This window comes from Streptomyces sp. NBC_01390 (assembly GCF_045040105.1).
Classification (GTDB): domain Bacteria; phylum Actinomycetota; class Actinomycetes; order Streptomycetales; family Streptomycetaceae; genus Streptomyces.
The window spans coordinates 3,729,431-3,785,972 of sequence record NZ_CP109551.1 but is presented as its reverse complement, the minus strand read 5'-3'; the positions used below and the strand labels follow the sequence as shown (position 1 = coordinate 3,785,972).

At 70.3% G+C, this 56,542-nt stretch carries 51 protein-coding genes and 1 tRNA gene (1 of these 52 only partly in view); 25 read left to right on the top strand and 27 right to left on the bottom strand.

Annotated elements, in window-relative coordinates:
• The first annotated feature begins 5 nt into the window (after positions 1-5).
• Both OG241_RS16955 and OG241_RS16950 read left to right on the top strand, forming a co-directional pair.
• Complete coding sequence (locus OG241_RS16955) at positions 6-2,495, top strand: phosphoribosyltransferase (protein ID WP_405816255.1); 2,490 nt, start codon at positions 6-8, stop codon at positions 2,493-2,495.
• Positions 2,492-3,310, top strand: a complete 819-nt coding sequence (locus OG241_RS16950) for an HAD family hydrolase (protein WP_405816254.1) — start codon at positions 2,492-2,494, stop codon at positions 3,308-3,310. Before OG241_RS16955 ends, OG241_RS16950 begins: the two co-directional genes overlap by 4 nt.
• A gap of 66 nt (positions 3,311-3,376) precedes the next feature.
• Here the strand turns inward: OG241_RS16950 and OG241_RS16945 are convergent, their stop codons facing one another.
• Both OG241_RS16945 and OG241_RS16940 read right to left on the bottom strand, forming a co-directional pair.
• Positions 3,377-4,000: a DedA family protein gene (locus OG241_RS16945; RefSeq protein ID WP_405816253.1), complete on the bottom strand. Its 624-nt coding sequence runs from the start codon at positions 3,998-4,000 to the stop codon at positions 3,377-3,379.
• Positions 4,001-4,049: 49 nt separating this feature from the next.
• Positions 4,050-4,274 carry a zinc ribbon domain-containing protein gene (locus tag OG241_RS16940; protein ID WP_405816251.1) on the bottom strand — a complete coding sequence of 75 codons (225 nt, stop codon included), beginning with the start codon at positions 4,272-4,274 and terminating at the stop codon, positions 4,050-4,052.
• Between the two features lie 176 nt (positions 4,275-4,450).
• On the opposite strand from OG241_RS16940, the gene OG241_RS16935 reads away from it, so the two are divergent.
• The 3 genes from OG241_RS16935 (at position 4,451) to OG241_RS16925 (ending at position 9,329) form a co-directional block, all read left to right on the top strand.
• Complete coding sequence (locus OG241_RS16935; protein ID WP_405816250.1) at positions 4,451-6,607, top strand: transglycosylase domain-containing protein; 2,157 nt, start codon at positions 4,451-4,453, stop codon at positions 6,605-6,607.
• 45 nt (positions 6,608-6,652) lie between these two features.
• Entirely contained in the window at positions 6,653-7,969 is a 1,317-nt protein-coding gene (locus OG241_RS16930; RefSeq protein ID WP_405816249.1) for a hypothetical protein, read from the top strand.
• A 157-nt stretch (positions 7,970-8,126) separates the two neighbouring features.
• Complete coding sequence (locus tag OG241_RS16925) at positions 8,127-9,329, top strand: amidase domain-containing protein (protein ID WP_405816248.1); 1,203 nt, start codon at positions 8,127-8,129, stop codon at positions 9,327-9,329.
• Between the two features lie 105 nt (positions 9,330-9,434).
• On the opposite strand, the gene OG241_RS16920 is transcribed toward OG241_RS16925, so the two are convergent.
• Both OG241_RS16920 and OG241_RS16915 read right to left on the bottom strand, forming a co-directional pair.
• Positions 9,435-10,871, bottom strand: coding sequence for a hypothetical protein (locus OG241_RS16920; RefSeq protein ID WP_405816247.1), 1,437 nt, complete (start codon positions 10,869-10,871; stop codon positions 9,435-9,437).
• Positions 10,872-11,015: 144 nt separating this feature from the next.
• A complete protein-coding gene (locus tag OG241_RS16915) occupies positions 11,016-11,831 on the bottom strand; it encodes a DUF4097 family beta strand repeat-containing protein (RefSeq protein ID WP_405816246.1) in 816 nt (271 codons plus the stop codon).
• A gap of 221 nt (positions 11,832-12,052) precedes the next feature.
• Here OG241_RS16915 and OG241_RS16910 point away from each other — a divergent pair.
• A tRNA-Val gene (locus OG241_RS16910) sits at positions 12,053-12,127 on the top strand.
• Between the two features lie 325 nt (positions 12,128-12,452).
• Here OG241_RS16910 and OG241_RS16905 read toward each other — a convergent pair.
• A complete protein-coding gene (locus OG241_RS16905; protein WP_405816245.1) occupies positions 12,453-13,022 on the bottom strand; it encodes a hypothetical protein in 570 nt (189 codons plus the stop codon).
• 117 nt (positions 13,023-13,139) lie between these two features.
• Positions 13,140-14,042 (bottom strand): alpha/beta fold hydrolase, encoded by a 903-nt coding sequence (locus OG241_RS16900; protein ID WP_405816244.1) that lies wholly within the window; start codon positions 14,040-14,042, stop codon positions 13,140-13,142.
• Between the two features lie 176 nt (positions 14,043-14,218).
• On the opposite strand from OG241_RS16900, the gene OG241_RS16895 reads away from it, so the two are divergent.
• Entirely contained in the window at positions 14,219-15,421 is a 1,203-nt protein-coding gene (locus OG241_RS16895) for a sensor histidine kinase (RefSeq protein WP_405816243.1), read from the top strand.
• Complete coding sequence (locus tag OG241_RS16890) at positions 15,418-16,077, top strand: response regulator (RefSeq protein ID WP_405816242.1); 660 nt, start codon at positions 15,418-15,420, stop codon at positions 16,075-16,077. The genes OG241_RS16895 and OG241_RS16890 overlap by 4 nt, the downstream gene beginning before the upstream one ends.
• Before the next feature lie 796 nt (positions 16,078-16,873).
• On the opposite strand, the gene OG241_RS16885 is transcribed toward OG241_RS16890, so the two are convergent.
• The 4 genes from OG241_RS16885 to OG241_RS16870 all read right to left on the bottom strand — a co-directional run bounded on the left by OG241_RS16885 (position 16,874) and on the right by OG241_RS16870 (position 19,375).
• On the bottom strand, positions 16,874-17,326 hold the full coding sequence (locus tag OG241_RS16885) for an SRPBCC family protein (protein WP_405816241.1): 453 nt from the start codon (positions 17,324-17,326) through the stop codon (positions 16,874-16,876).
• Between the two features lie 107 nt (positions 17,327-17,433).
• Positions 17,434-18,054, bottom strand: coding sequence for a WHG domain-containing protein (locus OG241_RS16880; RefSeq protein WP_405816240.1), 621 nt, complete (start codon positions 18,052-18,054; stop codon positions 17,434-17,436).
• Positions 18,047-18,883, bottom strand: a complete 837-nt coding sequence (locus OG241_RS16875) for an alpha/beta fold hydrolase (RefSeq protein ID WP_405816239.1) — start codon at positions 18,881-18,883, stop codon at positions 18,047-18,049. The genes OG241_RS16880 and OG241_RS16875 overlap by 8 nt, the downstream gene beginning before the upstream one ends.
• Before the next feature lie 150 nt (positions 18,884-19,033).
• Positions 19,034-19,375 carry a hypothetical protein gene (locus OG241_RS16870; RefSeq protein WP_405816237.1) on the bottom strand — a complete coding sequence of 114 codons (342 nt, stop codon included), beginning with the start codon at positions 19,373-19,375 and terminating at the stop codon, positions 19,034-19,036.
• A 182-nt stretch (positions 19,376-19,557) separates the two neighbouring features.
• Between OG241_RS16870 and OG241_RS16865 the strand changes: the two genes are divergently transcribed.
• Positions 19,558-21,153: a serine/threonine-protein kinase gene (locus OG241_RS16865; protein ID WP_405816236.1), complete on the top strand. Its 1,596-nt coding sequence runs from the start codon at positions 19,558-19,560 to the stop codon at positions 21,151-21,153.
• A 16-nt stretch (positions 21,154-21,169) separates the two neighbouring features.
• Here the strand turns inward: OG241_RS16865 and OG241_RS16860 are convergent, their stop codons facing one another.
• Together OG241_RS16860 and OG241_RS16855 are read right to left on the bottom strand one after the other, a co-directional pair.
• Positions 21,170-21,529 (bottom strand): hypothetical protein, encoded by a 360-nt coding sequence (locus OG241_RS16860; RefSeq protein ID WP_405816235.1) that lies wholly within the window; start codon positions 21,527-21,529, stop codon positions 21,170-21,172.
• A 100-nt stretch (positions 21,530-21,629) separates the two neighbouring features.
• Positions 21,630-22,610 carry a ketopantoate reductase family protein gene (locus OG241_RS16855; protein WP_405816234.1) on the bottom strand — a complete coding sequence of 327 codons (981 nt, stop codon included), beginning with the start codon at positions 22,608-22,610 and terminating at the stop codon, positions 21,630-21,632.
• Positions 22,611-22,767: 157 nt separating this feature from the next.
• Between OG241_RS16855 and OG241_RS16850 the strand changes: the two genes are divergently transcribed.
• Entirely contained in the window at positions 22,768-23,010 is a 243-nt protein-coding gene (locus tag OG241_RS16850; protein WP_334593124.1) for a DUF2277 domain-containing protein, read from the top strand.
• A 76-nt stretch (positions 23,011-23,086) separates the two neighbouring features.
• Here OG241_RS16850 and OG241_RS16845 read toward each other — a convergent pair whose 3' ends face one another.
• From OG241_RS16845 to OG241_RS16820, 6 genes are all read right to left on the bottom strand, one after another.
• Positions 23,087-25,072 carry a ricin-type beta-trefoil lectin domain protein gene (locus OG241_RS16845; protein ID WP_405816232.1) on the bottom strand — a complete coding sequence of 662 codons (1,986 nt, stop codon included), beginning with the start codon at positions 25,070-25,072 and terminating at the stop codon, positions 23,087-23,089.
• 447 nt (positions 25,073-25,519) lie between these two features.
• Entirely contained in the window at positions 25,520-26,146 is a 627-nt protein-coding gene (locus OG241_RS16840; RefSeq protein ID WP_405816231.1) for a DedA family protein, read from the bottom strand.
• A gap of 208 nt (positions 26,147-26,354) precedes the next feature.
• Positions 26,355-26,801: a DoxX family protein gene (locus tag OG241_RS16835; RefSeq protein ID WP_405816229.1), complete on the bottom strand. Its 447-nt coding sequence runs from the start codon at positions 26,799-26,801 to the stop codon at positions 26,355-26,357.
• 93 nt (positions 26,802-26,894) lie between these two features.
• Entirely contained in the window at positions 26,895-28,913 is a 2,019-nt protein-coding gene (locus OG241_RS16830) for an FAD/NAD(P)-binding protein (protein WP_405816228.1), read from the bottom strand.
• A gap of 151 nt (positions 28,914-29,064) precedes the next feature.
• Complete coding sequence (locus OG241_RS16825; RefSeq protein ID WP_405816227.1) at positions 29,065-30,723, bottom strand: alkaline phosphatase D family protein; 1,659 nt, start codon at positions 30,721-30,723, stop codon at positions 29,065-29,067.
• A 134-nt stretch (positions 30,724-30,857) separates the two neighbouring features.
• Positions 30,858-31,502, bottom strand: coding sequence for an HNH endonuclease family protein (locus tag OG241_RS16820; RefSeq protein ID WP_405816226.1), 645 nt, complete (start codon positions 31,500-31,502; stop codon positions 30,858-30,860).
• A gap of 366 nt (positions 31,503-31,868) precedes the next feature.
• On the opposite strand from OG241_RS16820, the gene OG241_RS16815 reads away from it, so the two are divergent.
• Together OG241_RS16815 and OG241_RS16810 are read left to right on the top strand one after the other, a co-directional pair.
• The gene (locus OG241_RS16815; RefSeq protein WP_405816225.1) at positions 31,869-32,450 is read left to right on the top strand and encodes a TMEM165/GDT1 family protein; all 582 of its coding nucleotides are present in this window, start codon (positions 31,869-31,871) and stop codon (positions 32,448-32,450) included.
• A 201-nt stretch (positions 32,451-32,651) separates the two neighbouring features.
• Complete coding sequence (locus OG241_RS16810; protein ID WP_405816224.1) at positions 32,652-33,332, top strand: HAD family hydrolase; 681 nt, start codon at positions 32,652-32,654, stop codon at positions 33,330-33,332.
• 164 nt (positions 33,333-33,496) lie between these two features.
• On the opposite strand, the gene OG241_RS16805 is transcribed toward OG241_RS16810, so the two are convergent.
• The gene (locus OG241_RS16805) at positions 33,497-34,240 is read right to left on the bottom strand and encodes an alpha/beta hydrolase (RefSeq protein ID WP_405816223.1); all 744 of its coding nucleotides are present in this window, start codon (positions 34,238-34,240) and stop codon (positions 33,497-33,499) included.
• Positions 34,241-34,289: 49 nt separating this feature from the next.
• Here OG241_RS16805 and OG241_RS16800 point away from each other — a divergent pair, with 49 nt between their 5' ends.
• Positions 34,290-34,667, top strand: coding sequence for a winged helix-turn-helix transcriptional regulator (locus OG241_RS16800; RefSeq protein WP_405816222.1), 378 nt, complete (start codon positions 34,290-34,292; stop codon positions 34,665-34,667).
• Positions 34,668-34,785: 118 nt separating this feature from the next.
• On the opposite strand, the gene OG241_RS16795 is transcribed toward OG241_RS16800, so the two are convergent.
• Complete coding sequence (locus tag OG241_RS16795; RefSeq protein WP_405816221.1) at positions 34,786-35,811, bottom strand: peptidoglycan-binding protein; 1,026 nt, start codon at positions 35,809-35,811, stop codon at positions 34,786-34,788.
• 197 nt (positions 35,812-36,008) lie between these two features.
• Between OG241_RS16795 and OG241_RS16790 the strand changes: the two genes are divergently transcribed.
• Positions 36,009-38,075 carry a DHA2 family efflux MFS transporter permease subunit gene (locus OG241_RS16790; protein WP_405816219.1) on the top strand — a complete coding sequence of 689 codons (2,067 nt, stop codon included), beginning with the start codon at positions 36,009-36,011 and terminating at the stop codon, positions 38,073-38,075.
• Here OG241_RS16790 and OG241_RS16785 read toward each other — a convergent pair.
• Positions 38,068-38,604 carry a GNAT family N-acetyltransferase gene (locus OG241_RS16785; RefSeq protein ID WP_405816218.1) on the bottom strand — a complete coding sequence of 179 codons (537 nt, stop codon included), beginning with the start codon at positions 38,602-38,604 and terminating at the stop codon, positions 38,068-38,070. The two genes, OG241_RS16790 and OG241_RS16785, sit on opposite strands and share 8 nt — an antisense overlap.
• A gap of 176 nt (positions 38,605-38,780) precedes the next feature.
• On the opposite strand from OG241_RS16785, the gene OG241_RS16780 reads away from it, so the two are divergent.
• A complete protein-coding gene (locus tag OG241_RS16780; protein WP_405816217.1) occupies positions 38,781-39,383 on the top strand; it encodes a hypothetical protein in 603 nt (200 codons plus the stop codon).
• A 5-nt stretch (positions 39,384-39,388) separates the two neighbouring features.
• Complete coding sequence (locus tag OG241_RS16775) at positions 39,389-40,051, top strand: hypothetical protein (protein WP_405816215.1); 663 nt, start codon at positions 39,389-39,391, stop codon at positions 40,049-40,051.
• A 67-nt stretch (positions 40,052-40,118) separates the two neighbouring features.
• Here the strand turns inward: OG241_RS16775 and OG241_RS16770 are convergent, their stop codons facing one another.
• Positions 40,119-40,559, bottom strand: a complete 441-nt coding sequence (locus OG241_RS16770; RefSeq protein ID WP_405816213.1) for a DUF1992 domain-containing protein — start codon at positions 40,557-40,559, stop codon at positions 40,119-40,121.
• Positions 40,560-40,714: 155 nt separating this feature from the next.
• Between OG241_RS16770 and OG241_RS16765 the strand changes: the two genes are divergently transcribed.
• Positions 40,715-41,107 (top strand): hypothetical protein, encoded by a 393-nt coding sequence (locus OG241_RS16765; protein WP_405816212.1) that lies wholly within the window; start codon positions 40,715-40,717, stop codon positions 41,105-41,107.
• 33 nt (positions 41,108-41,140) lie between these two features.
• Here the strand turns inward: OG241_RS16765 and OG241_RS16760 are convergent, their stop codons facing one another.
• Positions 41,141-41,812, bottom strand: coding sequence for an O-methyltransferase (locus tag OG241_RS16760; RefSeq protein ID WP_405816211.1), 672 nt, complete (start codon positions 41,810-41,812; stop codon positions 41,141-41,143).
• A gap of 62 nt (positions 41,813-41,874) precedes the next feature.
• Positions 41,875-42,774 (bottom strand): metallophosphoesterase, encoded by a 900-nt coding sequence (locus tag OG241_RS16755; protein WP_405816209.1) that lies wholly within the window; start codon positions 42,772-42,774, stop codon positions 41,875-41,877.
• 284 nt (positions 42,775-43,058) lie between these two features.
• Here OG241_RS16755 and OG241_RS16750 point away from each other — a divergent pair, with 284 nt between their 5' ends.
• The 4 genes from OG241_RS16750 to OG241_RS16735 all read left to right on the top strand — a co-directional run bounded on the left by OG241_RS16750 (position 43,059) and on the right by OG241_RS16735 (position 47,777).
• Positions 43,059-45,110 (top strand): bifunctional glycosyltransferase 87/phosphatase PAP2 family protein, encoded by a 2,052-nt coding sequence (locus OG241_RS16750; RefSeq protein ID WP_405816207.1) that lies wholly within the window; start codon positions 43,059-43,061, stop codon positions 45,108-45,110.
• Positions 45,111-45,384: 274 nt separating this feature from the next.
• A complete protein-coding gene (locus tag OG241_RS16745; protein WP_405816206.1) occupies positions 45,385-45,606 on the top strand; it encodes an ABC transporter permease in 222 nt (73 codons plus the stop codon).
• A gap of 32 nt (positions 45,607-45,638) precedes the next feature.
• Positions 45,639-46,382, top strand: a complete 744-nt coding sequence (locus OG241_RS16740) for a hypothetical protein (protein ID WP_405816205.1) — start codon at positions 45,639-45,641, stop codon at positions 46,380-46,382.
• Positions 46,383-46,388: 6 nt separating this feature from the next.
• Positions 46,389-47,777: a hypothetical protein gene (locus OG241_RS16735; RefSeq protein WP_405816204.1), complete on the top strand. Its 1,389-nt coding sequence runs from the start codon at positions 46,389-46,391 to the stop codon at positions 47,775-47,777.
• A 17-nt stretch (positions 47,778-47,794) separates the two neighbouring features.
• Here the strand turns inward: OG241_RS16735 and OG241_RS16730 are convergent, their stop codons facing one another.
• Together OG241_RS16730 and OG241_RS16725 are read right to left on the bottom strand one after the other, a co-directional pair.
• Positions 47,795-48,688: a phytoene/squalene synthase family protein gene (locus OG241_RS16730; protein ID WP_405816203.1), complete on the bottom strand. Its 894-nt coding sequence runs from the start codon at positions 48,686-48,688 to the stop codon at positions 47,795-47,797.
• 230 nt (positions 48,689-48,918) lie between these two features.
• Positions 48,919-50,157 (bottom strand): cytochrome P450, encoded by a 1,239-nt coding sequence (locus tag OG241_RS16725; protein ID WP_405816202.1) that lies wholly within the window; start codon positions 50,155-50,157, stop codon positions 48,919-48,921.
• A 268-nt stretch (positions 50,158-50,425) separates the two neighbouring features.
• Between OG241_RS16725 and OG241_RS16720 the strand changes: the two genes are divergently transcribed.
• From OG241_RS16720 to OG241_RS16710, 3 genes are all read left to right on the top strand, one after another.
• Positions 50,426-51,595, top strand: coding sequence for a steroid 3-ketoacyl-CoA thiolase (locus OG241_RS16720; RefSeq protein WP_405816201.1), 1,170 nt, complete (start codon positions 50,426-50,428; stop codon positions 51,593-51,595).
• A gap of 285 nt (positions 51,596-51,880) precedes the next feature.
• Positions 51,881-53,782 carry a protein kinase domain-containing protein gene (locus tag OG241_RS16715; protein ID WP_405816200.1) on the top strand — a complete coding sequence of 634 codons (1,902 nt, stop codon included), beginning with the start codon at positions 51,881-51,883 and terminating at the stop codon, positions 53,780-53,782.
• A 317-nt stretch (positions 53,783-54,099) separates the two neighbouring features.
• A complete protein-coding gene (locus OG241_RS16710; RefSeq protein ID WP_405816199.1) occupies positions 54,100-55,296 on the top strand; it encodes an RNA-guided endonuclease InsQ/TnpB family protein in 1,197 nt (398 codons plus the stop codon).
• Between the two features lie 30 nt (positions 55,297-55,326).
• Here the strand turns inward: OG241_RS16710 and OG241_RS16705 are convergent, their stop codons facing one another.
• Positions 55,327-55,959: an ATP-binding cassette domain-containing protein gene (locus OG241_RS16705; protein ID WP_405816198.1), complete on the bottom strand. Its 633-nt coding sequence runs from the start codon at positions 55,957-55,959 to the stop codon at positions 55,327-55,329.
• Between the two features lie 325 nt (positions 55,960-56,284).
• On the opposite strand from OG241_RS16705, the gene OG241_RS16700 reads away from it, so the two are divergent.
• Positions 56,285-56,542: the 5' portion of a glycoside hydrolase family 125 protein gene (locus OG241_RS16700; RefSeq protein WP_405816197.1), read on the top strand. 1,119 nt of this gene lie beyond the right edge of the window; the window shows 258 of its 1,377 coding nt (coding positions 1-258); its start codon is at positions 56,285-56,287; the stop codon falls past the right edge of the window.

Here is a 56,542-nt window from a genome sequence, read left to right as displayed (position 1 = left end):
GACTCATGAACAACGCTGTGCACAACGGGGTCTGGTCCGGCACCTGGGTCGCCGAGCGGCTCGGGGTCGAGCTGGTCGGCGGCGACGAGCTGCGCGAGCTGCTCGGCCTCGCCCTGCGGCGCAACCCCAAGCGGGCGCACCTGCTGGTGTCGAACGTGCTCGGCAAACACGTCCCGCAGTCGCCCGCCGTCGTCTACGGCCACGGCTTCGCCCTCGGCCGGCGCGTCCGTGAGCTGCTCGGCGCCGACGAGTCCCGGCGCGCCGTCGTCCTCGGGTACGCCGAGACGGCCACCGGGCTCGGTCACTGCGTCGCCGACGGGGTGGGCCTCGCGCCCTACCTCCACTCCACCCGGCGCCCGGTCGCAGGCGTCGCCCCGGCGGGCGGCTTCGAGGAGGCCCACTCGCACGCCACCTCCCACCTCATCCTCCCGGAGAACCCCGCCCTGCTGGCCGGCCCCGGCCCGCTGGTCCTCGTCGACGACGAGTTCTCCACCGGCAACACCGTCCTCAACACGATCCGCGCCCTGCACGAGCGCCACCCGCGCGAGCGGTACGTCATAGTCGCCCTCGTCGACATGCGCGCCCCGGCGGACGTGGCCCGCCTGGACGATTTCGCCGACGAGATCGGCGCAGAGGTGGACCTGGTGGCAGCGGCGAAGGGCACCGTGCACCTGCCTGAAGGGGTCCTGGAGAAGGGCCAGGCACTGGTAGCCGACCACGAGCATCCCCCCCTGGGGGCGCGGGGAACTGCGCGACAAGCCACAGCGGACCCGCACCCGCCAACCAACCGTTGCACCCGAGTCGATCTGCGCTGGCCCCGAGGCATCCCCGACGGCGGAAGACACGGCTTCACACCAGGCCACCGAATACGCCTGGAGGCCGCGCTGCCGGCAATGGCAGCAAAGCTCGCCGAAACCCTCCCCGAGGACACGCACCGCATCCTCGTCCTCGGCTTCGAAGAGCTGATGTACACCCCCCTCCGCCTCGCCCACGAGCTGGAACAGCAACTGGAGCGCGCCGGCGCCGAGGTCCGCTACTCGACCACCACCCGCTCACCCGTCCTCGCCGTGGACGACCCGGGGTACGCGATCCGCAGCCGCCTCGTCTTCCCGGCCCACGACGACCCGGCCGACGGCCCCGGCGATCGCTACACCTACAACGTGGCGGGCGGCGGCTTCGACGCCGTCGTCGCGGTCGTGGACTCCACCGCCGACACACCCGAACTGCACGCCCCCGACGGCCTGTTGGCCGTGCTCGCCGCGCACACGCCGAACGTCGTGCTCGCCGTCCTCCCCAGTTACGTACCCGCACCCCCGCACGTACCCGAAAGGCCCCGCATGCTGCCCGAGCCCCTCCGCGGACCCGCGTTCTCCTCGTACCCACCGGACGAGGTCGGCTGGCTGCTGCGGGACCTCTCGGACGTCAGCCTGGAGGCCCCCACCGAGGAGCGCGAGGAGGCGATCCAGGCGGGCGGCGCCCACTACGCCGAGTCGCTGCCGGTCGAGTACCAGCCCAGCGACCAGTACCAGGAGCTGTTCCGCGCCGCCCTCGACACCTCCGCCGCCCGCATCGCCCAAGCCGTGGGCGCCGTGACGGAGTTGGTGCTCGCCGAGCGGTCGCCGCGCCCGGTGCTCGTCTCACTGGCCCGGGCCGGAACGCCCGTCGGCGTCCTGATGCGCCGCTGGGCCCAGCACCGGCACGGGCTCGAACTGCCCCACTACGCCGTGTCGATCGTCCGGGGCCGGGGCATCGACGCCAACGCGCTGCGCTGGCTTGCCGCCCACCACGACCCCGCGGACGTCGTGTTCGTCGACGGCTGGACCGGCAAGGGCGCGATCACCCGCGAACTCGCCGATGCCATCAAGGAGTTCGAGGCCTCCGACGGCATCACCGGCTTCGACCCGGAGATCGCGGTCCTGGCCGACCCGGGCTCCTGCGTCCGGACGTACGGCACCCGCGAGGACTTCCTCATCCCGTCCGCCTGTCTCAACTCCACGGTGTCCGGGCTCATTTCGCGGACCGTCCTGCGCGCCGACCTGGTCGGCCCGAACGACTTCCACGGCGCCAAGTTCTACCGCGAACTCGCCGACGCCGACGTCTCGGTCGACTTCCTCGACGCCGTCGCCGCCCGCTTCCCCGAGGTCGGGGACGCCGTCGACAGCACGGTGAAGGAACTGCTCGCCGCCGACCGCGCTCCGACCTGGGAGGGTTGGGCGGCCGTCGAGCGGATCAGCGAGGAGTACGAGATCCACGACGTGAACCTCGTCAAGCCCGGCGTCGGCGAGACCACCCGGGTGCTGCTGCGCCGGGTCCCCTGGAAGATCCTGGCCCGCGCCGGAGCGGGCGCCGACCTCGACCATGTCCGCCTGCTCGCCGAGCAGCGGGGCGTACCCGTCGAGGAGGTGGCCGAACTCCCGTACACCTGCGTGGGGTTGATCCACCCCCAGTACACGCGGGGCGCGACCGGCGCCGACGGCAAGGCGGTGTCGGTATGAGTCCCGTCCTGGTCGCCAGCGATCTCGACCGTACGCTCATCTACTCCGCCGCGGCCCTCGCGCTGACCATGCCGGACGCCCGCGCGCCCCGGCTGCTCTGCGTCGAGGTGCACGAGGCCCGGCCGCTGTCGTACATGACGGAGACGGCCGCCGCACTGCTCACCGAACTCGGTGACGCGGCCGTCTTCGTGCCGACGACGACCCGGACCCGTAAGCAGTACCAGCGCATCAACCTGCCCGGCCCGGCACCGAAGTACGCGATCTGTGCGAACGGCGGCCACATCCTCGTCGACGGCGCCGCCGACCAGGACTGGCACGCGCGGGTGCAGGCACGGCTCGCGGACGAGTGCGCGCCCCTGGACGAGGTCCGGGACCATCTCGCCGCCACCGCGGACCCGCTCTGGGTGCGCAAGCACCGGATCGCCGAGGACTTCTTCGCCTACCTCGTCGTCGAGCGCGAGCTGCTCCCCGAGGAGTGGGTGAAGGAACTGGCGGTCTGGGCGGAGGACCGGGGCTGGACGGTCTCCCTCCAGGGCCGCAAGATCTACGCCGTGCCGAAGCCGCTCACCAAGAGCGCGGCGATGCGGGAGGTCGCCCGGCGTACGGGTGCGACGCTCACTCTGGCTGCCGGTGACTCCCTCCTGGACGCCGATCTGCTCCTCGCGGCGGACCGGGGCTGGCGGCCGGGCCACGGTGAGCTGGCGGAGACGGAGTGGAGCGCTGACACGGTCAGTGCGCTTCCCGAGCGGGGGGTTGCGGCGGGGGAGCGGATTCTTCGGGAGCTGTTGAGGGAGACGCGGGCGCGCTCCGCTTGAGGTGCCGCGAGCAGTTGGTGGTCTCCTGCGGGAGCGTCGTGGCTTGTCGCGCAGTTCCCCGCGCCCCTAGGGGCGCGGGCGTGCGGGTCGGACGATTCGTACGGCGACGAGCGCGACCAGCGCCAGCGCTGCCCCGGCGAGCACCACTTTCGAGTACGCGGAGACGACGGTCGTGACCTCGGCCCAGTTGTCGCCCAGTAGATAGCCCGCGCACACGAAGGCGGTGTTCCACAGGGCGCTGCCGAGGGTGGTGAGGCAGAGGAAGACGGGCAGGGGCATTCGTTCGACGCCGGCCGGTACGGAGATCAGGCTGCGGAAGACGGGGATCATCCGCCCGAAGAACACCGCCTTCGTGCCGTGCCGCAGGAACCACGCCTCGGTCTTCTCGATGTCCGCCGCCCTGACCAGCGGCAGCCGGGCGGCGAGAGCGACGGTGCGGTCACGGCCGAGCAGCGCGCCGACCCCGTACAGGGCGAGCGCGCCGACGACCGAGCCCGCGGTGGTCCACAGCAGCGCAGCGATCAGGCTCAGCTGCCCGGTGCTCGCCGCGAAACCGGCGAGCGGCAGGATCACCTCGCTCGGCAGCGGCGGGAAGAGGTTCTCCAGCGCGATGGCGAGGCCGGCGCCGGGGGCGCCCAGCGTGTCCATGAGGTCGGTGACCCACTGGGGTGCGGCCGTCGTGGCAGTCATACGGCCACGCTAGGAAACCCAACCTGAAGAGACCCTGAACGGCGGGCCCTCAGCCGCAGCAGCCCCCGCCGCAGCAACCGCCTCCGCCACCGCCGCCCGCACGCGGGGCCGACGCCTGCGCGGACGCCGAGCCGCCGACGGCGACCGTCGACAGGAGCTTCACGGTGTCGTCATGGCCGGCGGGGCAGTCCGCGGGGGCGGCCGACTCGGCCATCGGGCGGCTCAGTTCGAACGTGTCGCCGCAGGTGCGGCAGCGGTACTCGTAGCGAGGCATGCGGACAGGTTAGTCCCCAATTGGTCGCCGTGCGGAGCCCGATGGTTTCGATGCCGATCCTTGTCGTTCATTCCCCATGTGGAGAACCTGCGAAGGTCGCTGGTAATTTGTGTACGCCGCGATGAGCCGTGAGGTCGGGGAATTCAGGTCTTGCACGGAGTGCGGAGGGGTGTGTCGTGACCCAGAAGTCGGATGAATCGGACGCCACTCTGCAAATCCGGATAGCAGATCTGGACATTCGAGACGGCGGGCAGGAATCGCCCGTACCGGGAAACGTCGTACCGGACAACGTTGTACCGGGAAGTGCCGCACCGGGAAACAGGCGTGAAGCCCGATTAGCTCGTAAAGCCCGCCGAATATCCCTTCCCCTGCTTCTTGCCCGGGTCCGGTCCCTCGTCGCGGCCCACGCGCCGAAGTACCCGCGACCCGGCCGCACCGGCTGGCGGCGCTGGATACCCTCCTGGCGTCAGTGGCTGGGGGGTGTGTCGGCGTCCGTCGGGCTGAGCGCCCTGCTCCTGGGTGTCGCCTACGCGGCCACCGACATTCCCGACAACCTCAACACGTACGCCACCCAGCAGGACAATGTGTACTTCTGGGCGGACGGTACGCCCATGGCGCGTACCGGCTGGGTCCAGCGGCAGGCGATGCCGTTGAAGGACATTCCGGAGGACGTCCGCTGGGCGGTGCTCGCCGCCGAGAACGCGAGCTTTTACAGTGATTCCGGCATTTCCCTCAAGGGGCTCAGTCGCGCCCTTTTCCGCACCGTCGGTCAGGGTGACACCCAGGGTGGATCCACCATCACCCAGCAATATGTCAAAAATGTCTATCTCAACCAGAACCAGACGATCAGCCGCAAGTTCACCGAGGCGATGATCTCCCTCAAGCTCGACAACCGGATGAGCAAGGACGACATCCTCGAGGGCTACCTCAACACCAGCTGGTTCGGTCGCGGCTGCTACGGCATCCAGCGCGCCGCCCAGGCCTACTACGGCAAGGACGTCAGCGAACTCGACGCCGGTGAGGGCGCGTTCCTCGCCTCCCTCCTCAAGGGCGCCGGCCTGTACGACCCGACGCTGAGCAGCGCCAACCGGGCCCGCGCCGTCGAGCGCTGGTCCTGGACCCTGGACCGGATGGTCGACATCGGCAAACTGACGAAGGCCGAGCGGGCCACGTACACGAAGTTCCCCGAGCCGCTGAAGAGCAACCCGCTGTACGACACCGGTGAGCAGACCGACTATCTGGTGGAAGTGGCCTCGCAGTACGCCAAGAAGGCCGGGGGGATCTCCGACAAGGACTTCGACCTCGGCGGCTACCAGGTCTACACGACGTTCGACCGCACGCGGGAGCGCAAGCTCGCCGAAGCTGTGGCCAAGGCCCGCAAGCAGGCGCTGAAGGACGATCCGAAGGCCGCGAAGACCGCCCACTACGGCGCCGCCTCGGTGACCGCCGACGGCCGGATCCTCGCCGTCTACGGCGGCCCCGACCACCGCACGCAGGGCTACAACGAGTCCAACTCCACCACCGTCCCCGCCGGTTCGGCCTTCCAGCCGTTCGTCTACGCGGCCGGCCTCGAACACGGCGTCCACGAGAGCAGGGAGGATGCGGCGACACGTGTCACTGGGGACTCCCTGTACGACGGTGACGACGACGTGCCGGTGACCACGCCCGAGGGGCCCTACTGGGACCGCAGCGGCAAGAAGGTCTCCGCCAGCAACGACGGCGACCGGTCCTACGGGCAGATCTCCCTGCACCGGGCCCTGAAACTGTCGGTGAACACGCCGTTCATGCAGCTCGGCATGGACACCGGCCTGGACAACGTCCGCGCGACCGCCGAGGCCGCCGGCCTGCTGCCCGCCAGCATCGGGCCGCAGGTGCCCGCGCTGTCGACGGGCACCTCCACGCCCAGCGCGATCCGCATGGCCGGCGGCTACACCACGTTCATTGCCGGTGGCAGACGCACCGAGCCGTACTCCGTGCGGAAGATCACCCGCAACGGCGCCGGACTCGCCCTGGGCACCCCCACCCTGACCCGCGCGGTCGGCGCCGACGTGGCCGAAGAGGTCACCTCGGCGCTCACCGACGCCTTCAGCACCGCCCACCCCGCCGCCGCCGCGGCCGCCGACGGGAAGGTGGCCGGGAAGGCGGGGACCACGCAGGACGACACCGCCTCCTGGTTCGTCGGCACGCACAAGTTCGTGTCCACGGCGGTCGTCGTCTACCGCATCGACCTGGCCAAGAGCCTCGAACCGCTGCCGTTGAAGGGCCTCGCCGGTACCGCCGACGACAGCGTTCCGTACGGCATCTGGTCGGGTGCCATGAGCCCGCTCGGCTGACCACCGGACGGGGCAAGAACCCACCCCCCTCGAAATGAGCAGCACATGAGACAAGCGTCGGGCCGCCGTCGCAAGGCCTCGGCAGCGCCTCCCCCCGCCAACGACCACCCGAGGACCGTCAACAACCGCCCGCGGATCGCGGCGTACCTCGTCGTCGCGTCCCTGACCCTCGCGTCCCTCACCGCGGGCTATCTGACGCTGGGCCGCCCCGACCGCACCGCACCGACAGCCGCCGTGGGATCGGGGGAGACCGTGAACGCCCCCGTGCGGGCGACCGGTGAACCGGCGTGGGACGGCAGGACCAAGGTCCTCGGGGACGGTTCCACCTCGTACACCGGCCCGCAGCAGGGCCGGTTGAAGCCGGTTCCGCTCAAGCCCGGTGAGATACCGCCCCAGTTCGTCGTCTTCTCCTGGGACGGCGCGCTGTCGGGCGACGACGGACTCTTCGAGCACTACCGGGAGATGTCCGCGAAGTACGGCGCCCACATGACGTACTTCCTCACGGGCATCTACCTGCTGCCCAAGAGCAAGGCGGACCTCTACCAGCCCCCGCAGCATGCCAAGGGGTCGGCGGCGATCAGCTACGCCACCGACGAGCACATCCGCACCACCCTGGAAGAGCTCGGCACGGCGTGGCAGGAGGGCAACGAGATCGGCACCCACTTCAACGGCCACTTCTGCGGCGAGAAGGGTGGCGGCGACTGGAGCGTCGCGGAGTGGAAGAGCGAGATCGACCAGTTCTACTCCTTCGTGGAGAAGTGGAAGACCAACACCGGCTACACCGACCTCCCCCCGCTGCCGTTCGACTTCAAGAAGGAGGTCACCGGCGGGCGCGCCCCCTGTCTGGAGGGCCAGGCGAACCTGCTGAAGGCCGCCAAGAGCTACGGCTGGCGCTACGACGCGAGTTCCGCCGGCGACTTCCAGATCTGGCCGAAGAAGAAGAACGGCATCTGGGACTTCCCGCTGCAGATGCTTCCGTACGAGGGCGGCGACTACCAGGGCCTGTCCATGGACTTCAACTTCCTCTACAACCAGTCCGACGGCGAGACCGACGGGGCTCCGGCCAACTACTCGCGCTGGCAGCAGGAGACCATCGACTCCTACGAGGCCGGCTTCGACCGGGTGTACTACGGCAGCCGTGCCCCGCTGTTCATCGGCAACCACTTCGAGGAGTGGAACGGGGGCATCTACATGAAGGCCGTCGACAAGGTCATGGCCGACGTGTGCGTGAAGAAGGACGTCAAGTGCGTCTCCTTCAAGGAACTCGCCGACTGGCTCGACGTGCAGACCCCGGCGACGCTGGAGCGGCTGCGAGCCCTGGACCCGGCGCAGTCGCCGGACTGGTCGACGGTCGTCAAGTGATCGGATGAAGTGACCGCCGTTACCTGACCACCGTTATCTGACGATTCGTCAACTCCCTTGCCAGCAAAGGGTATCCCCGTTCACGGGAGCTCCACATGGCATGCGAAAATTCCACAACCCGGCATCCCCCATCGCCGGGGCAAGAGGGGAAACATACGTGAAGTCAAGGAACATGGGCCGTACGCGCAGCCGCGCCGCCATAGTCGTCGCGGCCGCTGCCTCGGTCGCCGCGGGAGCGGCGCTGCTGCCGGCCGGAAGCGCGAGCGCGGCGACCGCGCGCTCCGCGGCCCCGATCGTGGACCAGCAGACCAGGGCCACCTTCCAGCGCCTCGCCGACGCGGTCCTCACCGACCGTACGGACGCGCTGGTCGACGGCCCGCAGGGCAACCGGAAGAAGCCGCTGACGCGCGGCTTCTCCGGCGACGTCAAACTGTCCGCCGCGCTGGCCCGCAGCGAGAACGCCACCCTGTCCGCGCTGGACCTGCGCAAGGACCGCCTCGCGGCGCTCGGCGAGAAGTACAGCAAGGCCAACACCGTCGTCACCCTGAACAGCACCCGCCTCAAGGGCACCAAGGCCGAGGTCGAGGTCACCGAGACCACGACCCTGACCTACCAGAAGGTCCGCGGCGACGAGCCGGGGACCACCGGCTTCCAGGCCCACCACGCGCTGACGTTCACCGCCGACGCGCGCGGCCACTGGCAGCTGACGGGCATCCGGAACACCGACGCGGCGGCCGACGTCGCCGTGAACCAGCCGGCCCAGCCGTCCGCCCAGCCGTCCGCCAAGGCCAAGGTCGGCACGGTGGCCGACGACACCATGCCCAACGCCCCCCGCGCGGCCACCACCCGCACGACACCGGCGAACGTCAAGAACCTCACCACCGGTGCCTACGACTACAAGGCCATGGCCACGTACGCGGAGAAGTACTGGAGCACCTACAACGCGGAGTACCCGAACTTCAACGGGCACACCGCCGGCGGCGACTGCACCAACTTCGTCAGCCAGTCCCTCAAGGCCGGCGGCTGGAAGCACGCCCCCGGCTACGTGTACGACTACACCAAGTGGTTCGGCAACGCCGACATCCAGTCGGACTCCTTCGTCGGCGTCAACGAGTGGTCCTGGTTCGCCCAGAACTCGAAGCGCACCACCAGTCTCGCGTACGTCTACCAGCTGGACGTCGGCGACGTGCTCCAGATGGACTTCGACAGGGACGGGGCCAAGGACCACACGATGATCGTCACGTACCGCAGCGCGGGCGTGCCGTACCTGACCTACCACTCCGTCAACACCTACCGCAGGTCGCTGGCGAGCATCATCGCGTCCGAACCGAACGCCTACTACTACGCCTACCGCACCTGATCATCCCGCTCCCGCCGCCCCGGCACCTCCCGGTTCCTTCCCGGGTCGGAGCGGCGGGACGCCGGTCCCTCCGCCCCGCTGAGGGGTGCCCGCTGAGGGGTGCCCTCAGTGGGCCGTCATCCCGCGTTCCTCGCGGATCCGGGCCACCACGTCGGCCACCGTGTGCCGTACGGCCTCCGTCTCCGTCAGGAAGTGCCAGTAGTCGGGGTGGCGGCCCTCCAGCGTGGCGATCGCCCGGTCCAGGCGGGACACCGACTCGTCCAGCGGCCGGGCGTGCCGCGGCTCCGGGGTGTTGCGCCCCGACATGGCCAGCCGCTGCGCGTCGCGGATCGCGAAGCGCGTGCGGTCGATCTCGCCCTGCGGGTCCTTCTGTACGGCGTTCAGCCGCCGCAGCCGGTCTCCGGCGGCCGACACCGCCTCGTCGGTGGTGTTCAGCAGCGCCCGCACCGTCGACAGCAGCGCCGTCGCGTCAGGCCAGCGCTGGGCGTCCCGAGCGGCCTGCGCCTCCTTGAGCCTCGCCTCGGCCTGCCGTACGTGGTCCGCGGCCTGCTCCGGTACGTGCTGGAGGTCCTGCCAGCACTCCGCCGAGAACCGTCTGCGCAACTCGCTCAGCAGCGGCTGCACCTGCCCGGACCGGGTGATCAGCGCCTCGGCACGGGTACGCAGGGACACCAGCCGGTGATCGATCTCCGCCGCCCGCTCGGGCAGCCGATCCGCCTCCGCCCGGACCGCCTCCGCCTCGCGCGCGACCCGGTCGGCCCGCTCCAGCGTCTCCGGCACGCCGTGCTGCCCGGCGCCCTGGTTGAGCCGGGTCAGCTCCGGCCCGAGAGCGGCGAGCCGGGCGGCCAGATCGTCCGCCCGCAGCCCCGATCCGCGGACCGCGTCCAGGGCGTTGGAGGCGGCCAGCAGCGACTGGCGGGCGCGCTCCACGGAGGGGGCGAGCCGGGCCAACTGCGTCTCGGCCTTGCCGAGCAGCGGTCCGAGCCCTGCCGCGAAGCGGTCCAGGTCCTGCTTGACCCGCCCCAGCTCCTCCTTGGCCCGGGTCAGCTCGGACCGGGCGCGGGTGGCGGCCGACGCCTCCAGGTCGTCGCGGTCGAGGTCATGAGCGTCGATGGCGGTGATGTACTGCCCGCTGGCCTCGTCGATCCGGAGCCCGAGCCCCTCGAAGTCGGCGACGGCGCGCCGGGCGGCGGGGGTGTCGTCGACGGCCTTGATGGTCTCTATCGAGATCCGCAGATCCCGCTGGGCGGTGTCCAGTTCGTAGAAAGCGGCGGCGGCGGCGTCCTTCGCGGCCTGCGCCTCGGCGCGCTGGCTCTCGGCCCGCCCACCGAACCACCGTCGAGTACCGCCACCGCCACCGGCGAAGGCGGCGGGCAGGGCGAGGAGCAGCGGCAGTGGGAGCAGTACGAGGGTCAGGGCGTCCAGGGCGGCGGCGCGCAGGCCGGTGCGAGAGCGCTCGGGTGGGCGGTGCGGCGAACGGTGAGGCGACTGGTGCGCGCCCGGCGCAATCGGCGTGTACGGCTCAGAAGTAATCGCCGTCACATCCCTCTCCCGTGCTGTGATCTGCCCTGCCCGGTTCATTCTCCCACCGGTTATGGACGAACACACGGGCCGGTCGGTTCGCGCTGCGCGTACCGACTCGCGAATCGGGTCCAGCGCCGACCGCGCACCGGGCCGCCGAGGGGCTCACTCCCCGGCGGACCGCACCCGTATGCTCCCGTCCTTCGTCTTCGCCGACACCACGTGCGAGCTGTGCTGGTCGCGCGGCACGGACACCTTCACGGAGCCGTCGTCGGAGTCCGCCGTCACGCGGTAGGTCTCGCGGGGCAGCTCGATGGTGAGCGAACCGTCGTCGCTGCTCGACTCGACGAGGTCCGGCACGGAGGCGAGTTCGAGCCGCACCGAGCCGTCCTGGGAGTGCGCCCGCACCCGCTGGGAGCGCACACCGAGGGCGCGGATCGAACCGTCGTCGGTGGACAGCTTGAGCGGACCGGTGGAGTCCTTGACGGTGACCGAGCCGTCCCCGGAGCGGATGTCGAGGGCCTGGTCGAAGCCGTGGGCGGTGACGCTCCCGTCCCCGTTCCGCACGACGACGGAGACTCCGCGCGGTACCTCGATCCGGTGCTTGGCGGAGCAGTCGGCGACCACGCCCGAGCACTTCACCCGCAGCTTGAGCCGGTCGTCCTTCATCGACCAGGTCACCTTGGGATCCTTGCCGAAGGTGACGGAGCCCGAGAACCAGCGAGTGACCTCTATCCGGCCCGACTTGTTCGAGTCCGCGGCGACGATGTCGAGCCCCGAGTCGTTCGAGTCGACGGTGAGCGTGCGCCCCTGCAGGGCGAAGGAACGGTGCTCCGGATCCTTGTCGTCCCCGGCGGAGGAACAGGCGGAGGCGGTGACGACGAGCGCGGCCACGACGCCGACGACGCCGACGACACGCGTGCGGGCGCCGGTGCGAGTGCCGTTGCGGGTTCGGGTACGCGGAAATGCTGATCGGGCCATGATCCTTCTCCCCCTGAGGTGAACGCGGGACCGGTGATCGGCGATCGGTGGAGCCGGCCTTGCGACACTCTTCGACCGTACGGATGCGGTGCCCGCCGGGGCATCCGGGTCGCTCCCTGATCGGAGGTGGGGAAAACCCCCGAATCCGGCACCGCGATCTCCGGGGCGGATACGGGTTTGCGAGGCAGGGCCTCGGGCAATGTAGGCTGACGACTCGTCCTGGGCGCGTAGCTCAGTGGTAGAGCGCCGCCCTTACAAGGCGGATGTCGGCGGTTCGAAACCGTCCGCGCCCACCAGGATCAGTTAGCAGGTCAGAGGCCTCCTGGGGAATATTCCCCAGGAGGCCTCTCCCATGATCGAACTCCACTGACCTGGGACGATAGGGCTTGTCCAAGGCTTCTGTCGTCTCGGCCGACGGTCGCGGGGTGGTCAGCCACGCAGGATCCTGCCTGCTGGCCGATCCGGCCGACGCCACCGGCCTGACACAGGACCCGGAGCACCCGGCCACCCGCCGGGCCCTTCATCAGTGGATGCCGCGGAAGGAATCCCTCCCGCCGACCTACCGAGAACGAAGATGCTCGCCGCACTGCCCGAGCCGGGGTACTCGGTCCACCGCGTCGTCTACTGCTTCGCTGCTGCGGGGCTGGCGCGACGGGAGAGCCGTACGGCGGAGATGAGGAAGAAGACGCCGCCGCCGGTGGCGTACCCGGCGAGCTGTCCCAGGGTGGGGTCGGTCTTGGTGGCGCCGGCGAGGAACGAGGCGCCGGCCAGGACCGAGATGCCGCCGCTGAGGATCATGGCCCACTGGCCGCCCATCGACCGGCGCAGGAGGGCCACGCCGAGTTGGACCAGGCCCGAGACGATGGCCCAGGTTCCCCAGACGCGAAGGACGTCGGCTGTGCCGGAGGTGCCGGCGACAGCCAGGCCGATCGCAGCGGCAGCGCTGATGGCCATGTTGGCGTAGAGACCCGTGGCCGAGCGGGTGGCCCGTGAGGACCTGGCGTCGACGACGGCCGCGGCAACGTCGAACGCGGGGTAGAGGAAGAGCAGGACCTTCACCCCGATGGTGAGGTCGGAGCCGAAGGCGAGGAGGAGTGCCGCCCAGACGACGGCGAAAAGGAAGCGGACCAGGTACAACTGGCGCAGGGCGGGGGCCGAAGCGTCCTGTCGGGAAGTGGCTGTGAGGGTCACGGTGGGTTCTCCGTACGGTTGTTGTGCCGGGCCGGGGACTGCGAGGAGGGAAGGCAACGGCGGGCGAGGGCCCGGCCTGGGCGTGTGCTCGCCCCGACCGGGAGGTTCGTGCGCCGGTCAGCGAGTGCCGCGGTCGGCCTGCTCGATCAGGTCCTTGACCACTGCGGGGTGGCTCACCATGGCCGCGTGGGACGAGTTGATCTCGGTCACGTGCGCATGGGCGCGAGCCGCCATGAAGCGTTCGAGGTCGGGAGAGATGGCGTGGTCCTGCTTGGCCACCAGGTACCAGGACGGGGTCGTGCGCCAGGCCGCTTCCGGGGTGATGCCGGCAATGGCGGTGGCGTCGATCGGCCGTTGCCCGGCGGCCATCCGCACTGCGGTCCGTGCCGGGACGTCTGCCGCGAACGCTGCCCGGAACTTCGCCGGGTCGAGGTAGATGTCCAGACCGGAACCGCCGCCCGGGAGGGTGTACGGGACTGGCTGTACGGGCAACGGCGGCACCGGATGGGCAACCGGTCGGGCGGACAGGTCAGCGAGGTCCTCGCCGGAGTCCGGAGCGAAGGCTGCCACGTAGACCAACGCCTTCACCTGCTTCTCGCCGACGGCGGCGTTGGTGATCACCGCGCCGCCGTACGAATGACCGACCAGCACGACCGGGCCCGGGACGGTCTTGAGGAAGCTGTGGATGTAGGCGCTGTCGGAGGCAAGCCCGCGCAGCGGGTTGGGGAGCGCGCGGACAGGGTAGCCGTCGCGGGTCAGCCGGGTGATGACGCCGTCCCAGCCGGAGGCGTCCGCGAACGCGCCGTGCACCAGCACGACCGTCGGCTTCGGGCGGTCGGAGGCCGTGGCGTGCGTTGCACGGGTGCTCGTGGTTGTCGCCGTTGAGCCGGTGTCCACGGCATGTGCGGCGATCGTGATGGTGGCGAGGGCCAGCGCCGACAGTCCGACAACTGCGGTGCGCCGGAAGGATCGGCGCCTGGAAGGGGGCGTCGTGGCCGAAGGTGTGGTGGTCCGAGTCATGGCCTGTCCCTGCTTGACGGTGTGAGGCGGTTGTCTCGCCGAGGAGTCTCGGGGTCCTCGGGCGGAGCCGCGTACTTCGAACGAAGTAGTTCTCCCGCCTTCATCGGTCGAGGCAGGTTCGGCGTCTACATCGTTCGAAGTACGCGACCGGGGCGCTGGCGGACGAGAATCAGGTCATGGTCAAGGCACAGAACGATCAGGACGGGCCCGCGACGCCTCTGTGGATCCGGCGCCCCGAGGTGCTGCACCTCGTCGCCTACTCCCTGGCCGCGCTGGTGTTCGCCGGTCAGATCGTGGCGGTGATACTGCGGGGATCTGATTGGCCGACAGTCCTGTCCGTACTGCTCGCCGGTGGCGGTGTCGCGCTGTCATGGTGGAAGCCGTGGGCCGGACTGGTCGTGTCGAGCGCGGCGTCCTTCGCCGTCACAGCGGTGGGCCAGGACCCCCTGTCGGTGTGGATGATGGCGGTCTTCGTGCTGTTCTCCGTCACCTTCAGGGGAAAGCAGCCGCTGGCCGGAACAGTCATCGTGGCGGCGTCCTTCCTGGGGGCCTACATGACGTTGGGAGGATTCCGTGGTGGCGCGGTGGTGGGAGCCGCCGCCCTCTTCTCGGCCATAGCGGGAGGTACGTCAGGGGTGGCGCTCCGCATCCATCGAGACCACTGGTGGATTCTGCAGGAACGGGCCGAGAGCGCCATAGCCACCCGCGAGATCGAAGCCACCCGACGAGTGACCGAAGAACGATTCCGTATCGCCCGAGACCTCCACGACGTCATCGGCCATCAAGTCGCGATGCTGAGCCTGCATCTCGGTGTTGCGGAGATCGGACTTCCCGAAGGCTCCGAATCCTCCCGGCAGGCCCTCGTCTCAGCCAGGTCAAGCGCCCGTACCGTCGTCGTCGAGACGCAACGGATCCTCGTGCTCCTCCGCCGCGAGGACGACATCTCCGACGACGAGGCGCTCCGGCCGATCCCGTCGCTGAGCGGCCTGGAAGGGCTTGTCGCCTCGTTCGAGAGCATCGGCCTCGACGTCCGATCCGGCATCGACACCATCGCGGTCCCGGTGGAGCCCAGCGTCGGCGTGACCGTCTACCGGATCGTCCAAGAAGCACTCACGAACGCCTACCGGCACGGAGAGGGGACGGCGACAGTGGAAGTGCGCGAGCGCGACGACAGGATCTGCGTCACCGTGGAGAACCGCGTCAGTCATTCAGTGCATGGCCCCGGCCCCGGGTCGGGTTCGGGTTCGGGGAGCGGACTCGGACTCGTGGGTATGCGCGAACGCGTCGAGTCCTCCGGCGGGCGGCTGATGATCGAGAGTGACGGCGGGCAGTTCCGGGTCCGTGCGGAATTCAGTCCCATGGGAGTCGTTGTTCGATGACGCGGATTCTGATCGTCGACGACCAGGACGACATGAGGGCCGGCATCCGAGCGATGCTTGCGCTCGATCCGGGTCTCGTTGTGGCGGGTGATCTCTCCGATGGACTTCAGGCCGTCCCCTTCCTCCGAGTTCACCCCGTCGACCTGGTTCTCATGGACATTCGGATGCCCGGCATCGACGGGGTCGAAGCCACCCGCCGGATCCGCGAAGAGCACCCACCCGAAAAGCTGAGGGTGATCGTGCTGACCACTTTCGACCACGACGACATCGTTCTCGCCGCCCTTCGCGCGGGCGCCAACGGATTCCTGAGCAAGACCGTGAGCCCTGCCGAACTCGTCGCGGGTATCACCGAGGTCGTCGGCGGTGGTGGTGCGCTGTCCGCAGCCGCGACGGCCGCGCTCATCGGCCATATGACCGACAGTCCGCCCCCGGTGATCGACCGGGAGCTGCTGCGCCGTTTCGACGCTCTGACCCCCAGGGAGCGGGACGTGATCGTTCTCGTCGCAAGCGGTCTCGGCAACGACGAGATCGCGGCCCAGTTGCACGTTTCGCCGTTCACCGTGAAGACGCACGCCGTGCGGGCCATGACGAAGGTCAGCGCACGGGATCGAGCGCAACTCGTCTCGTTCACCTTCCGGGCCGGCCTCTACCCGTAAGTCTGCCGAGAGGGTGTGGGCGCGGACGCGGCAACCAGCGACCTGGGTGCGGTGCCCCGATCATCGCCGAGCCAGACCTGGGCGGCCATGGCGCCCCCCTGGGCACCCACCGGTGGCCTTCCCGCTCAAAATTTCCGATTCACTCATCGCCCTCTACCGTGGCGAAGCCGTCGGCCTTGATGCCCCGCAATGCCTTGAAGCTCACATCTACGGAGGCCTCAACGAGCGACACCTTCAGGGCGGGTGACTCGCCGACGCCGACTGGCACCGCCCGCCGCCGGCACATCACCGCACACATCGGTGACGAGCGCCGCCGCACCCACCTCACGCAGGAAGCGGTGGCCGACTGGGTCGGGATCGCCCCCCCCGGAAGCCGACAGGTTCGCGGATTCCTGAGGGCCCAGGGCAGCGAACTGGCTGGCCACCTGACGTTGAGACGCCGATCGTCCAGCCGGTTGAGGCAGCAGGCGTTCGTACGGTCTGTGCTCGGGAGGGCGTAGTGACTGGGCGGTCTTCTTCCACGTGAGGCTTCGCTGGGCGAGGGGATGGGGGAACTCATGGAAGGTGTCGCCGACCGTGCTCACCGAGCCGCCCGCGTGCTGGTGCCGTAGGTGTGCGGGTCGACGGGCTGCTTGGCCTTGGACAGGTGGGAGCCGACGAGCAGGTAGGAGTTGGTGACGAGTTCCTGACGAGCTTGTTGTCGACGCCTGTCCCGTCCTCCAGCGTGATCCAGTAGCTGGGGCAGGGCATCGCGGCGGCCATCCCGATCCCCGCTACCACCCCGGCCACCGGCACCTCATGCACCCGGCCCGAGCTCGGTGCGGTCTTCCACCCGCTGCTTGAGGCCGGTGTTGAACGCGGCGTACCCATCTTTTCTGGGTGTTCTGAGGAAGGGCCGGATCAGGGTGACCAGGGCGCCGGAGAATTCCTCGTGGTTGGTCAGGCGGGTGGTGCCGTCGTGGTTGTGGGAAAGGACGAAGGAGTGCTGGCCGTGGAACAGCTGCTTGATGCCGAGCGTGCCGACCCACCGCAGTTCCTGGCCAGGCGTCGCTACGGTGACCGTGGGCCTGAAGGTCATGCCCGGCATGCGCATCGTGAGCCGGCTTCCCACTTGAGCGGTTCCCTCGGCTGCGGAGAAGGTGCTCCACTCGCCGTAGGCGGTGAAGTCGGTGAGGACGTCCCACACCGCTTTCGGGGTGGCGTCGATGTCAATAACGGCGGTGAGGACCGGCTTCATGGTGGTTTCCACTTCTGGCTGGTGCGGAAGGGAGGGGCGGAGGTTCGGCGAGGGGGTGGTTCACCAGTGCTCGGTGGGGCCGGGGACTGGGGACTGGCGTGGAGCGCAGTCCACGGCGGTCAGAGCGCCACGCCCGGCGCGGCCCTGTGGGAGGGGGTGCTGTTGGTGCTGGTGACCGTGGGCTCCTGCAGGCCGTGGTCGATGAAGTCGATCATCCAGGCGAAGCTGTCGTCGATGTCGGTGGCGAACTGGAACCCGCCGGCTGCTTCCAGGGATGCGTATCCGTGCAGGACGGTGCGTAGCATCCGCAGCGCGTGGATCTGCTGGTCGGGGTCGATCCGGTAGCCGTGCAGCATGGCCGCCCAGGAGTCGACCACCCGGTTGAGGGCGTCGATGAGGGGGTCGTCGGGTCCGGTCGGTCGGGCGGCGTTGGCTGCGGCGTATCGGCCGTGGTGGTCCTTGACGAACGTCCGCATCGCCTGTGCGCCGCGGACCAGGGCTTCGGTGCCGGACCGGCCCTGGATGGCGTCGCGGATGGCGTCGGCGCACTGGTTCATGGCCAGGATGGCGATCCGGTGGGCAAGCTCGGTCTGGCCGGTGACGTGCTTGTACAGGGAGGGGGTTTTGACCCCGAGCCGTTCGGCGACCAGGCCCATGCCGAGCTGGTCGAACCCGACCTCGTCGACCAGGGCGGCGGCGGCTTCGGTGACCGTTGCGGCGGTGAGTCCGGCCCTAGGCACGGCCGGCCGCCTTGGCCAGGAACGGCAGGGCCAGCGCGAGGACCTGGTCGGGGGTCTGGGCATGCGGGTAGTGGCCGGCGCCGTCGATCACGGCCAGCTCGCCGAGGCCGGCGGGCAGGTCGGCGATGATCTTCTCCCCTTCGGCGCGGGGGTCGGCCCAGTCGGGGTCCAGGCTGCCTTCGACGATCAGGACCGGGCAGGTGACGTGGGCGAGCTGGGCGCCGGCGTCGGTGGGCTTGGACTTGCACATGTCCTGCAGGGCCTTCATCCGGCCGGGTTCACTCAGCGTGGCCTCTATGCGGGCCAGTTCACTGTCCCAGTCGGCGGGCTTGGCCGGGTAGGCCACGTCGAGATACTTCTTCCAGTCCGCCAGGCGTCCCCGGACGACGACCTGCGCCATCCGCGTGTACCCGGTCCGGAAACGCTTGACCCGGATCAGCCCGCCCAGGTCGACCGGCTGCGCACGGGTGAACGGAGCCAGCTCGATCACTCCGCTGATCACGTCGGGCGCAGTGGCGGCCGCGATGGTCGCGGCGCCGCCGCTGATCGACTGCCCGATGATCACGGCCGGGCCGCCGAGGTGACGCACGACGGCGACCAGATCTCCGGCGATGTCGGTGCGGCTGTAACCGTCCCAGCCGAGGCTGGACTCACCGCACCCGCGGATGTCGACGTTCGCGACCCGGTAACCGGCGGCCACCAGGCCGGGAACGAGGAAGCGGTAGGAGTGCCGGCTGTCGCCGATGCCGTGCGCCAGCACGACCAGGGGACCTCCCCCGGTCACGTCGAAGGCGATGGTGTTCTTGCCGATTCTCAGGTGCTCGGTCATGCCGTCCTCCAGCAAAGTAGCTAATGCCGTTAGCTATAGACTAGTCGCATTAGCTAGGAGGGGTCAACGCCGCGCCCAGCCGCGCTCGATCGGGGGCCGAGCAGAGAGCAATGGGCTGCCGCACGGCGTATTGCTGTTTTTCCGCGAGAACTACTGGGAGCCGGTGACGGCGCGCTGGCGCAGCGGGTTGCTGTTCAGCGCCAGTCCCTCGATGCGCACGGCCAGTTGCAGCGGCCGTCCGGCGGGTAGGTCGCGCCGTTCGAACTCGGCATGCGTCCACGCCGGATCCTGACCGAGCCGGACCGCGATCCGGCACCCCCGACAGGTACCGTCCGCGCCGACGATCCCCGGCCGGCCGCACCGGCGGCAGACGGCCTCCCGCAGCCCTCCCTTGGCCCTCTCGTCGCGGCCGCCGCGGCACCCATAGCACAGGCCGGAACCCGTGATGGTGCCCCAGATCGCGCACAGGCCGCACGAGCCAGGCCGGTTCACTCGCACACAGCCCGGCCCAGCAGTACAGGGCCATGTACCGGTCGACGACGGCGTGCTCGGAGCAGACGATGGGCCCTCCGGTGGTTTCGCCGGGGGGCCTCTTCGTGTGCGAGGTTGTGCGCGGTGTGGTGTACGTGACCTTCGGGCCGTCCTCGTAGGCCTGCCGGATATCGTGAGCGCCTGTGCCCGGCGAGATCAGAGAGGCTGCCGTGTCGGACGTGTCGGACGAGGGACGGCTCATCGCCGGGCGGTACCGGTTGACCGAGCAGATCGGCCGGGGCGGCATGGGCACGGTCTGGCTGGCCGCCGACGAGATGCTCAACCGGCGTGTCGCGCTCAAGCGGCTGCACGAGGACTCGCGGTTCGCCGACCACGAACTGGCCCTGATGTACGAGCGCACCCGTCGCGAGGCGCAGAGCGCGGCCAGGATCGCGCACCCGAACGTGGTCGTCGTCCATGACGTCGTGGAGGACGACGGACTGCCGTGCATCGTCATGGAGTACGTGCCCTCCACCACGCTGAGCGCCCTGCTCAAGAGCAGCGGGACCGTTTCGCCCGAGGAGGCCGCCCGTATCGGCCGGGGCATGGTCGGCGCGCTGCGGGCCGCGCACGAGGCCGGCGTGCTGCACCGTGACGTCAAGCCGGGCAACGTGCTGCTCACCGAGGGCGGCCGGGTCGTCCTCACCGACTTCGGCATCGCCACGGCGACCGGTACCAGCACCCTGACCCGGACCGGGGAGATCGTCGGCTCCATCGACTTCATGGCACCGGAGCGCATCCAGGGCGACACCCCCGGCCCCGCCTCCGACCTCTGGGCGCTCGGCGCGACCCTCTATCAGGCGGTGGAGGGACAGCCGCCGTTCCGCAGGCTCACGCCGGTCGAGACGGCGTACTCCATCGTCACCGCCCCGCTGGAGCCGATGAAGCAGGCGGGCCCGCTGGAACCGCTGATCGCAGCCCTGCTGGCCAAGGACCCGGCCGAGCGGCCCTCGGCGCAGGAGACGGAACTGGCGCTGCGGTCGGTGACCGAGGACACGGAGCCGCGCGCGTGGACAGCGGGCGCCCCGGGGTCGATTCCGGCACGGGGCCAGGATCCCGACCGTACGGGCGGCACGCGAAGGAGGACCGGCACGGAGAACGTGGCCCCCGTGCGGCCCCGAGGCGGGCGCGGGCGTCGTACCGTCCTGTGGAGCGCGGTCGCGGTGATCCTGGTCGCCGGTGGCGCGGCGGGCGGTGTCTACTACCTGAACTCGGCCGGGGACGGCACAAAGACGCAGGGCGCGGGCTCGAACTCGGGGGCGAGCCCCAGCCCGACGTACGCGCCCTCGCCCGTCCCCGACGGCTATCACCTGGTCACGGAGGAGACGCTCGGCGTCGCCTTCCCCGTGCCCGACGGCTGGCTGTTGAGCAAGCGGGCGTCCGACGGGATCGTGTACATCGACGAGACCCGCCTGGCCAGCATCAGCATCGGCATGGTCGATCCCGCCGGAGATCCCTTGGCGCACTTCAAGGACATCGAGGCGAACACGAAGATCAACTACCCCGGGGACAAGTACCGCAGGCTCTACATGCAGCGGACGAAGTACCGAGGGCAGAAGGCCGCCGTCTGGGAGTTCACCTTCGACGGCCGGGTCCGTACCTTCCACGGCATCAACCTCGGCTTCGGGCAGGAGGGCGGCCGCGAGTACGACATCTACGTCTCGGCGCCCGAGGAGCAGTGGGACACCTACCGGCCGGTCTTCGACCGGGTGCGGGAAGGTTTCCGCACCACCTCCTGAGGCCGGACCGCCGGCTTCAGACCCCCTGCTCCTCCTGCTCCGCCTCCTCCGCGGCGCCGTGCGCGTGCTTCAACCGGGTGCGCGCGTCCACCCGGTCCGGTCCCGTGACCTCGGCCCAGAAGCGGTGGCCGCTCACGAACACCGCGAGCTCGTGCTCCCGGCGCCGCAGTTTCTCCACCTCGGCCTGTTCGTCGGCCGTCCAGCCCGGCGACGCGGGGCGCTCCACCTTGCGCCAGCCGCCGGTGTCACTGAAACCGTCCAGCGGCTCGACCGACCAGGGGAGCCGCTTCAGCAGTGCCGACAGCTCGGCCCGGACCTGATGCAGCTCCTCCTGACCGGCCAGGAGGTCACTCGGGAAGTCATAGGTCGTCGCCACGCGGTAATGGTACGCCTGTTCGATTTTGTGATGCGAGTGCCTTCAGGTACTTCCTCCTCCACTTCACACGAACGAGTGGCTCGGGCCGGGGCGCGGCAGGTCAGCTGGAGCCGGTCGCCAGTTCCCGCACCACCCGAGCCGCCACCGGTACGTCAACCCCGTGCCGTTCGGCGGCGCGCAGCAGGGCCCCGCCGATGGCGTCGAGCTCCAGCGGGCGGCCCGCCTCGGCGTCGCGCTGCATCGACGACCTGGTGGCCGGGGAGAAGGCGTCGTAGCGGGCCAGGGCCTGGGCGGGGTCCGACGGGCCGCCGCAGGCCAGGCTCACCGCCGCCGTCTCCTCGACCAGGGCGGCCAGCTCGTCGCGGTGGCGGGTGCGGACATCGCCCAGCGGGAGCCCGTGCAGGGTGGTCAGCAGGGCGAAGGGGGCGAGGAACGACATCTTCGCCCACAGTGCCGCCGTCTCGTCGGGCAGGACACGGGTGGCCGGTCCCGCCGCCGTGATGACGGCGGACAGGGCATCTAGGCGCTCACGTGGCACCGGGTCGCCGGCCAGGTCGATCTCCACGAACGGGCTCGCGTGTTCGATCACGCCGGGTGCCGTACGGGTCGACTCGACGCGGATCACGGCCGGGGCGATGCGGTCGGCGCCGTAGCGGGCCCGCAGTGCGGCCGGGTGTTCGACGCCGTTCAGGAACGGTACGACCAGGGCGTCTCCCAGCGCCTTCGCCGGGACGCGTGCCAGGGCCGCGTCGAGGTTCGTGTGCTTGACGGCGACGAGGACGGCGTCGACCCCGCCCCGGGGGCCGGACGCTTCCGGCAACTCGGTCGTCGCGTCGACTTCCGCCGTGAACTCCCCGAACCGGCCGCTGCGGACGCGGATTCCGCCTTCGCGGAGCGTGCGCGCGGTGTCGTCCCCGGCCAGGCAGATCACCCGGTGGCCGGCGCGCGAGAGCAGGGCGGCGAGCAGGCCACCGACACCGCCGGGACCGAGTACGGCAAAGGTGAGCGGGTCGTGGTTCGCGTCTACGTGTACGTCTTCTACGTCTGCTGCGTCTACGTGTGCTGGTGTGTCTGTAGGCATGGCTGATCGAACCTCTCCTCGGTCGGCTCCTGACAGGTAGCCGCTTCGCGGATCATGGTCGCAGCTGGTACGGGCGTACGGCACTCCCCTTTCAGCATGCGGGCCTTTCACAGCATGCGGGCGGCGCGGATCGCCACGTACGCGCGAGACTGGAGGCATGTGCCGCAGCATCAAGACCCTTCGTCCACCCGTACTCCCCGAAGAGGCCACCGAGGAGGAGATGCGGGCCGCCGCCCTCCAGTACGTCCGGAAGGTCTCCGGCTTCCGGGCGCCGGCCGCCCACAACCGCGAGGTTTTCGAACACGCCGTCGACGTCATCGCGGCGGCCACGGCTGAACTGCTCGCCGGCATCGAGGTACGCGGCGGAGGTGGTACGACCGCGGCCCGGCACGCGTCCTAGGACACGCACCGGGCCGTGAGGTCATCGGCTCGGGCACCGGGCCGCCGGGCGGCTGGGATCCCGAGCGGCTACCCCGCTAGCTGACGGTCCACTTCTGGTTGTCGCCCGTGCCGCAGGCCCACAGCACCAGCTGGGTGCCGTTGGCCGTGGCCGCGCCGTACGCGTCCAGGCAGAGGCCCGCGTTGACGTTCGTGATGGTGCCGTCGGTGTTGACGTTCCACTTCTGGTTGTTGCCGCCGTGGCAGTCCCAGATGACGACCTTCGTACCGTTGGCCGTGCCGCTGTCGTAGGCGTCCAGGCACTTGTTGCCGTACACCACGAGCTCCTTGCGGGAGGTGTACGTCCACGCCTGGTTTGAGCCGCCGTTGCAGTCCCACAGCTCGGCCTGGGTGCCGTTGGTGATCGTGTTGTTGAAGATGTCCAGGCAGCGCCCGGACTGCTTGCCGACGACCAGGTTGCCGTTCGTGCCGGGAACCGGCCGGACGGTCAGCGTGCCCAGGGTCGGGCCGTTGGTGACCGATAGCGTGTTGGCGGCACCCTTGGACAGGGCGACCTGGACGGAGATCGTGCCCGGGGTGGAGCCGGTCGGCGGGAACGACACGGTCGTCGCTGTCTGGCCGTTGACCTTGAGGGGCGCCGTCCGGGCGGTGCTCGTGTTGTTCGTGTACGTGAAGTCGGCGACCGCGACACCCGTGTTCGCCGCGTTCACAGCGGTGTAGGCGCCGGCGGAGGTGGGCTCGTACGCGCTGCTCGCCGCCTCCGTGCCGCCGGTGACCGTCCGCATGACCGAGCCGCCGGCCGGGACGCTGACGGTGTAACTGGTGCCGTACGAGCCGATGTCGGAGCGGGCCCACGGGTCACGGACGGTCGCGTTGGCGTTGGTCAGGCCGAGGTCGGACCAGCGAACGGTGATGTTCTGGGCGGAGGAGGTGCGGTTGAGCAGGACGACGGCACGGTTGCCGGTGCCGGACAGGACCTTGCCGTAGACCTGGAGTCCGGTGGTGTCCTCGGCGACCTTGACGCCCTGGAGGCCGCGGGCGTCCTGGTCGACGGCGACGATCTCGGGGTTCTTGAGGATGTCCGCGGTCTCGGTGGTCATGGTGGCCAGGTTGTTGCCGGCCAGGAGCGGGGCCCCGGAGATGGCCCACAGGTCCATGTGGGTGCGGTTCTGGGCGGCGGTGAAGCCGTCCATGCCGACCATCAGCATGTCCGGGTCGTTGTAGTAGCCGGTGTGCTGGGCGGTGGGGTGGACGTTCCTGTCGAAGTTGGTCAACAGGTTCGTCATGGACGGATTGTTGCCGTAGAAGATGATGTCGTCGTTGGTCCGCCACATCGCGCCCTGGCCCGGCGCCCAGTTCCACGGGTTCTGCCGGCCCCAGTTGCACAGCGACAGGGTCATCGGGCGGCCGGTGGTGGCGGTGGCCCTGGTGATCGCGTCGCTGATCGACTGGTACGTGGCCGCCGGGTCGAGGCCCTCGACTTCACCGCCGCACCAGTCGACCTTCACGAAGTCGAAGCCCCACTGCGAGAACTGGAGCATGTCCTGGTCGTAGTGGCCCTCGCTGCCGGAGCCGGGGGCGGCGGGGCGGCCGGTCGGGTAGTAGTAGCCGCAGCCGTCCTTGCCCGCGTCGGTGTAGATCCCGGCCTTGAGTCCCTTGCTGTGGATGTAGTCGGCGATGGCCTTCATGCCGCCGGGCCACTCGGACTCGTCGATCGTGATGTTCCCGGCGCTGTCCCGGGTGCCCTGCCACCAGCCCTCGTCGATGTTGACGTACTTGTACCCGGCCGCGGGGAGCCCGGACGCGACGAAGGCGTCGACCTGGCCCTTGATCACGCTGTAGTCGATCTTCGCGGCGAAACTGTTCCAGGAGGCCCAGCCCGTGGGGGCGGCGGGGACCGGTATCTGGCGGGTGGAGGCGGCGACCGGGGCGGTGTTGTCGAGGGGGGTCGCTTCTTCGGCCTGCGGCTGGGCGAAGAGGAGGGCGGCGGTTGCTGCGGTTGCGAGGGCGAGGGTGCGGATCGCTGTGCGGCCGAGGAGGGATGAGCGCGGCGGGGGGTACATGCGGCTCCTTGCCGGGGGGCGCGGCGTTGCGACTCCCGGAGTCATCTGGATCTGATCTGGTCGATATTTCGAACTGCGATCGGGAAACCGAACGAGGGGGCGCGCTGAAATTAGAGGGACGGGAGGGTGAAGTCAACGGGTGTGGCAGAGGTTGTTTTCCCAACGGGGGCAATTCCGGCGGGGAGTTGTTGTGGGTGGGGGTTCGGTTCGTTGGTGGGTGCGGGTGCGTTGTGGTTTTTTGCGCAGTTCCCCGCGCCCCTGAAGGGGTGCGTTGGACGGTGCGGGTGGGTCGTGGTTTTTTGCGCCGTTCCCCGCGCCCCTATAGGGGCGCGTCTCCTTGGTGTCCGTTGGAACAGGTGGCCCTTGCTCGTGTCGCCGGCTGGCCGTGTGCGCCCGTCACACGTGTGCGCCCGGTACCCGTGTGGGCCCGGTACCCGCGTGTGGGTGTTACCCGTGTGCGCCCGTTGGGCGGGGGCGGCGCATTAGGAAGGCTGCTCCTGCGCCTGCGGCGAAGAGGGCTGCTACGGAGACGCCTGTTGCCAGCCAGGTGGCGCCCAGCCACTGGCCGCCGAAGTAGCCGAGGGCGACGCTGTACGTGGCCCAGGCCAGGCCGGCCACGATGGACCAGGGGAGGAACTCGCCGACCCGGCGGTGGGCGGCGCCCGCGCCGAGGGAGACCACCGAGCGGCCGGCCGGGGCGAAGCGGGCGACGACGACCAGGATGCCGCCGCTGTGCGCGAGGGCCTGGCCGAGACGTTCCTGCGCGCTGGTCAGGCGCCGGGAGCGGGCGATCGCGCGGTCCAGCCGGGCCCCGCCGTGCCAGGCGAGGCGGTACGCCACCAGGTCGCCGAGGACCGACGCCGTGGCCGCGCACAGGGTGAGCGCGAGGATGTCGGGGACCTCCTGCGACACCTGGCCGGCGGCCGCCCCCGAACCGGCGGCGGCAGCCGTTGCGGCCGTGATGACCAGGACACCGCTCGGCAACACCGGCAGCAGGACGTCGAACAGGACGGACACGGCCACCAGGGCGTAGATCCAAGGGGTCCCGGTCAGTGACCCCACACTCTCAAGCACCGCAGACTCCCCGAAACTCCCCCGTCGGCCCGATCCGTGCCGCTACCTCGCGGGGGAGCGGCGGGCGGCGTGTGACAGCCATACAGCGTACGCGGGGGCTCTGACCGGAGATCCACGGGGGGCTCATGTGTTCGGCACACGATGTTCACCCTGACGCGCGCCCGTGCCCGCCCCCGGGACACGGGGACGGGCACCGGCCGGCGACGGATCAGACCGCCACCGGGGTCTTCTCCCGCGACTCCTTCGACTTCGACGCGCCCGACGAGCGCTTCGCGAGCAGGCGGTCCACGCCGAAGGCGCCGGAGCCGGTGAAGACGAGCAGGAAGAACGCCCAGCAGAAGGTGGCGGCCAGTTCACCCTGGTTCTCGATCGGCAGGAGGGCGTTCGGCTGGTGCACGTCGAAGTACGCGTACGCCATCGCGCCCGAGGCGACGAACGAGGCGGCGCGGGTACCGAGGCCCAGCAGGACCAGGGTGCCGCCGACCAGCTCGATCACTGCCGCGTACCAGCCGGGCCAGGTGCCGGCCGCCACCGTCTCCTCGCCGCCGAAGGCGCCGAAGAGCGAACGGGCTCCGTGGCAGGCGAAGAGCAGGCCGACCACGATCCGGAAGAGGCCGACGGCATAGGGCTGAGCGTTGTTGAGGCGAGCGGACATGTGGGGGATGTCTCCTTCGGTCGGGACCGTTCCGTCGGGGGGACGGACCGGTCCTGGGGGCGGAACCGAGCGGGTAATCCACCGTAGGGGGGCCTAATCAATGCTTACAAGTTCAACATTTGGCCACCGCTTTGTGGCCGAAAGGGCCTCCGCTTGTCGTTGCGGCTTCACAGTTTCTGCACGTGGGACCTCAGTTGGGGCCATGCGCAGCACGGTCCGCGCCACCGCATCCGCGTCCGAAAGTGTGACCGAATCCACGCCGGGTCGAGCCCCGGCCGCAGTCACCCAGTGCACGCCCTCCGTTGGCACTCCGAGCGCCAACCTCTTTGTGTGTGGCCGACTTTGACGGTCCATCAGGTGATAGGGCCGCGGTGTGACGTCCAGGCCGCCAGTTTCGTAGCCGTCGATCACATGGGGCCTTGCCCCGCCCGTCCGCAGCAGCCCGGCGAGGAGCGGGTCGGCCGTGCGGCGGAGGTCGGGCTCCGGCAGCCGCGCCTCTATGAGCGTGGTCACGCGTACGGCCGAGCCCGGGACGTCGGGGGAGTGCGCCACCCAGGCCCCGTCCCCGGCCCGTACGTCGAGCCGGGGTCCGAGCACCTCCACCACGCCCGCCGTCACCAGCGCGGCCAGCTCCTCGACCCGTCGCCGGGGCGGCCCGATCGACAGGAACGCGTTGAGCGGGGTGTACCAGCGGTCCAGATGATCCCGGCGCGAAGTGCCCGGCAGCCCGCCGTGGTCGACGATCAGCCGCAACTCGTTGCGGAGGTCGCGCAGCACGTCCTGGGCGGCCTTCACGGGCCCGTCGACGTTCCCCGACGCGGCCCGGGCGGCGTCCTCGTGGAGATGGGCGAGCAGCCAGGTCCGCCAGGCGGCGGTGTGGGGGAAGACCTGTCCGGCGTACGGCCGTGACATCCGCTCCCAGGACCAGCGGTCGGCCTCCGGTACGCCGAACTCGTCGAGTACGGCGGCCTCCTGGGGGGAGCGGTGCGCGGAGGAGAGGAAGCGGTCCCGGAAGTCGTCGAGCTGGCGCGTCGTCAACTCCCGTGTCCGCAGCAGGGTTTCGTAGTAGACAGTCTCGACCTCCTTCGCCACCAGCGGCCATATCTCCGTGCGGAAGTCGGGCGCCTCGCCGGAGTCGGCGCGTTTGCGGAAGCAGGCGATCACTTCGGGGGTGAGGACGAGCGGGGTGTGCCTGCCGTACGGGCCCTTCGCGTTGTCGCCGCGCGCCTGGTACGGGATGCCGCGCCGCGAACCGGCGTAGAGGCGCGGTTCACGCCCGGAGGGAAGATAACGCAGGCCACCCGCACCGGAGTTGGACGCGTCGCGCACGAAACGGCCGCCCCGGCCGGTCGTCAGGAGGGTCAGGTGGTCGAAGAAGTTGAGGCCGAGCCCGCGCAGCAGGACCGGTTCACCGGGGACGATCGGCGAGAGGTCGACGTCGGCCGGGTTGGCGGGCGCGATGTGGCACAGGCCGCGTCGGCCGGCGTACGAGCTGAGGCGCCGCTGCTCGTCGTCCGGGAGGAGGGGGAGGTGGCCCTGGGCGAGGACGACGGCGGTCAGGGCGGTCAGGGTGCGGCCGTCGGCGAGGGTGAGGGTCTGGCTGCCGTCGGGGGCGTCGTCGAGGCGGGTCGCGCGGGCTCGGTGCGTCCGGACGCGTACGGCGGGTGGCGCCTCGCGCACGACCTTCGCGAACACCCACTCCAGGTAACGCCCGTAGTGGGTGCGGGTCGGGTAGTCGTCCGGCCCCAACTCGTCTTCCCCCTCGGGTGAGTTGTGCTTCGCCCACTCGTACAGGCTCGGGCCCGGCCGGACGGGGCCCGAGCAGTCCACGCTGTCGTCGGTGAAGAGGGTCACCTGGGAGGCCACGGTGTTCATCAGCAGCCGGGGCGACTGCGAGGTGCGCCAGACCTGGCCCGCGCCCGGCGGCGCCGGGTCGACGACGTGGACGGTCAACCGGGTACCGGGCGGCAGGAGTTCGGGCACGGAGGCGCAGAGGCGTTCCAGCACGCTGGTGCCGCGCGGACCGGCCCCGACCAGGGCGACGGACACGTCGAGGCATTCGGGCGGGCCCCCGGAGACGGTCCCGGACGGCTCGACGGGCGCTGGAGGCATGGGGGGAACTCCCGGGCGTGTGGGGCGCGTTGGCAGCGGACCGCCAACCGGAAGCCGGCGGTCCGCCTCATCATGCCGTCGGCGTCCGCACGAACCCGGCACCGGGGACGAGGCTCGCCGCCGGTGTGGGAAGCCTCACCCGCTCACACGCTCACCCGCTCAGCTGTGACTCCATGACCGTCTCCAGCTCCGCGCCGCGGTCCTTCTCGCCTCGGACCCGGTCGAGCCGCAGTCGGGCCGAACGGCCGCGCACCGTCAGGGTCATCAGCATGTTGCCGAACCAGGGGCCGCCTGTGCGGCGCCAGGCGACCGGTGGCGGCGGGACCCGGCCGTGCCGGGCGAAACGGCGGCCCAACGCGCGGCCCAGACCGCTCCAGCCCAGGCGGAAGCCGACCTTGATGTAGAGGGGGATGGCGTTGTGGACCGGGGAGCAGGTCAGCTGGAGGACGCGGGCGTCCGGGCGGGCGGCCTCGGGCCAGGTGGGCTCGGCCGCGTACGCGTGGTGGACGTCGCCCGACAGGACCAGCACCGTCGCCGGTGCCTCCGGGCCGGAGCCGGCCTCCGCGATCAGGTCGGCCAGGGCGGTGAACGAGGTGGTGAAGGCCGCCCAGTGTTCGAGGTCGGCTCCTCGGCGAAGTTTCTCCCCGAACCGGGCCCAGCGCGCGCCCCGTTCGCCCGCGCACAGGGCCGCGTCCCAGGCCTCGGCGTCGTGCACGAGGTGCGGCAGCAGCCAGGGGAGCGAGGTGCCGATGAGGAGGTGGTCGCAGGAGCCGGGATCCGCCAGCGCCTGTTCGCGCACCCAGGCCGCCTCGCCCGTGTCCAGCATCGAGCGCTTGTCCTCGTCCAGGACCCGGGCCGCTCTGCTGTCCACCATCAGCAGCCGTACGCGGCCGAAGTCCCGCCGGTAGCTCCAGCGGACCGACTCGGGGTCGGTGTCCGCCCGGGCGGCGAAGGCGCGCACCGCGTCCGTACCGTCGGGAAGCTCGCGTACGGCCGCGTACAGCGGGTCGGTGGCGAGCTCGGCCGGGGCGAGGTTGCCCAGGTGCTGGTGCACCCAGTACGACATCAGGCCGCTCAGCAGCCGCTCGCGCCACCACGGGGTCGCCCGCATGTCGGCCAGCCAGGCGGCGCTGGTGTTCCAGTCGTCGATGACGTCGTGGTCGTCGAAGATCATGCAGCTGGGGACGGTGGAGAGGAGCCAGCGGACCTCGGGGTCGAGCCAGGACTCGTAGTAGAGGTGGGTGTACTCCTCGTAGTCCGCGACCTCGGCGCCCGGCGGTTCGGACAGGTCGCGGCGGGCGGCGAGCCAGTCGCGGGTGGCGTCGGACACCTCGTCGGCGTACACCTGGTCGCCCAACAGGAGGAGGACGTCCGGGCGTTCGGCCGTCGGGTCGGCCGCGATACGTGCCGCCAGGGTGTCCAGGGCGTCCGCGCCCACCGGGTCCTTGTCGTCGGCGGCCGGCGCCGCCCAGCGGCAGGAGCCGAAGGCGATCCGGAACGCGTCGCCCTCTTCGCCGAGCCCTCCGTCCTCGGCGGTGCGGATGACGGAGGGCGGGAAGGGGGAGTCGGGCAGCGGCCACACGCGGACGCCGTCCAGCAGCACTTCGTAGGGAGTCGACGTGCCCGGAGTGAGGCCGGTCACCGGGATCAGCGCGTAGTGGTGGCCCGCGACCTGGAAGGTGCGGGTCTCACCGCCGGCGCCGTCCGCGCAGCGTGCCTCGGCGGTGCAGGGGCGGCTCGCCTCCACCCAGACGGTCGCGGACGAGCTGTCGGCGTACCTCAGCAGCGGTCCCAGGCGAAGTGTCGCCACGTGATCACCCTCCTCCGTCGCACCGTACGGTACGGACGACGGAGAAGGGCGGGGAGGTTCCGTGCATGATGCAAACTTTTCGCCATCGGTCACCGTTGGTCAGCGGCCGAACGGGGGGACGGGCGTGCGGTCGATCAGCAGGCGGCGAGGTAGCTGGTGAGCGCGGTCTTCTCGGCCGAGTCGACGGAGAGGCCGTAGTAGTACTTCACCTGGACCCAGGCGCGGACGTAGGTGCAGCGGTACGAGGTGACCGACGGCATCCACTCGGCCGGGTCCTTGTCGCTCTTCGACTGGTTCACGTTGTCCGTGACGGCGATCAGCTGCGGGCGGGTGATGTCGTTGGCGAAACCCTGGCGCGCGGCGGTGGTCCAGGCGCTGGCACCCGAGTCCCAGGCCTCGGCGAGCGGGACCAGGTGGTCGATGTCGAGGTCGGAGGCGGCGGTCCAGGTGGCGCCGTCGTACGGGGAGTACCAGCTGCCGCTGGTGGAGGCGCAGGCGGAGTCGGTGACGACGTTCGAGCCGTCGCGCTTGAGGATGTACTCACGCGTGTTGCACGTGCCGCTGATGGTGATCCAGGTGGGGAAGAGGTCGCGGTCGTAGCCGGTGCGGTTCTCGGCCTTCACGGTGAGCGAGGCGAGGTAGGTGCGTGCGGTGGCCGCGCTGACCGGGGTGGGGAGGGCGGCGGAGGCGGTCGGACCGTTGAGAAGTCCGACCGAGGCTATGAGACCGGTGAGCGCGGCGAGTATGCTGAGCCGTCGACGCGCGTAGAACTTCGGCATGCGAACTCCCTCGGGGAATGGGGGTGTTGGGCGCGAGCGAGTGAATCGTCGCGTCGCCTGATTGCCGTGAGATGTGCGGTTGGTAAGAAGTTAGTGACGTGTCCATGACATAACAACCCTCTGGGGTCGGTTATCCTTGGCGGTGCAGAAGGGGAGTAGCTCTTCGCCGGACCGTCGACATACTGCTCAGCTCGTCTGAGCCGGCGCCCGGAGGCAGGTTCCGCGCACATCGTGCGGACCGGCCAGCGAGACCTTCGGCAGAGCAGCACATACGTATTGCGTGTGCTGCCGTGCCGAGGTGTCGCAGCGCGGAAAGCGCGAGGTCATCACACTCTCGGCGGGGCAGCCCCGACCGATTGAGGAACCTTGATCAGCATCAGTGTCACGGCGCTCGTCTTCGGCGTCGTCTTCCTGGCCGAACTCCCGGACAAGACCGCCCTCGCCGGGCTCGTCCTCGGCACCCGCTACCGCGCCTCGTACGTCTTCGCGGGCGTCGCCGCCGCCTTCGCCGTCCATGTCGCGCTGGCCGTCGCGGCGGGCAGCGTCCTCACGCTGCTTCCCCAGCAGCTCGTTCACGCGCTGACCGGTGTGCTCTTCCTGGGCGGGGCCGCTGTGCTGCTGCTGAAGAAGGGCGGGGACGAGGAGGAGGTACGGCGGCCCGAGAACCAGTCCTTCTGGAAGGTGTCCGGGGCCGGCTTCATGCTCATCCTGGTCGCCGAGTTCGGCGATCTCACGCAGATCATGACGGCCAACCTCGCCGCCCGCTACGACGACCCGCTCTCGGTCGGTCTTGGAGCGGTGCTGGCGCTGTGGGCGGTGGCGGGGCTCGGGATCGTCGGTGGGAGGGCCCTGATGAAGCGGGTGCCGCTGGAGCTGATCACCAAGGTCGCGGCGGTACTGATGCTGGGGCTCGGGGTGTGGAGTCTTTGGGAGGCGGTGCGCGGGTAGGGGGCGTTGAGCGGGGAACGGGAGAGCGGGGGTGCCCTGGTGGGGTGCTCGGGAGATGGCCGGTCGGTGAACGATTGCCTCGGGCGGTAGCGGGAGGCACGGTTTCTTTTGTACCGTGTGGAAACAAAGTGGCTCCCGCCCGTTTTCCCTGACCGGCGGGCGGGGCCGCCTTGGTCCCGTACCTGTGTCTGGAGCCTGCCGATGACGGCCACCACCCCCACCACCGTGCTCACCGCCCGCGCCCTCCTTCTCGACATGGACGGCACCCTCGTCAACTCGGACGCTGCCGTCGAGCGCATCTGGCGGCGTTGGGCGGACGGGCACGGGCTGGACGGCGACGAGGTGATGAAGGTGGTGCACGGGCGGCAGGGATACGCCTCCATGGCGGTGCTGCTGCCCGACCGGCCCATGGAGCAGAACTACGCCGACAACGCGCGCCTGCTCGCGGAGGAGACCGCTGACCTGGAGGGTGTGGTCGCCGTACCGGGTGCGCGCGAGTTCCTGGAGTCCCTGCACGGGCTGCCGCACGCGCTGGTGACCTCCGCGAATGTCGCGCTGTCGACCGCGCGGATGGGTGCGGCGGGGTTGGGGTTGCCGGATGTTCGCGTCACCGCGGAGTCGGTGGGCGCGAGCAAGCCGGACCCGGAAGGGTTTCTGAAGGGTGCGGCCGAGTTGGGGGTCGACCCCGCCGACTGTGTGGTCTTCGAGGACTCCGGGGCGGGGATCTCGGCGGGGCGCGCTGCGGGGATGCGGGTGGTGGGGGTTGGGCCGCGGGCCCACCTTCACGGGCCGGATGTGGTGGTGCCGGATCTGGTGGGGGTGCGGGTTGTGTCTGTGGGGGGCGGGGAGCTGCGGGTGTCTTTCGGGGCGGGCGGGGTCTGAGCGGGGGTCGGGGTTTCTTTCCCACCCGCCCACCCGTCTCGGCTGATTACCAGGCGCCCTTGCCGTTCACTGAGCCATGGGGCACGTGAACGGGGCGGTACCGGGCCGAAAGTGCCGCGGCCACGCGACGCCCCTGCGCCAGGCAATCAGCTACCGGCTACCGGTCAGCCGGCCTTCAGCAGCAGGTCGGTGAGTGCGTCCGGCACGGTGACCATGCAGTCATGGCCGCTCTGCAGCTCCCACACCTGTGACGTGGCGCCGCCCGGCCGCACCGCCGGCACTGGGCGGCGCGTGACGTCCTCCGGTGCGTTGCCGACACAGTGGATGTACGTCCGGGAAATCTTGTCCACGGCCGGGTTGTCCAGCCGGACCGGCTGCAGGAAGCAGCGCACCGAGTCGTCCGACAGCATGGTGCGCAGCCACGCGGTGTCCGCCGGGTCGGTCACCCCGAACAGTCCCATGGGCGCGGGCATTTCCGGCACGGGCGGAATGCGCCAGGGGGCGTCGGAGGCGGCGGCCGCGTCGATCAGTCGCTGGGTCATCTCCGGTATGACGTCCAGCGCGCTCTCACCGTCGGTCGGGAGCATCGCGTCGACGTAGACCATGTGCGCGATCCGGTCCGGGACCTCGTTGGCCACACCGGATATGACCATCCCGGCGTAACTGTGCCCGACCAGGACCACGTTGGTGAGATCCCGTTCGCCGAGGAGAGTGACGACGTCGCCGACGTGGGTGTCCAGGTCGACGTCCGGAGTGAGCAGGTGTTCCTTCTCGCCGTGGCCGGTCAGTGAAGGCGCGAACACCTGATGCCCGGCCCGGGTCAGCAGGGGAACCACCCGGTCCCAGACGCGCCCGCTGTGCCAGGCACCATGGACAAGAACATAGGTCTTGGTGTGCGACGTACTCATGCGGGAAGACGCTACTGAGCCAACAGGAACCTCCAGGTAACCTTCGGAGATGCCTGACTCAGCCGGAAGCGTCTTCCTCGCCGACTGCCCCGCCCGGCTCGCCATCGACATCTTCACCAACAAATGGGCCGTCGTCGTCCTGTTCGCTCTCAGTCGCGGGCCTCGTCGGCACGGTGAACTCGTCGACCTCGTCGGTGGCATCTCCCGCAAGGTGCTCACCGAGACACTGCGCAGACTTCAGGGCTACGGCCTGATCGAGCGCCGCGCCTATGCCGAGGCACCCCCACGGGTCGAGTACAGCCTCACCGACCTCGGCCAGACCCTCACCGAGCCCATCGCCGCCCTGACCGACTGGGCGAAGACGTACGGCGACGCCGTCGCCAACTTCCAGGAAGCGGCGCAGCAGGACAGCACCTCCGGCACCTGACCCGCGACCGCCACCGTTCAAACGCGAGGGCCCTTCGGGGCGCGAAGCAGGGGGCTGGGGGTGGCGGCCCCGGACGGCGGGTACCTGAACGCCGGACGTCGACCGAGCCCGCGCAGCCCTAGGGCTCCGTCGTTTCCGACTCCAGGCGTTGCCGTGTAGTCCGGTCGTACACGCCCGGTTCCTGCGCGTTGATGCCGCGCGTCGTCTGGTAGGTGGTCACCGCGGTCTCGACGTTGTCGTCGTAGACGCCGTCCGTGTCGTTGAGGTAGATCGCCAACTGGCGCAGCCGCAGCTGGAGTTCGAGGACCTCGTCGCCGCGGTCGCCGGGGCGCAGGACAGGGGTGGTGTCCTTGTCGTCGCCGCCGGGAGCCGGCGAGATCGTGCCGGTGGCCTGTGCGGTCGTCGGTGCCTGGGTCGGGGTGGCCGACCTGGACGGGGTCGCGGAAGGCGCCGCCGGGGTGGGCGAGAGGGTCGGGGTCGGGCTGAGGGACGGGGTGGGAGCGGGCGATGCCGACGCCGATGCCGACGACGTAGGGCTGCTGGACGGTTTCGGGGGCGCCGCGCTGGTCGTCGCCGCCGGCACGCTCTCCCGTACTTCCTGGGCGGACGTGTTGTCCCGGGCCGGTTTGTCGTACGTGAACATCCCGACGGCCAGTCCGCCCGCCGCCAGTACGGCCACGACCGCTCCGGCCGCGCCGAGAAGCAGGCCCCGGGGGCGGCGGACCGCATCGCCCAGCTGTTCGTCTTCGGCGGAGTCGATGGAGTCCGTGGAGTCGGCGGGGTAGGCGGGGGTACCCGAGAGCTGCGGTAAGGGTGGCAGCGCGGTGGTCGCGGGGTCGTTCGTCCCCCAGGTGGTCCCCTGGACCGCCGGCAGCGGCATCGTGGCCTCGGCCGCCCCGTCGGGGGCCGGGTGCTCGGACGATGAGGGTGACGAGGGTGAGGCTGGCGAGGCGGGTGATTCCGGGGTCAGTTCCACGTACGGGCGTATGCGCAGCGGGTCGAAGTCCTCCGCTGCCGCTGCCTCCGCCGACCGGTTCTCCAGGTGAGCGTCGGCCGCGCGTTCGGCGCAGGCGCAGGACGGCGTGTTGTCGGCTCCCCGGGGCACGCCGCACTCCGGACACACGTGCCCCTTCGGATCGTTCACTGCGTGTCGGTTCCTTCCCCGTGCGAATCCCCGTACGAACCCCCGTGCGAATGTCCGAGGTTATCCAAAGCCTCTTCACACCTTCTCCCGGAAGCCCCCGGAATCCGGGCTTCCGGCGAATCTCGTGAGGATTCGACAGGCCATAACAGGTCACACCGACCACGATGGGGGTGTCGCGAGAGTCACAGGAGGACTTCATGGCCGCGGAAGCGCACGGCAGAGTGGGGGATGCGGGGGAGGTAGCGGACGGGCGACCGGTGACGCGTGGGCCCGAACACGTGCCCGGGAACGTGCTCGTCTCCATCGGTGCCCTGCTGCTCGGCATGCTGCTCGCCGCCCTCGACCAGACCATCGTGTCGACCGCGCTGCCGACCATCGTCAGCGACCTGGGCGGCATGGACCACCTGTCCTGGGTGGTCACCGCCTATCTGCTCGCGTCGACCGCCGCCACCCCCCTCTGGGGCAAACTGGGCGACCAGTACGGCCGGAAACGGCTGTTCCAGGCCGCGATCGTGATCTTCCTGATCGGCTCCGCGCTGTGTGGTATGGCGCAGAACATGCCCCAGCTGATCGGCTTCCGGGCGCTCCAGGGGCTCGGTGGCGGCGGGCTCATGGTGCTGTCGATGGCGATCGTGGGAGATCTGGTCCCGCCGCGTGAACGGGGGCGCTACCAGGGCCTGTTCGGTGCCGTCTTCGGCGCGACCAGCGTGCTCGGCCCGCTGTTGGGCGGTCTCTTCACCGAACACCTCAGCTGGCGCTGGGTGTTCTACGTCAACCTCCCCGTCGGCGCCGTCGCCCTCGCCGTGATCGCGACCGTCCTGCGCATCCCGCGCCGCTCCACCCGGCACGTCATCGACTACCTGGGCACCCTTCTCATCGCCTCCGTCGCCACCTGCCTGATCCTCGTCACCTCCCTCGGCGCCTCCTGGGGCTGGGGCTCGGCGCGGATCGTCGGCCTTGCGGTACTCGGGGTCGTGCTCGCCGTCGCCTTCGTCCTCGTCGAGCGACGGGCGGCCGAACCCGTCCTCCCGCTCAAGCTGTTCCGGCTGCGCACCTTCACCCTCACGGCCGTCATCAGCTTCGTCGTCGGCTTCGCCATGTTCGGCGCGATGACCTATCTGCCGACGTTCCTCCAGGTCGTCCAGGGTGTCTCGCCGACCATGTCGGGCGTGCACATGCTGCCGATGGTGCTCGGCCTGCTCGTCGCCTCCACCACCTCCGGGCAGATCGTCAGCCGTACGGGCCGCTGGAAGGTGTTCCCCATCGCCGGCACCGGCGTCACCGCCTTCGGCCTCCTCCTGCTCCACCGGCTCGACGAACACAGCTCCACCGGCGAGATGAGCGTCTACTTCCTCGTCTTCGGCCTGGGCCTCGGCCTGGTCATGCAGGTCCTGGTGCTGATCGTGCAGAACGCGGTCTCGTACGAGGATCTGGGCGTCGCCACCTCCGGCGCCACCTTCTTCCGCTCCATCGGCGCTTCCTTCGGCGTGGCCGTCTTCGGTACGGTCTTCGCCGACCGCCTCGGCGACAAGCTCACCGACGCGTTCCGGGGCGTACGACTGCCCGCCGGGGTCTCGGCGGACGCCCTGGAGTCCGACCCGCGCGGCATCGCCGCCCTCCCCTCGGCGCTGCGACCGCCCGCGCTGCACGCCTACGCGTCCGCCATCACCGACGTCTTCCTGTACGCCGTTCCGGTCGCCGTTCTCGGTTTCGTCCTCGCCTGGTTCCTGCGCGAGGACCGGCTGCGCGGCTCGGTGACCGCCCCCGACGTCACGGAGACCCTCGCCAGCAACCCGGTCCAGCGGTCGTCCTACGACGAGGTGTGCCGCGCGCTGTCGGTGCTCGGCACCCGCGAGGGACGGCGCGAGATCTACCGGACGATCACCGCACGGGCCGGCCTCGACCTGTATCCGGCGGCGAGCTGGCTGCTGCTGCGCATCCGGCGGTACGGCTGGGCGGAGCCCGCGGTCCTGGCCGAGCGCAGCCTCGTGCCGCTGACCGTGATCATCGAGGCCGCCCGGCAGGTCGAGGTACGCCGACTGGCCGTACGCGAGGGTCTCGACATGGTTCTCACCGACGCGGGCCGCGAGGTCGCCGAACGGCTGGCCGAGGCCCGCGAGGAGTCCCTGGCCGAGCTGCTGGGCGACTGGTGGGGCCCGGACCGCCCCACCGACCTGGTCCAGCTGGTGAAACTGCTGAACGAGGAGCTGTGCGGCTCGGACGCGGAACAGCCGCACAACGGCTCGGCGGACAAGCTCAGTTGAGGTCTTGCGGGTTCCCCCGCCGTTCCAGGTCCCCCGGCCGCTCCAGGTTCTTGCGGAACCAGTGCTCGGCGTACTCGCTGTCGTTGTGGGGCTCGGTCTCCAGGTAGCCGAGGTGGGCGTAGAGGGCGCGTGCCTCGACCAGGTCGGAGCGGGTGTCGAGGACCAGGTGCCGGGCGCCTAGGGCCCGGGCCGCGTCCTCCGCCGCGGCCACCAGCAGGGCGGCGCCGCCCTTCCCCCGCATCCCCTCGTACAGGAAGACCCGGGTCAGCTCACCGGTCGTGGCGTCGAGGAGCCGTACGCCCGCGCTGCCGGCCGGCTCGCCGTCGTACCGGGCGACGAGCAACTGGCCGCCCGGCGGGGCGAGTTCTGCGCCCGAGTTGGCCGCGACCTCGCGCTCCAGCTCACCGGGTTCGGTACGCCGGCCCTCGTGCAGGAGGTACCAGCGGTCGCTGACCTCCGTGTAGTACGCCCGCCAGAGCGCGGCGGCGACAGGGGAGTCGAAGGGTTCCGGGGTGATCGTCCAGGTCATGACCGGCATTCTCGGCAGCCGGCCCACCGGGTGCGCAACTCGATTACCCGTGACCCGCGGGTCCCGCCCCGGGCTGTTTGGGGAGCCGCTTCCGGGCAACCCGCTGCAATGACCGGTCTGTTCGGACTGTCGGTCGGGTCGGTCGAGAAGTCGGTCGAGAAATCCGGAAGGCGTTCATGTCCACAGGAGTGCTCATCGTTCTGATCGTGATCGTTGTCGTCGCGGCCGTCGTCATCGGCGCGCTCGCCCTGAACCGGCGGGCCGCCGGCGCACACGGTCCACGCAATCTGAAACGGCGCTTCGGGCCCGAGTACGACCGGGTCGTCTCCCGTCACGGCGGGGACACCAAGGCTGCCGACCATGAACTCACCGAGCGTGTCCAGCGCCACGGCGACCTGCGGGAACGGGCGTTGGAGCCCGCCGAGCGCGAGCGGTTCGCGGCCCGCTGGACGGCCGCCCAGGAACAGTTCGTCGAGTCGCCGCACCAGGCGGTCGCCGACGCGGACCTGCTCCTCGCCGAGGTGGCCGGCGCACGCGGCTTCCCCGAGGGCGGTCAGTACGAGGAGCAGTTCGCCGCGCTCTCGGTGCACCACGCCCAGCATGTGCACGGCTACCGGCGCGTGCACCACGCGGCTCGCGAGGAGCGGGCCGACACGGAGGAGCTGCGCACGGCGATGATCGAGGCCCGCGCCCTCTTCGACGACCTGGTCGGCGAGGGGGAGCGGCCCCGCCCGAAGTCGAAGTCGCCGCTCAACAAGCTTCAGTTGAAGGGGAGTTGACGCACATGACGGACATCGGCAAGCGCGACACCAACACGACGAAGCCGGACACCGGGCGGCTGGATCCGGAGAGGTCCGCCACCGAGAGGCCGGGCACCGAGAGGTCGGGCACCGAGAGGCCGGCCGAGAGGTCGGCTCACGAGCGGGCGACCGGCGAGCGGGCGACCAGTGAGCGGGCGGTCGGCGAGCGGGCTGTCGGCGAAAAGCAGGTCGGCGAACGGCTGCCCGGCGAACGCGTGCCCGGTGACGGACCGGCCGGCGACCGTCCCATCGGTGTGCGGCCGCTCGGCGAGAAGGCCGGTACCGGGAAGGCAGCCGGTGCTTCCACGGTGCCGCCGCCCGGCGCCGCCCCGGCGCCCACCCGGGCTCACCAGGGCCAGTCGTCCCACGGGGTCGTGCTGCTCGCGCAGGACGAGCGGGACAAGCTCACACTGCGGCTCCAGCACGCCATCACCGGGTTCGTGGACGGCCCCAAGGAGTCCGTCGAGGAGGCCGACCGCGTACTGGAGGAGGTCACCGAGCGCTTCACGGAGGCGATCGAGCGCAACCGCCGTACCGTGCGCGCGACCCTGCAGTCCACCGGTGGCACCGACGGCGGCGACACCGAGCGGCTCCGTCTCGCCCTGCGGGACTACCGCGAACTGGCGGAACGGCTGCTGCACAGCTGAGCCCCCGCCCCAGCCCGGGCGGCGGCGCGCGGCAGGCCGAGGACCGCACCGCCCGTCTCCGCTCCGGTTATTCCGCCCGCTCCGTCCGCTCCGCCTGCCCCGCCCGTGTCTCCCGCGCTTCCCGCCACTCGCGTACGACCTCGTCGACGTCGTACGGCTTCAGGCCCAGCGGGGGGCCGGGCGGCGGCTTGAACATCATGTCGCGGATCTTGACGTTGATCTCCGTCACGATCCGGCGGACCGCCCCCTCGGAAGGCGCCCGGCGCGCCGCCACCAGCGCGTCCTCCGCCTCCTTGCGCAGGGCCAGCGTCGGCGGCAGGACCGACAGCCCCTCGCGGGCCATCTTCTGCTTGACCCACCACAGTTCGTCGTACGACGTGTCAGGACCCTCGGACAGCGGCTTGCCCACACCGGGCAGCGCGGCGATCTCCCCGCGCGCCTCAGCCTCGCGGATCTGCCGGTCGACCCAGGACTCGAAACTCACACCGGGTGGTTTGCGTTCGGTCATGTGTCCATTGTGCCGGACCCGGCCCAAGGCGACGATGGGGCGATTTATCATGCGGCGGCGTACGGCAACATAGCTGCCGTACAGGGACTGTTCAGCAACGATTGTTCCGTGAGGACGGTCGGGTCACCTTCGGTGACCGTTCAGAAGGAGCGCACGTGCTCGAACTCACCATGGCTACCGTCTCCGGGACGGAAGCCGGCGCCACGGCCGGCATGCTCATGGCCGAGGCGCCCAGCGAACCGGGGGCCATCATGCGGGTGGGCCGGGACAAGGCGGTGTGCCGTCTCGTGACCCCCGACGACTGGCTGTTCGTCTCACGGGTCCACCTGGAGTTCCTGTGCGGCCCCGACGGCACCTGGCACCTCTCCTGGCTGCAGGGCTCCCAGCCCGACCCGTCCTCCGAAGTCCGGCTGGTCGTCGGCGAGTATGCCCAGACCGTGCCGTACGGAGGGAGCGTGCCGTTGCCCCGGGGCGGTGCCGGAGAGATCATCGTCCAGGACCGCACCGGGCCGCGCAGCGTCAACGTGGGCTTCTACCACGAGGGTTGAGCACCGGCGGGCGGAGCCGGCGGGGGCTCCTGGCTAGGCCACGACCCTCGCCAGCGCGAACCCGTCGTACCCCTTGCTGCCCACCGTCTGTACCGCCGTGCCGCTCAACCTCGGGTGTTCGGCGATGAGTTGGAGAGCCGCGCGGGTGCCCCGGATGCTCGGGTCGGCGGAGTCCGCGTCGGTCACCGCGCCCCCGCGCACCACGTTGTCGACGATGATCAGGCTGCCCGCGGTGGTCAGCCGCAGCGCCCACTCCACGTAGTGCGGGTTGTTGACCTTGTCGGCGTCGATGAAGACCAGGTCGAACGGCGCCGGGTTCTCGTCGGCCAGCTTGGGCAGCGACTCCAGGGCGGGGCCCGTCCGCACCTCGGTGATGTCGTCCAGGCCGGCCCGGGCGAGATTGCGGCGGGCGACGTCGGCGTGCTTCTCGTCGTACTCCAGGGTGATCAGCCGGCCGTCGGCCGGGAGCGCGCGACCGAGCCAGATCGTGCTGTAGCCGCCGAGGGTGCCGATCTCCAGGATGCGGCGGGCGCCCTGGACCTGGGCGAGGAGCTGGAGCAGCTTGCCCTGGTTCGGGGCGACGTTGATGTGCGGCAGCCCCTCCGCGTCGCTGTCGCGCAGCGCCGCCTCCAGGGCGTCGTCGGCCGGGGCGAGGAGGGTCGTGAAGTAGTCGTCGACGTCTTCCCAGCGCTGGGACTCGCTCATGAAAGTCGTGCCTTCCGTTCGGGACGGGGGTGGGAGGTGGGAGGTGCGGGCAGTGTGCCGAGTCATTTGTAGCCCTTGTCGGCCCTGTAGCCCTCGCGGGCGATCACTTCGGTGATCCGCGCCTCGTCGACTTCGTAGACCGTCTCACCGGCCCGGGGGTCGCGGGCGTGCAGCGTGTGGAACAGCGGGCCGTGCGGCGAGCCCAGGTCGACGAGCGTGGCCGAGGCCCCGCGCACCGCCCGTTCCGTGCCCGCCGGGCCGGTCAGGTCGATCCGGTTGACCACCCCCGGCGTCACCCACACGGGCACCGCCTCCAGATACCCCATGATCTGCAGGTGGAAGTGGCCGCACAGGATCAGCCGTACGTCGCTGCCACGGACCGCGTCGGCGAGGTCCGCCGGGTTGCCGAGCCCCAGCGCCCGCTGCAGCGCGTTGTCGAGGGCGATCGGCGGATGGTGCAGCACGACCGTCGTGCCGTGCGCCGCCGGGGTGCGCAACAGCTCGCGCAGCCAGTCGAGTTGGGTGGCGCCGAGATAGCCGTACACCTTGCCCGGCACGAGCGAGTCGAGGGTGACGATCCGATGCCCGTCGACCACGCTCGACGCCGCCAACTCGCCGTCGGCGGAAATGAGTCGGGCCTCGGCCCGGTCCCCGCCCGCCGGGTCCAGATGCCCGCTGCCCAGGGCCTTCGCGAAGGCGCCGCGCTCGTCGTGGTTGCCGGTGGTGCAGAACACGGGTATGCCCCGCTCCCGGGCGAACGCGCCCACGAGGTCCCGTACGACCGCGTACTCCTCGGGCGCCCCGCTGTCCGCGAGGTCCCCGCTGACGACGACGGCCCCGAGGCCCCTGAGATGCGATACGTCGGTGAGTATCCGGCGCAGCGACGCGGTGGTGTCGACGCCGTGACGGTTGGGTGCGCCGGCGTGGTTGATGTGGGTGTCCGACAGCTGAAGGATCCGCATCCCGGCGACGCTACTCCGGCCCGGCCGGGCCATGGTCGTCTCGGCGGGACGTCGTCCGATCCGGCCTGAAACGGCCGCTTTCCCGCCTGTGCGTGGTCTGGGCCGATTTCCGGGTGAGACTGAATACAGGGCAAAAGGTGGACGTTCCTCAGGTGAAGCGGGGGTTGCTCGCGTCCCTCATAGGAGGCAGTGCGATTCTCTAAACGTTCGTAGAGGATGAGACGCGTGGGACAAAGGGTGCCCATAGTGCGTACAGGGCAGATATGGCGAGAGGTCTACGAGGCGTGGCAAACGCGGAGCACGGTGGTGGAGCGGGAGGTGCCTTCGGAAGGGGCACCGCCGAGACGGCGCAGGCACGGCTGAAAGTGGCCCGTGTGGCGCTCTGGCTCATCGTCGGCGTCCTCGCGGTCAGACAGGTGGCCGCCGTCCTCAGCACCCCGAAGGCGGACCGGCTGACCGATCTGGAGACCTGGGTAGGGCCCGACGGTGTGCTGCATGTGAAGGGCTCGCTCTACGACTCCACGCAGTTCACCGGCACCCCCTTCGGCGGACTCGTCCTCAAGCCGCTCACCCGGGCCGCCGAACAGGCCCTCGGCTGGGGCTGGACCTTCGGCACGCTGCTGCTGGTCGTCGCACTCGGAGTGATCGCCGCCCGAGCCCTGCCCGCGCCCGTGAGCCGCCGCACCTCGCTGCTCGCCGCGCCCGTCGCGATCAGCCTGCTGATGCTGTCGCTGCCGGTGCGCAACACCCTCTACCTCGGCCAGACCAGCATCATCCCCGTCCTGCTGGTCCTCCTCGGCTGCTTCGTCGCCCGCGAGGAACGGGCCGCCGGCGCCCTCATCGGCCTCGCCGCGGCCCTCCAGCCCACCGTGCTGCTGTTCGCGCCGCTGCTGTGGTTCACCGGCCGGCGCCGGGCCGCCGTCTCCGCCGGCATCACCTTCGCCGCCTGCACCGCGCTCGCCTGGGTCGCGATGGCCGACGACTCGTACACCTACTGGGTCCACCACCTGGGCGGGGCCGGGCTCGGCGGCGCCGCCGACGACCTCGCCAACCAGTCCCTGCACGGCGCCCTGCTGCGGCTGGGCTTCGACGGCCCCCTCGAAATCGGCCTGTTCCTGGTGCTCGGTGCCGGTGTCGCCGTCCTCGGCCTGCGCCGGGCGGTGCGCTACGCCGAGGACGGCCAGCTGCTGCTGGCGGTCGCGATCACCGGCTGCGCCGCCGTGGCGGTCTCGCCCACGAGCTGGCAGCACCAGCTGCTGTGGGTGCTGCTCGCGGTCGTCGGCCGGGTCGGCAGGCGGGCCTCCGACCGCTACATGTGGCCGGTCGCCGTCATCATCGTGATGACGCTGCCCGCCAAGATGGTCATCCCGAACATGGGCGCCCTCTATCCGGTCCGCGACAACGTCGTACTGCTGGCCGCGGTCGCCGCCGCCACCGTCGTACCGTTCCTGTCCCGGACCTCGGAGCACTACCGCTCCCCGGTCCCCACGGACTACGCGCCGCCGGTCCCCGCGCGCTTCGGCCGCGTCCCGCTGCTGCCCTTCCTGCGCCGGGTGCTCACCCGCCCGAACCTACTCCTCGAACTGCTGCTGATCCGGGTCACGTACGCCGCCTACCAGAAGGTCCGGCTCGCCGCGACCGGCGGGACGACCACCGGCGGCCGGGTCACCGCCGAGGCGCACGGGCACCAGATCCACGACATCGAGAAGTTCCTGCACATCGACATCGAGCAGTGGGTCAACCACACGGTCGTGCGGATCGACTGGATGCGGAACTTCTTCGACTTCTACTACGAGTCGTTCCACTTCTTCGTGCCGCTGACCGTGCTCGGCGTCCTGTACTGGCGCCGCCCCGTCGACTACCGCTGGGCCCGCGCCTCCCTCGGCTTCGCCACCCTGCTCGCCCTCGTCGGGTTCTGGCTCTACCCGCTGGCGCCGCCGCGTCTGATGCCGGGCCTCGGCATCATCGACACCGTGCACGGCGTCCAGGACTTCTCCAAGCCGGACTACGGGACGCTCACGGCGCTCACCAACCAGTACGCCGCGATGCCCTCGCTGCACTTCGGGTGGTCGCTGTGGTGCGGGCTCGTCATCGCGACCGTGGCGCCGAAGTGGTGGATGAAGGTGTTGGGGCTGCTGCATCCGTTCTTCACGGTGTCCGCGATCGTCGCCACCGGAAACCACTGGGTGCTGGATGCGGCCGGTGGGGCCGCGGTGGTTCTGGCGGGGTTCGGGTTGTCGTACCTGTTCATGGGTCCGCGGGCTCGTACGGTCGTGCGGGCGGCGGAAGTTGATGGTGAGCGGACGGGGGCCGTCAAAAGGCTCGGCCCGGTTTGACCTGGGGCAGGGGTGCGCGGAGACTGTAAGTAGTACGTATCCCTCGTAGGCGTACATCGATACACCCGGGCTCCCGCCGCACGCGGTCCGCGTTCGGCACAGGTACGCAGGTTCCCCGCGGTGACCCAGTCCCCCTTCCCGGTTTCCGGGCGGTCTTCCCGCTTTCCGGGCAGTGGTGTCGACGGGCGCCGGAATCCGAGAGGGGAGGCTCGAAATGGCCTTCCGATCCTTGAACGCTCCGAATCGTCGAAGCCCGGTGCGTAAACGCTTCTGGGTGGAGACCGTGCTGGGTGGCCTTTCCGCGCTGCTCTTCCTGGTGACGCTCATCCAGCGCGACTGGATCGAGACCGTCTTCGGCTTCGAGCCGGACGCCGGGAGCGGTGCGGTGGAGTGGCTCATCGTGGCCGTCACGGCCCTGGTCACCGTTCTGTGCGCTCTCGGCGCGCGGACCGAGTGGCGCAGAACTCATCCGTCCACCGCTCCCGCCGTGCGGTAGGCGAACGGTGCCCTGGGGAAAGGAGCATCGCCATGCCTGAGGATGTCACCGAACTGGTCCGCAAGGCCCCGCTGAGCTTCCTCGGGACGGTCACCCGTCTCGGTGACGCCCGGATGGCAAGCGTGCCGGCCGACGAACGGACGGCCGTCGTCCAGGTGGACGAGGTACTGCACGCGCCGGACGCCTTCAAGCGGCTCGCGGGCAGCGAGGTCACCGTTCAGCTGTCGGCCGAGATCGATCCGCCGGTTGTCGGGGAGGCGGCCGCGTTCTTCACCCGGGGGACGGTCTACGGCGAGGGCCTCGCCGTAGCGGAGCTCGGGCGGCTGCCCGCCGACGCCGTCCAGGAGCATGTGTCCCTCGCGGCCAGGACCGCCGACGCGATGCCGTTCTCCGCGGTACAGCGCGACATCGCGGACACCGACATGGTCGCCCACGCCGACGAGGCGGACGCAGTGGTCGTCGGCACTGTCGTCGGGCTCGAACAGCTGGGAGACGAGCCGTCCTCGGAGCACGCCCCCGACTGGTGGCGCGCACAACTCGACGTGGGGCACGTGGAGCGGGGAAAGGTGTCCCCGGGGCAGGTCGCCGTGCTCTACCCCAACAGCCTGGACTTCCGCTGGTACAAGGTGCCGAAGCCGAAGGCCCAGCAGGAGGGAATGTGGATCCTGCACGCCACGGAGGGCGACCTGAGCAAGTGGGCGCCGTACCAGCTTCTCCACCCCGACGACCGCCAGCCGGTGCAGAAGCTCGAAACCCTGCAGTCCGCGCGGAGGTGAGCCCACATGTCCACCCTCAAGGTCGTCAACATCACCCCCGTCGCCCTGAGCGGCGACGTCAGCCAGGACGGCGAACCGAGTATCGCGGTCAACCCCGAGCACCCGAACGAGATTGTCGCGACCGCGTTCACCCCCGATCCGATGGGAGGCCCCCTCGCCCCGATCTACGTCTCGACCGACGGCGGCAACACCTGGACGCTGCGAAGCATCGTCCCCGGTGGTGCGGACGGCCTCGGGACCGGTGACATCTCGGTCAGTTTCGCCACGAAGGGCGGCGCCCTGTACGCGGGCATCCTCAACGGTCAGGCGGCCGAGGCCGGCATCACCCGTATGCAGATCCTGCGTTCGCCGGGCATCGGCTCGACAGCGCCCATGGCGGTTCTCGTCCAGCGGGACGAGGAGGACCAGCCGTGGGTGGTGGCCGGGAGCGTCGGCGTGAACGGCGGCACTTTCGACCGCGTCTACGTCGGCAACAACGACTTCGGGCAGCAGAGCCCGCAGACGGCGACCGTGGACGTCTCGACCGACGCCCGAACCGCACCGGCACCGGCCGGGTTCACACCCACCCCCATCGAGGCGCGCGCCACCTCCGGTCAGGACGGGCCACCGGTACGGATCGCCCTGCATCCCGACGGGACCGTGTACGCCGCCTTCGAGAGCTGGCAGACGAGGAGCGGGTCGAACGTCACCTTCGACGTGGTGGTCACACGTGACGACAACGGGGGCGTCGGGCCGACCCGGTTCCAGGATCTGATGGACTCGGCGGACCAGACGGTCGGCCAGCGGGTGGCGACCGGGCGGTTCGTGAAATTCAACGCGGTCATGGGACAGGACCGCCTCGGCGGCGACCTCTCCATCGCGGTGGACCCCGCGGACTCGGGCAGCGTGTGGGTCGCGTGGTGCGACCGCGTCGGCGGAGTCACCGGCACCGACTACACCCTGCATGTGCGGCACTCGGCCGACGGCGGCCAGCACTGGACCAACGACGTCCGGACCATCACCGACGCCAAGAACCCCGCGCTGGCGGTGAATTCGGACTCACTGACCGGACTCGCCTACCAGCAGTTCGCGCAGGCACAGTGGATGACGGCGCTGGAGCTGACCGCCGACGGCTGGCAGACACCGGCGGAGCGTCAGGTGCTGCACCAGGCGCCCGCAGGCGTTCCCCAGCGGCTGGGGCTGCCGTTCCTGGGCGACTACATGCGGCTGCTCGCGATCGACCGGGACTTCTACGGCGTCTTCTCGGGGAACAACACCCCCGACCACGCCAACTTCCCGGCGGGTGTGAAGTACCAGCGCCATGCCGACTTCGTGCACCACCAGTTGCTCGACCTGGACAACGTCACGCTGGTGCCGCCGTCGATCGACCCGTTCTTCTTCCACCGGGCAGCGTAGACGCCCGGCTGGAAGGCTCAGTGCGCGTTCGTTGCCAGCGCGGGTATCGCCAGGCCCGGACGGTGCGCCTGGGCCAGTATGCGCAGGCACTCGATCGGGTTGTCCCGTACCGGGCGCCGGGTGACCGCCGAGCCCATCGCGGTCGCCCGGCGCAGGCGGTGGTCGTGCAGGAGGATCACGAAGCGGGTCAACGGCCGCTGTTCCTCCGGGAGTTCGTCGATGATCCGGGTGGCCTCGCGGAGGGTGGCGTGGGCCGTCGCCGCGGTCGCGGAGAGCAGGGAGCGGACGCCGGGGAGGTCTCGGCCGCGCTCCAGGTCGGACCGTGTGACGCCGTGTTTCTCCAGATCGTCGGTGGGGAGGTACAGGCGGCCCTCGCCCAGGTCCTCGGCCAGGTCGGTGAGGAAGTCGGTGCGCTGGCAGGCGTCGGCGAGCAGCCGGCAGCTGTCCGCGAAGGCCTGGCTGCCGCCGCCCGGCACCGACAGACCCGAGGTGATCATGAGGAACGGCCAGGTGAGCGTGTCGATGTACGCCTGGTAGTCGTCCTCGGTCGTGAACCCGGCGAAGTCCAGGTCGATTTCGGCCCCGACGAGGTACGAGTCGACCCAGGAGCGCGGCAGTTCACGTGCCTCGGCGGTGTGCAGGAAGGCCCGCAGCAGGGGATGCCGGGCGGTTCCGGTGTCCAGCGCCGTGCGTACCTGCTCGGCCCAGCCCGCGTAGCGCCGCGTGCGCTCCGCCACCGTGCCCCGGTCGCACAGGTCGTCCGTGAACGAGGCGAACGCGTATCCGGCGAGGATGTGGGGCTGGAGCCGGGCCGGGATCAGCAGCCGAACCGCCAGATGTCCGGCGGGTTCCCGGCTCAGCATGAACTGCTTGGCCTTCAGATAGGCGGCGCGGTCAGAACCGCTGGTCACTCCCGCCGCGTCCAGACAACGATGCCAGGATCGCACCGGCACGCCTCACCGTCGTAGTTGCAGTTGCCCTCGCAGTCTACGGCGGGTGCTGGGCGAATGCCGGGGCGGGGCGGGGCGGAGGCAGGGGCGGGGCGTGGGATGCGCCCCTGCCTCGGGTCTGGTCGGGTCACGTCGGGACGGGCCGGCGACGCCGGGATGCCGCCGGCCCGAGCATGCGACAGGGGTGCGGGCTAGCCCGCGCTCACCTGGAGTTCCTTGACGCCGTTGACCCAGGCCGAGCGCAGCCGGCGCGGGTCGCCCACCAGGGTGAGGCCCGGCATGGCGTCGGCGAGGGCGTTGAAGATCAGGTTGATCTCCAGGACGGCCAGCGACTTGCCGAGGCAGAAGTGCGGGCCTCCGCCGCCGAAGCCGAGGTGCGGATTGGGGTCGCGGGTGATGTCGAACACGTCCGGGGAGTCGAAGACCTCGGGGTCGCGGTTGGCGGAGGAGTAGAACAGCCCGACGCGGTCCCCCTCCTTGATCTTCTGGCCGCCCAGCTCCGTGTCCTGGGTGGCCGTCCGCTGGAAGGACACGATGGGGGTCGCGAAGCGCACGATCTCCTCGGCGGTGGTGTCCGGGCGGTCGCGTTTGTACAGCTCCCACTGGTCGGGGTGGGTGAGGAAGGCGTGCATCCCGTGGGTGATGGCGTTACGGGTCGTCTCGTTGCCCGCGACGGCCAGCATCAGCACGAAGAAGCCGAACTCGTCCGAGGCGAGGTTGCCCTCGTCCGCCGCCGCCACCAGCGTGGTGACGATGTCCTTCGCCGGGCACTGCTTGCGGTCGGCGGACATGTTCATGGCGTACGCGATGAGTTCCATGGCCGACTCCTGGCCGACCTCCTCGGTGATCGCGTACTCCGGATCGTCGTACGAGATCATCTTGTTGGACCACTCGAAGATCCGCAGGCGGTCCTCCTGCGGGATACCGATCAGCTCGGCGATGGCCTGGAGGGGCAGTTCGCAGGCGACCTCGGTGACGAAGTCGAAGGGGCCGCTGCGGGCGGCGGCGTTCGCGGCGATGGCGAGCGCGCGGTTTCGCAGGTTGTCCTCCAGGGCGCGGATCGCGCGCGGGGTGAAGCCGCGCTGCACGATCTGCCGGACGCGGGTGTGCTCGGGCGGGTCCATGTTGAGAAGGATCAGCCGCTGGGCGTCGATCGCGTCGCGCTCGATGTGCTCGTTGAAGCGGATGATCGCGGTGTTGGTGGTGGAGGAGAACAACTCCGGGTGTGTGGACACGTACTTGACGTCCGCGTGCCGGGTGACAGCCCAGTAGCCCTCGTCCGCGAAGCCCGCGATGCCGGAGCGCTGGGACACCCAGTGGACCGGCTCGGTGGCGCGCAGCTCGGCGAACTCCGGGAGAGGTACGCGGTGTTGCAGCACGTCAGGGTCGGTGAAGTCGAACCCTTCGGGCAACGCTGGGCAGGATGCCATCAAAAACTCCCGTCATCTGAACAGTATCTGACGGTCCATCAGGAATGAGTAGGTGTCGAGAAGGTAGTAACGGGTTCCAGAAGAGGCAAGGGGCGCGACACCCCGAATTTCGGGCACCTCTCGTGTTATCGGGCGCTGCAGGGGGGTTGCGGTGCCGGACGGGCCGTCAGCAGACTGCTGACAGAACTAGAACGCGTACTAGTTCTGCGTGGCGGGTGGCCGGGACGCCCGCGCCGCGCGGGTGCCCTGAGGAGAGGAACTCCCCACCATGGCCGCGGAACCCGTGATCGTCGAAGCCGTACGCACTCCCATCGGCAGGCGCGGCGGCGCGCTCGCCAACCTCCACCCCGCCTACCTTCTGGGCGAGACCTACCGCGAACTCCTGGGCCGCACCGGCATCCCCGCCGACTGCGTCGAACAGATCGTCGGCGGCGCGGTCACCCAGGCAGGCGAACAGTCCGCCAACCCCGCCCGCACCGCCTGGCTGACCATGGGCCTGCCGTACGAGACCGCGGCGACGACGGTCAACGCCCAGTGCGGCTCCTCCCAGCAGGCCTCGCACATGGTCGCCAACATGATCGCGGCGGGTGTCATCGACGTCGGCATCAGCTGCGGGGTCGAGGCGATGTCGAGGGTGCCGCTGGGATCGGCGTCCAAGCACGGCCCCGGGAAGCCGTTCCCCGAGGAGTGGAACGTGGACCTGCCCAACCAGTTCGAGGCGGCGGAACGGATCGCCCGCAGGCGGGAGCTGACCCGCGACCACGTCGACGCGCTGGGGCTGCTCTCCCAGGAACGGGCGGCGGTCGCCTGGGCGGAGGAGCGGTTCAAGCGGGAGACGTTCGCCGTCCAGGTGCCCACGACGGAGGAGGAGCAGGGTGCCGGGCAGGGCATGTGGCGCCTCGTCGACCGGGACGAGGGGCTGCGGGACACGTCGATCGACGCGCTGGCGTCCCTGAAGCCGATCATGCCGACGGCGGTCCATACGGCTGGCAACTCGTCCCAGATCAGCGACGGTTCGGCCGCGCTGCTCTGGGCGTCGAAGCGGATGGCGCGGGCGCTGAAGCTGCGGCCGAGGGCGCGGATCGTGGCCCAGGCGCTGGTGGGGTCCGACCCGCACTTCCATCTCGACGGTCCGATCGACGCCACCCGGGCGGTGCTCGGCAAGGCGGGCATGACGCTGAAGGACATCGACCTGATCGAGGTCAACGAGGCGTTCGCCTCGGTGGTGCTGAGCTGGGCGCAGGTCTTCGAACAGGACCTGGAGAAGGTGAACGTGAACGGCGGGGCCATCGCCCTCGGTCATCCGGTCGGGGCGACCGGGGCCCGGCTGATCGCCACGGCGCTGTACGAACTGGAGCGCGTGGACAAGGAGTTCGCACTGATCACCATGTGCGCGGGCGGAGCACTGGCGACGGGGACGATCATCCAGCGGCTGTAGTCGCGACAGCGACTGATCGGGCTGCCGGCGGTGCCGGGGATGCCGGGGGCAAGTCGCCGAGACGCGCCGCAACGTGGAGGCCTGCCTCGAACACCCGAGCATCCCGCACCCGAGCATCCCGTGAACGAGTGCGCTCAGTTGCCGACCAGTACCTTTCGGATCCGAACCGAGTGCGCAGCGTGACGGAACCTATCGAAAGCCTGACCCCACGCCTTGACTGAGTTAGCCTCGTCTCGCAGCCGAAGAGGCGAACTCACGTACGTAGACAATCAATTCGGGGGGTCCGTGTCAGAGCAGCACCCGGTGTCGCCGGGCCCGCCGCCGGGTGAGGCGGCAGCGCTGCGGCAGACCGGCGCCGCGCCGCTGCGGCCCGGCGACCCCGAACGCATCGGCCCCTATGTGCCGTTGGCGCTGCTCGGCAGCGGTGGCATGGGGCGGGTCTATCTGGCGCGCCCCTCGGACGACAGCCCCGGCCTGTTCGCCGTCAAGGTGATCCGCCCGGAGTACGCCGAGGACGCGACGTTCCGGCGCCGCTTCGAGCAGGAGGCGCTGGTCCACGGCCGGGTCCGCACGCCCCGCGCACCGAGGCTGTGCGGTACGGGGTTCCAGGACGAGCTGCTCTGGATGGCCACGGAGTATCTCGCCGCGGTCGACCTGGCGGACGCCGTACGGGAGGACGGTGCCCTGGAACCGGGCGCCGTCTGGCGGTTGGTCGCGGAACTGGGGCAGGCGCTCGCCGACCTCGCCGCCACCGGGATCGTGCACCGGGACCTGAAGCCGTCCAACGTGCTTCTGTCGGTCCGGGGCGCCCACGTCATCGACTTCGGCATCTCCAAGGCCGCCGACGCGAGCGCGATCACCGGCACCGGCAACCGGGTCGGCACGCCCGCCTACATGTCCCCGGAGTACCTGAGGACCGGCCACTGCGACGCGGCGTCCGACGTGTTCTCCCTCGCCGGGACACTGATCTACGCGGCGGCCGGCCGGGCCCCGTTCGGCGACGGCACCGGTGTCGACGTGATGCACCGGGTCGCCTTCGAGGAGCCCGACGCCGAGGTGATCGGCGAGATCACGGCGACCGACCCGGCGCTCGGCGCGCTGCTGGCCGCCTGCCTCGTCAAGGAACCCGAGCGGCGGCCCACGCCGAGGGCGCTGATCGACGCGGCCGCTGGTTACGCGGGTGCGCCCGCGGGGGCGTCCGGCTGGCCGGGGGCGCTGCACGGCAGGGTGCTGGAGCGGCAGCGGGCGTACGACGTGCTGTACCTCGTGCCCGTAGCGCGGGCGGCGGAGTTGCGCTTCCCGGGCCACCGCCCGAACCCGGCGAACCTCCCGGTGCCGGTGCCGGTGCCGGTGCCGGACGCGGCCCCCGTCCCGGCGGCGGACCAGGCCGTCTTGGCCTCCGCCTCGTCGGCCTCGTCCGTCTCTTCCGCCGAGACGTCCCCGGGGAAGCGGCGCCCGACCGGAGTTCTCGCCCGGGTCCGCAGAAAGCCGGTCCCGGCAGCGGCGACCGCCCTCGCCGTCTGTGGTCTGGCCGCGCTGGTCTTCGTACTCACCCGCCCGCAGACCGAGGCGAGTGCGGCGCCGCCGGGGTCCGTCTCTACGGCGTCCCCCGGTACGGCGGCGGAACCGGGCGGCGCCCCGGTGAAACCGGGGGCCGCGAACGGGAAGTCGGGCCCGAGCACCTCGGGCGACGGCACGGAGACCGCCGACGGCCCCGCCGACCCGTCACAGGTCTCCGACGACAACGGCGGCGGCGATGCCGCGAACGACCCCGCGGACTCCGGCACCCCCGGGGGCACGGGCACCGGGACGGACCCGAACACCGACCCCGGTGCCGCCCCCGGAACGGACGGCGGCACAGGAACAGGCACCGGCACGGACACGACTCCCACCCCCACTCCGTCTCCGGACCCGTCCGAGACCGAGCCCGCCTCGGCGCCCTGGGTCACCGACTGCACGTACTACGCGGGCAAGGCCCGCACGGTGCTCGGGGACACGGGGAAGCGCGTCAAGCAGGTCCAGTGCATCCTGATGCTGCGCGGATACGACATCGGCGGCACCGGTGTGGACGGGGTGTTCGGGGACGGACTGGAGTCCGCGATGAAGAACTTCCAGAGCGACAAGGGACTGGTCGTGGACGGCCTCGTGAAGAAGGTGACCTGGGACAACCTGCGGGCGACGCAGTGACTCCGCCCCGGTGACAGGGCGGAGCCACAGGGGACTCCTGAGAGGGGACCCCCGAGATCCTGACGAGACGTCAGCAGGTCGACCGGTACACGTACTTGCTCATGTTCGCGTCGCCCAGGTTGTCCGCCGTGATCGACACGAACGACGTGTCGATCGACTTCGTCACCGGGTACCTCCGAGGAAGCCCCGGTCTTCAGGCCGGGAAGGAATCGGGCTCCTGCGGGGCGGGGCAGGGAGCGGGGATGCGCCGCCAGGGCGGATCGCAGTGCTCTAACCCGCGGATTTGGAACTGACTAGCGATGGCGCTGTTTGTGAGCATGGCCACAAACCACGTGAAGCGGGCGTTCAAGTACCGCTTCTATCCGACGGATGCGCAGGCGGCTGAGCTGTCGCGCACGTTCGGATGCGTGCGCAAGGTCTACAACCTGGCGCTGGCGGCCCGTACGCAGGCGTGGGTGCGGCAGGAGCGGGTCAACTACAACCAGACCTCCGCGATGCTCACCGTATGGAAGCGGACGCAGGAGCTGGCCTACCTCGGTGAGGTGTCGTCGGTTCCGCTGCAGCAGACGCTGCGTCACCTTCAGGTGGCGTTCACGAACTTCTTCGGCAAGCGGGCGCAGTATCCGCGTTTCAAGTCGCGGAAGAAGTCCCGCCGGAGCGCGGAGTACACCACCAGCGGTTTCCGCTTCCGCGACGGGCAGTTGACTCTCGCCAAGATGGCCGACCCGCTGGAGGTGGTGTGGTCCCGGCCCCTGCCGGAGGGAGTGCAGCCGTCCACGGTGACGGTGTCCCAGGACGCGGCCGGGCGCTGGTTCGTGTCGCTGCTCTGCGACGACACGATCCCACCCGCCCCGGCCACCACGGCGGCCGTCGGCATCGATGCGGGGATCACGTCCCTGCTGACGCTCTCCACCGGGGAGAAGATCACCAACCCCAAACATGAGCGCAAGGACCGTACCCGGCTCGCCCGGGCTCAGCGGGAGCTGTCCCGTAAGGCCAAGGGCGACGGCGCTAACCGGGCCAAGGCGCGCCGGAAGGTTGCCCGTGTTCATGCCCGGATCGCCGACCGGCGCCGGGACTTCCTGCACAAGCTGACCACTCGGCTCGTCCGTGAGAACCAAACGGTCGTGATCGAGGACCTCACCGTCCGCAACATGGTCAAGAACCACAAGCTCGCCCGTGCGATCTCCGACGCTTCGTGGAGAGAGCTGCGGGCGATGCTGGAGTACAAGACCGCCTGGTACGGGCGGGAACTCGTGGTCGTGGACCGCTTCTTCCCGAGCTCGAAACTGTGCGGTGTCTGCGGAGCGATCCGGGCGAAGCTGCCGCTGAACGTCCGTACCTGGACGTGCGAGTGCGGGGCGGTTCATGACCGGGACGTGAACGCGGCGAACAATCTTCTGGCCGCCGGGCTGGCGGTGTCTGTCTGGGGAGCTGGTGTAAGACCTCAACGGGAGTCCTCCCGGACGGGGCAGCCGGCGTTGAAGCAGAAACCCCCACGGCGCGAGCCGTAGGAATCCCCCTCGATCACGAGGGGGAGGAAGTCAAGACTGGTCCTCGCTGCGGGTCGTCGTCGCGCCGGACAGCCGGGCGACCCGCTGCCCGAGACGCAGCACCTCGATACGGTCCGCGTACTCGAAGACGAAAGGCAGGTTGTGGCTGATCAGCACCACCGCCACCCCCGAGGCCCGGACCCGCTGGATCAGCTGTCCGACCCGTTCCTTCTGTACGACGCCCAGCGTGGCCGTCGGTTCGTCCATCAGCAGCACCCGGTCCGCCCAGTTGACCGCCCGGCCGACCGCGATGCCCTGGCGCTGACCGCCGGACATCGTGACCACCTGCGCGGCGGTGTCCTGGATGCCGACGCCGAGCGAGCCGAACGCCTCGTCGGCCTTGGTCCGCATGGCCTTCCGGTCCAGGAAGCCGAGCTTGCCGAGCAGACCGGGGCGCATGATCTCGCGGCCCAGGAACAGGTTCTCGGCGGGATCCAGGTCGGGCGCGAGAGCCAGATCCTGGTAGACGGTCTCGATGCCCAGGCGGCGGGCGGCGATCGGGTCCGGGATGGTCACCGGCCGTCCGTCGACCTTGATCTCACCCGCGTCGGGCTGGATCACCCCGGAGATGACCTTGATGGTGGTGCTCTTGCCGGCGCCGTTGTCGCCGACCAGTGCGACCACCTCGCCCGGGTAGACGGTGAGCGCGGCTCCGCGCAGCGCCTGGACCTGGCCGTAGCTCTTGACGATGCCGGCCAGTTCGAGGACGGGGGTGGCGGCGGTGGCCCCGTGCGGAGTGTCGAGCCGGCGTACCCCGGGGTCGGGGTGGCCGGAGTAGGGGGTGGAGCTGCTCGCGAAGGAGTGCGTACAAGGTCGAATTAGCTCGATCGTGTGATCGTTCGCGTGCGGGCTTGCGGTGGTCTAGTCCGGTAGTCGGCTTGTATGGTCCGACAACGTTGTTCCGAAACAACGTTGTCTCAGTCTGTGGGAAGTGCGCGGGAGGATGATCATGCAGCCGATCGACGAGCCGAAAGGCGGACTGCCTGAAGGTGAGCTGGCGGAACGTGAGCTGCCGGAAGGACTCCGCGCCCTGAGTGCCGACGTGCACCGTGAGCTGCGCTCCCTCGACCCGCGCGCCGCCGAGCGCTTCACCCGGCTGCTGGCCGGCACCTGGGGCAGGGCCATGCGTCCGCTGCCCGACGGCGAGGTCTTCGTCCTCACCGGCGACATCCCCGCGATGTGGCTGCGCGACAGCACCGCCCAGGTC

Excerpts from the sequence above, each read along its gene's own strand:
- OG241_RS16875 (WP_405816239.1), bottom strand. The coding sequence starts at position 18,883 with ATGACCGAGCACCTGAGAATCGGCAAGAACACCATCGCCTTCGACGTG.
- OG241_RS16850 (WP_334593124.1), top strand. The coding sequence starts at position 22,768 with ATGTGCCGCAGCATCAAGACCCTTCGTCCACCCGTACTCCCCGAAGAG.
- OG241_RS16855 (WP_405816234.1), bottom strand. The coding sequence starts at position 22,610 with ATGCCTACAGACACACCAGCACACGTAGACGCAGCAGACGTAGAAGAC.
- OG241_RS16800 (WP_405816222.1), top strand. The coding sequence starts at position 34,290 with ATGCCTGACTCAGCCGGAAGCGTCTTCCTCGCCGACTGCCCCGCCCGG.
- OG241_RS16955 (WP_405816255.1), top strand. The coding sequence starts at position 6 with ATGAACAACGCTGTGCACAACGGGGTCTGGTCCGGCACCTGGGTCGCC.
- OG241_RS16895 (WP_405816243.1), top strand. The coding sequence starts at position 14,219 with ATGGTCAAGGCACAGAACGATCAGGACGGGCCCGCGACGCCTCTGTGG.
- OG241_RS16740 (WP_405816205.1), top strand. The coding sequence starts at position 45,639 with ATGCCTGAGGATGTCACCGAACTGGTCCGCAAGGCCCCGCTGAGCTTC.
- OG241_RS16710 (WP_405816199.1), top strand. The coding sequence starts at position 54,100 with ATGGCCACAAACCACGTGAAGCGGGCGTTCAAGTACCGCTTCTATCCG.
- OG241_RS16780 (WP_405816217.1), top strand. The coding sequence starts at position 38,781 with ATGTCCACAGGAGTGCTCATCGTTCTGATCGTGATCGTTGTCGTCGCG.
- OG241_RS16760 (WP_405816211.1), bottom strand. The coding sequence starts at position 41,812 with ATGAGCGAGTCCCAGCGCTGGGAAGACGTCGACGACTACTTCACGACC.
- OG241_RS16950 (WP_405816254.1), top strand. The coding sequence starts at position 2,492 with ATGAGTCCCGTCCTGGTCGCCAGCGATCTCGACCGTACGCTCATCTAC.
- OG241_RS16735 (WP_405816204.1), top strand. The coding sequence starts at position 46,389 with ATGTCCACCCTCAAGGTCGTCAACATCACCCCCGTCGCCCTGAGCGGC.
- OG241_RS16835 (WP_405816229.1), bottom strand. The coding sequence starts at position 26,801 with ATGTCCGCTCGCCTCAACAACGCTCAGCCCTATGCCGTCGGCCTCTTC.
- OG241_RS16940 (WP_405816251.1), bottom strand. The coding sequence starts at position 4,274 with ATGCCTCGCTACGAGTACCGCTGCCGCACCTGCGGCGACACGTTCGAA.
- OG241_RS16785 (WP_405816218.1), bottom strand. The coding sequence starts at position 38,604 with ATGACCTGGACGATCACCCCGGAACCCTTCGACTCCCCTGTCGCCGCC.
- OG241_RS16810 (WP_405816224.1), top strand. The coding sequence starts at position 32,652 with ATGACGGCCACCACCCCCACCACCGTGCTCACCGCCCGCGCCCTCCTT.
- OG241_RS16720 (WP_405816201.1), top strand. The coding sequence starts at position 50,426 with ATGGCCGCGGAACCCGTGATCGTCGAAGCCGTACGCACTCCCATCGGC.
- OG241_RS16930 (WP_405816249.1), top strand. The coding sequence starts at position 6,653 with ATGAGACAAGCGTCGGGCCGCCGTCGCAAGGCCTCGGCAGCGCCTCCC.
- OG241_RS16820 (WP_405816226.1), bottom strand. The coding sequence starts at position 31,502 with ATGCCGAAGTTCTACGCGCGTCGACGGCTCAGCATACTCGCCGCGCTC.
- OG241_RS16805 (WP_405816223.1), bottom strand. The coding sequence starts at position 34,240 with ATGAGTACGTCGCACACCAAGACCTATGTTCTTGTCCATGGTGCCTGG.
- OG241_RS16915 (WP_405816246.1), bottom strand. The coding sequence starts at position 11,831 with ATGGCCCGATCAGCATTTCCGCGTACCCGAACCCGCAACGGCACTCGC.
- OG241_RS16770 (WP_405816213.1), bottom strand. The coding sequence starts at position 40,559 with ATGACCGAACGCAAACCACCCGGTGTGAGTTTCGAGTCCTGGGTCGAC.
- OG241_RS16830 (WP_405816228.1), bottom strand. The coding sequence starts at position 28,913 with ATGCCTCCAGCGCCCGTCGAGCCGTCCGGGACCGTCTCCGGGGGCCCG.
- OG241_RS16790 (WP_405816219.1), top strand. The coding sequence starts at position 36,009 with ATGGCCGCGGAAGCGCACGGCAGAGTGGGGGATGCGGGGGAGGTAGCG.
- OG241_RS16725 (WP_405816202.1), bottom strand. The coding sequence starts at position 50,157 with ATGGCATCCTGCCCAGCGTTGCCCGAAGGGTTCGACTTCACCGACCCT.
- OG241_RS16755 (WP_405816209.1), bottom strand. The coding sequence starts at position 42,774 with ATGCGGATCCTTCAGCTGTCGGACACCCACATCAACCACGCCGGCGCA.
- OG241_RS16845 (WP_405816232.1), bottom strand. The coding sequence starts at position 25,072 with ATGTACCCCCCGCCGCGCTCATCCCTCCTCGGCCGCACAGCGATCCGC.
- OG241_RS16775 (WP_405816215.1), top strand. The coding sequence starts at position 39,389 with ATGACGGACATCGGCAAGCGCGACACCAACACGACGAAGCCGGACACC.
- OG241_RS16945 (WP_405816253.1), bottom strand. The coding sequence starts at position 4,000 with ATGACTGCCACGACGGCCGCACCCCAGTGGGTCACCGACCTCATGGAC.
- OG241_RS16900 (WP_405816244.1), bottom strand. The coding sequence starts at position 14,042 with ATGACTCGGACCACCACACCTTCGGCCACGACGCCCCCTTCCAGGCGC.
- OG241_RS16890 (WP_405816242.1), top strand. The coding sequence starts at position 15,418 with ATGACGCGGATTCTGATCGTCGACGACCAGGACGACATGAGGGCCGGC.